The sequence below is a fragment of the Paenibacillus sp. IHB B 3415 genome, assembly GCF_000802655.2.
GTDB classification, from domain to species: Bacteria; Bacillota; Bacilli; order Paenibacillales; family Paenibacillaceae; genus Paenibacillus_AQ; species Paenibacillus_AQ phytohabitans.
Genome location: NZ_JUEI01000020.1, coordinates 1 through 57,671, shown reverse-complemented (window position 1 = coordinate 57,671; position 57,671 = coordinate 1). Strand labels below are relative to the sequence as shown.

The 57,671-nt window shown below is 52.6% G+C and carries 41 protein-coding genes and 1 pseudogene (1 of these 42 running past the window's edge); 4 read left to right on the top strand and 38 right to left on the bottom strand.

Annotated elements, in window-relative coordinates:
- The 23 genes from QW71_RS11150 to QW71_RS11025 all read right to left on the bottom strand — a co-directional run.
- A protein-coding gene (locus tag QW71_RS11150; RefSeq protein WP_039297474.1) for an extracellular solute-binding protein crosses the window boundary here: on the bottom strand, positions 1–184 show its 5' portion. 1,388 nt of this gene lie to the left of the window's left edge; 184 of the gene's 1,572 nt are visible here — the first part of the coding sequence; the start codon lies at positions 182–184; its stop codon lies off the left edge, out of view.
- An 80-nt stretch (positions 185–264) separates the two neighbouring features.
- The gene (locus QW71_RS11145; RefSeq protein WP_039297472.1) at positions 265–1,137 is read right to left on the bottom strand and encodes a carbohydrate ABC transporter permease; all 873 of its coding nucleotides are present in this window, start codon (positions 1,135–1,137) and stop codon (positions 265–267) included.
- Positions 1,138–1,157: 20 nt separating this feature from the next.
- Positions 1,158–1,931 (bottom strand): sugar ABC transporter permease, encoded by a 774-nt coding sequence (locus tag QW71_RS11140; RefSeq protein WP_235441444.1) that lies wholly within the window; start codon positions 1,929–1,931, stop codon positions 1,158–1,160.
- Between the two features lie 424 nt (positions 1,932–2,355).
- Positions 2,356–4,572, bottom strand: a complete 2,217-nt coding sequence (locus QW71_RS11135; RefSeq protein ID WP_039297466.1) for a helix-turn-helix domain-containing protein — start codon at positions 4,570–4,572, stop codon at positions 2,356–2,358.
- Between the two features lie 696 nt (positions 4,573–5,268).
- Positions 5,269–6,738: a sucrose phosphorylase gene (gene gtfA, locus QW71_RS11130; protein WP_039297462.1), complete on the bottom strand. Its 1,470-nt coding sequence runs from the start codon at positions 6,736–6,738 to the stop codon at positions 5,269–5,271.
- A 12-nt stretch (positions 6,739–6,750) separates the two neighbouring features.
- Positions 6,751–7,707 carry a carbohydrate kinase family protein gene (locus QW71_RS11125; protein WP_039297458.1) on the bottom strand — a complete coding sequence of 319 codons (957 nt, stop codon included), beginning with the start codon at positions 7,705–7,707 and terminating at the stop codon, positions 6,751–6,753.
- A gap of 32 nt (positions 7,708–7,739) precedes the next feature.
- Positions 7,740–8,594: an AraC family transcriptional regulator gene (locus QW71_RS11120; RefSeq protein ID WP_039297456.1), complete on the bottom strand. Its 855-nt coding sequence runs from the start codon at positions 8,592–8,594 to the stop codon at positions 7,740–7,742.
- Between the two features lie 148 nt (positions 8,595–8,742).
- Complete coding sequence (locus tag QW71_RS11115; protein ID WP_200905913.1) at positions 8,743–9,870, bottom strand: exo-alpha-sialidase; 1,128 nt, start codon at positions 9,868–9,870, stop codon at positions 8,743–8,745.
- 71 nt (positions 9,871–9,941) lie between these two features.
- Positions 9,942–10,814 carry a carbohydrate ABC transporter permease gene (locus QW71_RS11110; RefSeq protein WP_039297453.1) on the bottom strand — a complete coding sequence of 291 codons (873 nt, stop codon included), beginning with the start codon at positions 10,812–10,814 and terminating at the stop codon, positions 9,942–9,944.
- A 15-nt stretch (positions 10,815–10,829) separates the two neighbouring features.
- Positions 10,830–11,789, bottom strand: a complete 960-nt coding sequence (locus tag QW71_RS11105) for a sugar ABC transporter permease (protein WP_197074269.1) — start codon at positions 11,787–11,789, stop codon at positions 10,830–10,832.
- 83 nt (positions 11,790–11,872) lie between these two features.
- Positions 11,873–13,444 carry an extracellular solute-binding protein gene (locus tag QW71_RS11100; protein ID WP_039297447.1) on the bottom strand — a complete coding sequence of 524 codons (1,572 nt, stop codon included), beginning with the start codon at positions 13,442–13,444 and terminating at the stop codon, positions 11,873–11,875.
- 183 nt (positions 13,445–13,627) lie between these two features.
- Complete coding sequence (gene dapA, locus QW71_RS11095; protein ID WP_039297601.1) at positions 13,628–14,518, bottom strand: 4-hydroxy-tetrahydrodipicolinate synthase; 891 nt, start codon at positions 14,516–14,518, stop codon at positions 13,628–13,630.
- Positions 14,519–14,584: 66 nt separating this feature from the next.
- Entirely contained in the window at positions 14,585–15,589 is a 1,005-nt protein-coding gene (gene pdxA, locus QW71_RS11090; RefSeq protein WP_039297599.1) for a 4-hydroxythreonine-4-phosphate dehydrogenase PdxA, read from the bottom strand.
- A gap of 4 nt (positions 15,590–15,593) precedes the next feature.
- Complete coding sequence (locus tag QW71_RS11085; protein WP_039297444.1) at positions 15,594–16,958, bottom strand: four-carbon acid sugar kinase family protein; 1,365 nt, start codon at positions 16,956–16,958, stop codon at positions 15,594–15,596.
- Positions 16,959–17,030: 72 nt separating this feature from the next.
- Positions 17,031–18,782, bottom strand: coding sequence for a sigma-54-dependent transcriptional regulator (locus tag QW71_RS11080; RefSeq protein WP_039297441.1), 1,752 nt, complete (start codon positions 18,780–18,782; stop codon positions 17,031–17,033).
- Between the two features lie 74 nt (positions 18,783–18,856).
- Positions 18,857–20,017 carry an iron-containing alcohol dehydrogenase gene (locus tag QW71_RS11075; RefSeq protein ID WP_039297438.1) on the bottom strand — a complete coding sequence of 387 codons (1,161 nt, stop codon included), beginning with the start codon at positions 20,015–20,017 and terminating at the stop codon, positions 18,857–18,859.
- Between the two features lie 1,125 nt (positions 20,018–21,142).
- Complete coding sequence (locus QW71_RS11065) at positions 21,143–21,463, bottom strand: hypothetical protein (RefSeq protein WP_152679739.1); 321 nt, start codon at positions 21,461–21,463, stop codon at positions 21,143–21,145.
- 1,416 nt (positions 21,464–22,879) lie between these two features.
- Entirely contained in the window at positions 22,880–24,175 is a 1,296-nt protein-coding gene (locus tag QW71_RS11050; RefSeq protein WP_039297425.1) for a homocysteine synthase, read from the bottom strand.
- Between the two features lie 255 nt (positions 24,176–24,430).
- Positions 24,431–25,165, bottom strand: coding sequence for a GntR family transcriptional regulator (locus tag QW71_RS11045; RefSeq protein WP_200905912.1), 735 nt, complete (start codon positions 25,163–25,165; stop codon positions 24,431–24,433).
- A complete protein-coding gene (locus tag QW71_RS11040) occupies positions 25,165–26,178 on the bottom strand; it encodes a sugar kinase (RefSeq protein WP_039297423.1) in 1,014 nt (337 codons plus the stop codon). Before QW71_RS11040 ends, QW71_RS11045 begins: the two co-directional genes overlap by 1 nt.
- Positions 26,171–26,926 carry a KDGP aldolase gene (locus QW71_RS11035; RefSeq protein ID WP_039297421.1) on the bottom strand — a complete coding sequence of 252 codons (756 nt, stop codon included), beginning with the start codon at positions 26,924–26,926 and terminating at the stop codon, positions 26,171–26,173. The genes QW71_RS11040 and QW71_RS11035 overlap by 8 nt, the downstream gene beginning before the upstream one ends.
- On the bottom strand, positions 26,923–28,032 hold the full coding sequence (locus tag QW71_RS11030; protein ID WP_039297418.1) for a DgaE family pyridoxal phosphate-dependent ammonia lyase: 1,110 nt from the start codon (positions 28,030–28,032) through the stop codon (positions 26,923–26,925). The genes QW71_RS11035 and QW71_RS11030 overlap by 4 nt, the downstream gene beginning before the upstream one ends.
- Positions 28,010–29,110 (bottom strand): amidohydrolase/deacetylase family metallohydrolase, encoded by a 1,101-nt coding sequence (locus tag QW71_RS11025; RefSeq protein WP_235441443.1) that lies wholly within the window; start codon positions 29,108–29,110, stop codon positions 28,010–28,012. Before QW71_RS11025 ends, QW71_RS11030 begins: the two co-directional genes overlap by 23 nt.
- Positions 29,111–29,368: 258 nt before the next feature.
- Here QW71_RS11025 and QW71_RS11020 point away from each other — a divergent pair, with 258 nt between their 5' ends.
- Positions 29,369–31,705 (top strand): helix-turn-helix domain-containing protein, encoded by a 2,337-nt coding sequence (locus QW71_RS11020; protein ID WP_047013733.1) that lies wholly within the window; start codon positions 29,369–29,371, stop codon positions 31,703–31,705.
- 355 nt (positions 31,706–32,060) lie between these two features.
- Here QW71_RS11020 and QW71_RS11015 read toward each other — a convergent pair whose 3' ends face one another.
- From QW71_RS11015 to QW71_RS10990, 6 genes are all read right to left on the bottom strand, one after another.
- On the bottom strand, positions 32,061–33,092 hold the full coding sequence (locus QW71_RS11015) for a glycosidase (protein ID WP_039297415.1): 1,032 nt from the start codon (positions 33,090–33,092) through the stop codon (positions 32,061–32,063).
- Positions 33,093–33,551: 459 nt separating this feature from the next.
- A complete protein-coding gene (locus QW71_RS11010) occupies positions 33,552–36,731 on the bottom strand; it encodes an alpha-mannosidase (protein ID WP_039297412.1) in 3,180 nt (1,059 codons plus the stop codon).
- Positions 36,732–36,734: 3 nt separating this feature from the next.
- Complete coding sequence (locus tag QW71_RS11005) at positions 36,735–39,038, bottom strand: glycoside hydrolase family 3 N-terminal domain-containing protein (protein ID WP_039297409.1); 2,304 nt, start codon at positions 39,036–39,038, stop codon at positions 36,735–36,737.
- 95 nt (positions 39,039–39,133) lie between these two features.
- Complete coding sequence (locus tag QW71_RS11000; RefSeq protein WP_039297407.1) at positions 39,134–40,744, bottom strand: extracellular solute-binding protein; 1,611 nt, start codon at positions 40,742–40,744, stop codon at positions 39,134–39,136.
- A 38-nt stretch (positions 40,745–40,782) separates the two neighbouring features.
- Positions 40,783–41,694 (bottom strand): carbohydrate ABC transporter permease, encoded by a 912-nt coding sequence (locus tag QW71_RS10995; RefSeq protein ID WP_039297404.1) that lies wholly within the window; start codon positions 41,692–41,694, stop codon positions 40,783–40,785.
- A gap of 16 nt (positions 41,695–41,710) precedes the next feature.
- The gene (locus tag QW71_RS10990; RefSeq protein WP_042140053.1) at positions 41,711–42,661 is read right to left on the bottom strand and encodes a sugar ABC transporter permease; all 951 of its coding nucleotides are present in this window, start codon (positions 42,659–42,661) and stop codon (positions 41,711–41,713) included.
- 358 nt (positions 42,662–43,019) lie between these two features.
- Here QW71_RS10990 and QW71_RS10985 point away from each other — a divergent pair, with 358 nt between their 5' ends.
- Entirely contained in the window at positions 43,020–45,776 is a 2,757-nt protein-coding gene (locus QW71_RS10985; protein ID WP_039297399.1) for an alpha-mannosidase, read from the top strand.
- 29 nt (positions 45,777–45,805) lie between these two features.
- Positions 45,806–47,086: a glycoside hydrolase family 125 protein gene (locus QW71_RS10980; RefSeq protein ID WP_039297396.1), complete on the top strand. Its 1,281-nt coding sequence runs from the start codon at positions 45,806–45,808 to the stop codon at positions 47,084–47,086.
- A 171-nt stretch (positions 47,087–47,257) separates the two neighbouring features.
- Here QW71_RS10980 and QW71_RS10975 read toward each other — a convergent pair whose 3' ends face one another.
- The 7 genes from QW71_RS10975 to QW71_RS10945 form a co-directional block, all read right to left on the bottom strand.
- Entirely contained in the window at positions 47,258–47,551 is a 294-nt protein-coding gene (locus QW71_RS10975; protein WP_039297394.1) for a hypothetical protein, read from the bottom strand.
- A 483-nt stretch (positions 47,552–48,034) separates the two neighbouring features.
- The gene (gene deoC, locus QW71_RS10970) at positions 48,035–48,712 is read right to left on the bottom strand and encodes a deoxyribose-phosphate aldolase (protein ID WP_039297391.1); all 678 of its coding nucleotides are present in this window, start codon (positions 48,710–48,712) and stop codon (positions 48,035–48,037) included.
- A gap of 498 nt (positions 48,713–49,210) precedes the next feature.
- Complete coding sequence (locus QW71_RS10965) at positions 49,211–50,665, bottom strand: SulP family inorganic anion transporter (RefSeq protein WP_039297388.1); 1,455 nt, start codon at positions 50,663–50,665, stop codon at positions 49,211–49,213.
- A gap of 197 nt (positions 50,666–50,862) precedes the next feature.
- Positions 50,863–51,939 (bottom strand): bifunctional 3-deoxy-7-phosphoheptulonate synthase/chorismate mutase, encoded by a 1,077-nt coding sequence (locus QW71_RS10960; RefSeq protein ID WP_039297385.1) that lies wholly within the window; start codon positions 51,937–51,939, stop codon positions 50,863–50,865.
- Between the two features lie 496 nt (positions 51,940–52,435).
- Complete coding sequence (locus QW71_RS10955; protein ID WP_052769980.1) at positions 52,436–54,712, bottom strand: PAS domain-containing hybrid sensor histidine kinase/response regulator; 2,277 nt, start codon at positions 54,710–54,712, stop codon at positions 52,436–52,438.
- Positions 54,713–54,930: 218 nt separating this feature from the next.
- Entirely contained in the window at positions 54,931–55,320 is a 390-nt protein-coding gene (locus QW71_RS10950) for a response regulator (RefSeq protein WP_039297382.1), read from the bottom strand.
- A 149-nt stretch (positions 55,321–55,469) separates the two neighbouring features.
- On the bottom strand, positions 55,470–56,144 hold the full coding sequence (locus QW71_RS10945; protein ID WP_039297380.1) for a Na-translocating system protein MpsC family protein: 675 nt from the start codon (positions 56,142–56,144) through the stop codon (positions 55,470–55,472).
- A gap of 292 nt (positions 56,145–56,436) precedes the next feature.
- On the opposite strand from QW71_RS10945, the gene QW71_RS10940 reads away from it, so the two are divergent.
- Entirely contained in the window at positions 56,437–56,982 is a 546-nt protein-coding gene (locus QW71_RS10940; protein WP_039297377.1) for a glutathione peroxidase, read from the top strand.
- A 120-nt stretch (positions 56,983–57,102) separates the two neighbouring features.
- On the opposite strand, the gene QW71_RS10935 is transcribed toward QW71_RS10940, so the two are convergent.
- Both QW71_RS10935 and QW71_RS10930 read right to left on the bottom strand, forming a co-directional pair.
- The gene (locus QW71_RS10935) at positions 57,103–57,447 is read right to left on the bottom strand and encodes a ferredoxin family protein (RefSeq protein ID WP_039297374.1); all 345 of its coding nucleotides are present in this window, start codon (positions 57,445–57,447) and stop codon (positions 57,103–57,105) included.
- Positions 57,444–57,671 (bottom strand): annotated as a pseudogene (locus QW71_RS10930) (hypothetical protein); the annotation flags it as partial. The gene QW71_RS10935 and the pseudogene QW71_RS10930, both read right to left, overlap by 4 nt.

Sequence of the window (57,671 nt, the reverse complement as noted above, 5' to 3'; positions counted from 1 at the left end):
TGTCGGCTTCCGGCGCGTTCCAGTTGTTCGCCCAAGTGATTTCAATCGGCGCTTCCGTTCCCGGATTCGCCGGAGCATTGGATGAAGAAGTACTATTATCCCCGTCATTGCTGCACCCGCTGGCTAGCAAAGATGTGGACAGCAGCAATGCTGCCATGCCGGTCAACCATGTCTTTGTTTTCATTTTTCTAATATCCTCCCTTTTTTCCTTTGGTGCTTGTTATTTAAACAATACTGCCTGTTTAGCAGATTGAGTACAACCTGTTACCCTTTGAGCGAGCCTACCATTGTACCTTTGACGAAATACTTTTGCAGGAACGGATAGACAATGATAATCGGCAGAGCCGTGAACATCAGGGTGGCCGCCTTAATAGGCTCCTGATATCCCAAAGCCGTGTTTGTTGTATTGGAGGCGTACATGGAAAGGTCCTCGCCTGTGATCACAACTCTCCGCAAAAAGGTGGTCAAGACCTGCTTGTTAGGGTCCTGAATATAGAGCACGGCATCAAACCAGGCGTTCCAGTGTCCAACCGCCGACCATAGAGACAGCGTAGCCAGAACCGGCAGAGACAGCGGCAATACAATCTGGAAAAGAATCCGCAAATCGTTCGCTCCGTCTATTTTGGCTGAATCCTCAAGCTCATCCGGGATCGCCTGGAAGAAATTGCGCAGAATGAGCATGGAGAAGGTGCTGACCAGCCCCGGCAATATGTATACTGCACGGGTATCCAGCAGCCCAAGGTTCTTAATCAGGAAGTAGGTTGGAATCAGTCCGCCGCCGAAGAACATCGTAAATACGATCAGGAGCGTGAACACATTACGGTGGGGCAGATATCTTCTCGACAGGGGATAAGCTCCCATGGACATGAAGAGAACGGAGCATACCGTACCCACTACGGTTCTGAAGACTGTATTGCCGAAGCCGATCCAGATATCAGTTTTCCCGAGTACCCGCTCCCATGCATACAAGGATACCTGCTTCGGATACAGGTGGATGCCCAGTCTTAACGACTCTGCGGGACTGCTGAACGAGATCGACAGCATATGAACGAATGGATATAACATGATAATGCAGAGAATAACCATGAATGTAATCAGAAAGATTTGAAACAGCGTACTCCCTTTGCCTTGTCTCACTGCCTGGTGCTCCTTTCAAATTAGAATAATCCGTCTTGCCCCAGCTTCTTCGAGATATAGTTGGTGAACAGCACCAGCATAAAAGCGATCACATTCTTAAATAGTCCTACCGCTGTCGTCAGACTGAATTGAAAATTCTGCAAGCCTACCCGGTACACATAGGTATCCAGAATATCAGCCACTTCATAGGTTGCCGGCGAATACAGGTTCAGAATCTGGTCGAAGCCTGCATCGAGTATTCCGCCCATCCGCAGGATAAGCATCAGCACAATAACGGGCAGGATGGACGGCAGCGTGATTTTGAGGGTTTGCTTCCACCTGCTCGCCCCGTCCATGACAGCAGCCTCATATAAATCGGGGGAAACCCCTGTTAGTGCGGCCAGATAGATGATCGTTCCCCAGCCTACTTCCTTCCAGATCGCCGAGGTCACCAGTGTAAATCTGAAATAATGAGGATCGCCCAGGAAATAAACCGGCTCAAGTCCGACCATTGTAATCAGATAATTCACCACTCCCGTGGACGGAGAGAGTAAGGTGATCAGAATCCCGCCCAGAATGACCCAGGAGAAGAAATGGGGCAGATAGGTAAGGGATTGGGCGACCTTCTTAAATTTGGACGACCGGATTTCATTAATCATCAGCGCAAGAATGATCGGCGCGGGGAAACCGAATACAATATGATAGATACTGATGACAACCGTATTCTCCAGAATTTTGAAGAAGTCAGGTGATTGCAGGAACAGAAATTTGAAATGCTTCAGTCCGACCCAGGGGCTCCCCCAGATTCCATCCATAATCCGAAAATCCTTGAATGCCAGCTGAATTCCATACAAAGGCGAGTATGCGAATACGGCGTACCAGATCAGTACGGGTGTAAGTAATAGAAAGAGATACCTGCATTTTTTATATTCTTTCCATACTGCTGCGATCTTTGAGGTTTTCCTCCCGGGCCGGGTTTTCCCGTCCGAAGTGACTAGCGAGGTCATTACAGTTGCTCCTTTCCAAAATAGGCAAACTCGGTATATTCATAATGTGCCGCTCACAAATGTAAGTTTAGATTTATGGAAGCGCTTTTTCTAGTTCAACTTCATTCAATTCCTTATACTTTCTTTCGTTTTGCCGCCTGCAGAAGTTCAATTATGTAAGCCGTTATCCACTTTTATCTGCAAAAAAAAGCCCAGACTGTATAAACAGCCGGGCCTGATCCGAAAAGAGCATTCAATTCTCCAAAGTGATCCAATCCGCGTGGTCCTTATGCGATTTCCGGTATTGGACAGGGGTGACGCCGTACCGGGCTTTGAATTTGCTGTGAAAATATTGCGGATTACGGTAGCCGACCTGCTCGGCAATCACCGCGATAGACAGCCGCGAATCTGCAATCAGCAGCTCAGCGGCCTTCTCCAGTCTCAGCTTCGTTACATATTCGGTGAACGGGGTTTTGGTTACTTCACTGAATAAGGTGGAGATATAAGCCGGTGCCAGCGAGACTTCCCTCGACAGAATCTGCAGCGATAAGTCCTCATGCAGGTGACTGGATATGAAGGCCTTTAATGTACGGATGACCTCCGCATGGGCATGATTGCCTTCAGCATTCATCAGTTCTGTAATTTCTGTACACAGCTTCCGGATGCTTGTCATCGTTTCGTACAGGGTATCCTTCTTCAGCTCCTCAAACAGATTGGAATACGGAAGCAGATGCTGCAGCTTCAGCTCAATCACACATTGGTAGAGTCGGGCAATCAGCTGGAGCACGGCCAGCTCTGCGGCATCAATCTGCACCTCCTCTTTATGCAGCGCCGAGACAAAGGTATCGAGGAAATCATTCACTCCCTTAAGGTCTCCTGCCTTCAGTGCATTGCTGTAATGCTCAAAATTGAAGAACATAGGCTCCGCATTCAGGGACTGCGTCTTGTGATATGAAATAACCGTGTGCCTGCCATAGATAAAATGATACCGGCTGGCCTGCTGCGCCGTCTGGTAGGAATCCGGGATGTCCTCAGCAGAGTGCACCTTCCGGCCGATGGCCGCCTGAAAGGTACAGCCTTCGCCGGATATCCGCTGCAGCCCCTGCAGATCATTGATAAGAATGGACGGTTCAAATTCGCAGTCCTGTTCCAGGTAATACAGAATGACCGCCTCTCTTGCATTGAGAGAGATGAATTCTCCCGGAAGCGTGCTGTAGAGCTCATACCTGGCTTTTAACCCCTCCGGCTCCCCTGCGGTAAGCTGAAGGTAGGCTGCGCAATAAGCGGTATCCGGCAGTACTCTCTCCTGATGCTCCTCGCTCTGGCTGACCCCCAGCAGCAGATTGATAAGCTCACTCTTCCTCGCCTGGGACTCCAGATCCACAATCTTGTCTTTCATTAAGGAAAAGGTATCCCCGATAATCATATACTCATTCCCGCGGGAGCCATGTGAATGCGCCGGCTGGAAGCTGCCGATTTTGGCCATCAGCTGTTTAATGGGAATATAGAGCTGCTTGGAGAACAGGAACGAGATAAGTAGTCCGAACAGAATAATAACGGCCGAGGCGGTATACAGCCCAGTTTTTAGATGCTCGGTGAAGAGTTCTACGGTGTTGGTCGGCCGGTACATCGCATAGGTCCATTGATGAGCCGAATGAACGGATGGAAGCTGTGATAAGACTCCCGGCACTCCGCCCTCCTTAATCCTTCTTTCCTGGGCAGATCCGGAACCAAGCGCTTCCTGCAAAAGCTCATCGATTCTGCTGTTCTCACCACCGGCTGAGAACAGCACATGATCCGCTCCATCCAACACCAGCAGCTTATCTTCCGGAGAACTGAGCATCGGCGCCACAACGGTCTGCAGATAATTCACGCCTACATCGATGATGAAATACCCCGCTGCCTTCACGCTCGGCAATTGATAAGGAAGCTTCATCACATAGCTGATAACCTGCTCGCCGTTTGCGTTGGTCCGGACTGTCCATTGTTTCAAAGGCATATGGGCGATTTTCCAGTAGAATCCCGATTCCAGCGAATTGGCTGTTTTCATATAAAACTTGTCTGCATCCACCACATAATCATTCCCTGGGAAATATACCGCCACATTGGTGACACCCGTATTCTCCACCTTGAAGAACTCCAGATCATTATTAAAGGAAGCCGCCCGGCTCAGATTCCCCTTCCAGCCCCCATACAGCAGCTGGCTCAGGTTGGCATTGCTTTGGATAAAATTGATGGATAAGGCCTTGTTCTGCAGGTTATCCTCATATTTTTTGAGCAGTGTCTGTTCAATAAACGTCTGAACGGCATTCAGCCGGGTGACACTGTCTTTAGCAATTTCCTGATCCATCATACGGTTGGCCTGGGTATACCAGTAGCCGCCCATCGCACTGATTAGAACAACAGAAAGAATGGTATAGGATAAAACCAGGTGATTGAATATGGTTTTTTTATAACCGTATTTGTTCATGCTGCTCCCCCTTTTCTCTGTATACCCGCTTACTTTTTGGCACCCGCTAAATAAAACGCTTTCATAAATAACCTCCAATAACCTCTAAGGAAGCAAGCTTCCTGCACTCTCTTCATGATACCAGCTTTTTAAATTTCTTTACTATTATAAAATCTTTCGATTTATTCATTTTATTTGCGAAAACGGGCTTTTCTGCGAATAAGCTATCAGGTGAAACATATAACTTCTTATATTTCAAGAATAAAATCGCCCGGAAGGCGAATCAAGTGGCACATCAAAAGTAAATTAACTATCCGGTGAGATCAGAAGGATTTATCCCTTTGTTTTTCCCGTACAGCCCATGTTCAAATGAATCAAAGGAATTCATACCCCATTTGGCTCATCTGCCTATCGTTAGCACATTGTATTCGGTTTTTCGCATACATTTGGCTCCACTACCCTATCATTGGCACATTGTATTCGGTTTTTCGCATACATTTGGCTCATCAGCCTATCGTTAGCACATTGTATTCGGTTTTTCGCATACATTTGGCTCATCTGCCTATCATTGGCACATTGTATTCGGTTTTTCGCATACATTTGGCATGAAAGTTATCCACAACAGACGAATATCATAATTTCCTATATAACAAAAAAAGCGGTATCTGACTGCACTTCCCTGTCAGACACCGCTTTACCATTTTATCATTCTATACCTCAAACCTCAAACTGAACACTTGACCCTTCCGGTCCCACATAATCGATGACCGTCCGGTTAATGGCCAGATCAATATGCAGCGTGCAGCGCAGATCTCCCTTGGTCCACTGCAGCCGGACCTCATGACTTGCCGATTCCAGTACGCGGAATTCACCGTTAAACGCGCCGTAATCGTTACGGAACCGGATCAGTGCAAGGAGACGCTGGACTACGCCCCTGCCAAGCGCCTGCTTAATCTCGTCTATACTGAAGTTATGACGGTTAATCTCCCGCCCTTCTCCTGTGCGGCGAACCGCTTCGTCATCGTTCTCTCCGGCCAGAAGTCCGGCGTAATACACCTGCGGGATGCCGGGAGCGAAGAACTGGATGGCACGGGCTGCCAGATAAGCGTCATCATCGCTGTTCAGCACGGAGTAGTAGGAGCAGCGGATCTGGTGTACATCGAATCCGTCCTCGGCCTTATGCCCGTCAGAGACAATCAGGCTCAGATTGGCGCCGCGTTCAAGACAAGCATCGACCAGCTTACGTGCTTCCTTCGTGTCTATCAATCCGTCGAGATCGGGCTTGACGGGGATGCCGTCATGACAGTCCAGCATCGTGAACTGCTTCGCAGGGCGCGTAGTCAGGTATTCCTTCAGCGCTTCCGCATTTTTGTTGACGAGGGTATCAAGGATGCGGTAAGGCAGAATGAAATCATAGATCCAGAACCCGCGCTCCGCCAGTTTATATTGAATGCTGTAGTGGGAATGAACCTCCGGCAGCAGCTCGATATCCAGCGAATCGGCCAGCTCCCTGATCCAGTCCAGGAACCCGTAGATCTCAGGCTCAACGAAGAAGCAGCTTGTACCCAGCTTCTTGATGATGTAACCTACAGCATCCAGCCGCACAATCTTTACACCGTTGTTACGGAAATTCCCGAAAATATCCGTCAGCAGCTGCTTTACCTTATCCGAATGTATATCGAGGTCAATTTGTTCCGAGGGATCGGTTTTGCCGAAGGTCGTCCATACCTTCTCCTCTTCACCCGTCTCTCCGATCGTGAAGGTGGAATAGGGCAAGGGGCGGCGGAGAAACATTTTGCCGATATCGGCCTGCACAGGCTGTCCGTCTGCCCAGACCTTGTCGAGTGTCAGGAACAAATCCGCGTACGGTGAGCGTCTTCCCTGTCTCAGGAAATCCTGGAAATACTCAGACTGCCGGGAAATATGATTAACCATCACATCCAGCAGCACATCATGCTTCGCCCCAATCCTCTTAATATCTTCCCAGGAGCCAAATGCAGGCTCGATCTCAAAATAAGTAAGCGGAGCAAAGCCCCGGTCTCCCGAGGAGGGAAACGGGGGAAGGATATGAATCCCGCCCTTGAAAATATCTGAAAAATGCTCATCCAGCACATGGTTTAGGGTCTGCAGGTTCCCGCCCAGCGAGTCGGGATACGTAATCAGCTGCACTTGATTGTGAATTGCCATAACTCTCGCCTCCTAGATTTGATACTTCGTCTTGAATGTCTCAAGTTCCGGCAGCTCTACTACTGCCCCTGTATATTGCAGCTTGTACGCGCTGACTGCCAGCCCGAACTCCAGCGCTTTGCGGACCGGATAGCCCTTGATGAGTGCCGTGTACAAGCCGGACCAGAAGGCATCCCCTGCCCCTGTCGTATCTGTCACCTGCGTAGCCAGCGTACCCATCTTTACCGTTTCCTGCCCGTTTGAGGCGATTACACCGTCTTTGCCCAAAGTCAGAATGACCAGCTTCACTCCCAGGTCCAGGAATTTCTGCAGCTGATTCTCCGGGGTGTCTTTCCCGAACAGCCGCTCGGCATCGTCTTCCGACGGCTTGGCGATATCCACTTGCGGGAGAATCGTTTTTATATACTTAACCCCGTCCTCCCCTTTCTCCCATAGTGCCGGATGGTAATTAGGATCGAAGCAGACAAGAACCCCGTTCCGGCGGGCATCCCGGATCACTTGCTCTAACGCTGATCTCACCGGTTGCCTGGACAGAGGCCAGCAGGAAAAATGGACAATCTTCGTCCGCAGCAGGGCTGAGCGCAGCTCCTCGGTGTAGGTGAGCCGGTAATCGGCTCCCCGGTAGAAGATCGGGACCGGCGTGGACTTGCTCTTGGTTACGACCACCAGGCTGGTTGCTTCGTTTACATGCTGTACGCAGCTTGTATCCATCCCGGCTCTCCGCAAATGCTCCACCAGAAACAGCCCAAGCCCATCCGTCCCCACCGCAGACGCCACAAGCGGGCGGATGCCCAGCCGCTTGGTATTCATGGCGATATTGGCCGGCGAGCCACCGAAATATCTGTGGTACATGCTGTACTCATAGGAGTCACTGTACCCCTCCGATATCATGTCAATCAGCAATTCCCCGACCGTTAGAAGATCCAGGTCCTTCTCATTAAACTTCAGGCTATGCTCAAAATCAAACATGGGTATTCCCCCATTCATCTATAAATATGGCTTTAGTTCAACAACCCCTGGTTGTGTTTCTTATAGGACATGGGAGAGACTCCCGTTACATTTTTAAACATCTTGGAGAAGTAGAGTGAATCCGTGATCCCGACGGAAGCCGAAATTTCCTGAATGTTAAGGTCGGTCTTCTGCAGCAGCATTTTGGCATTCTGGATGCGGATTTTGCTGATATATTCCGGGATCGACATCCCGGTAATCCGCTTAAAGTAGCGGGAGAGGTAGGAACGGCTATAGTTGACGTGCTTGCACAGCATATCCACATCAATATGCATGTAGTAGTTCTGCTCGATGAACAGAACGGCCTGCTGTACCACGCTTTCAGAGCCTGTCCGTAGGCCCGCCTCGCCGTAATGCTTCGCCCCCTGCTCAACCAGGTGGAAAATATGCAGCAGATAGCTAATGCACAGCAGCTGCCCGTTCCCCGCTTCCGGAAGCTCCTGGATCAGCAGCAGCATTTTATTAATAATGGTATGTGTTGCAATTCCTGCCAGGCAGCAGTGATTAATATCGAGCCCCATCAGATTCAGATAATAGGGAATATGCTGGCCGCCAAAGGAGACCCACATAATCTCCCACGGGTCCTCGGGGTCGGCATAGTAAAAATGCTTTTCTCTGGGAATCAGGATAAACATGTCTCCCTGGTTCTGCATTTTGTTGACATGATCGCCTTGGGTTAAATAGCCCTTGCCGCTGAGGACAAACACCATTTTATAAGTCTCCAGGACGCGCGGGCCTACGACGTGGTCTTTGCCGCACTTCCGGTGACCGGCCCAGGTAATATAGGCAGACTGCTCCATTTGTGTTTTGGTCGGTGTGTAAAAATGCTGTACGATATGCTCTTCCATTTCTGCTTCACCTCAATGAAGTTGCCGTAATTTACGTCACTGTACCGCACCGCTTTTTCTTTGTCAACCGATCCAACTGGAAACAGCTCTGCCGTCCTATCATATCTAAAAGAGCCCCGTAAAGGGGCTCAGCCCGGCAGCAGTCCGGTTACTCGGCACCGGTAACCCACTGCTCCGTGAAGGAGATAAATTTCATCGTGCGGCGGTTGCCGAAGGAATATGCTGCATGCAGACTTCCATCCGCCGCCTGCATGATGCATGGATATTCGTAGCGGCGGTTGCGGATTATATTTTTGTGGCCGCTGAAGCCCTCCCCTGTCTCCACATGACGGCGGTACGGCCACGTTCTGCCCTCATCCTCTGAAATGGCTACAGTAACAGGACAGCGTTCAAACGGCCAGACGGTAATATCCGGCTTGTCATTGAAGCGCAGATCATTGTAAATGATGGCGAGCTTGCCGCTCGCAAGCTTGATGGCGGAGATGCTGGAGTTGTTGTTCGGCAGCTCGGTGCGCACCGGTTCTGTCCAGGTCTCCCCGTTGTCATCCGATTTGGCAAAGTAAATATAATCCGCCGCACGGCTGCGGAAGAGCCCGATCAGCTTCCCTGGCGCCATCTCGATCACGTTGCAGTGCACACGGCCGCGGCTGCCGGGAACCTCGACACTGCGCCAGGTCGCGCCTTCATCGTCGGAGATGTTCATGACCGTAATATCGCTGCCGTTGCGGGTATCATCATTGAAGCAGATCCAGTTCTCGAAGATCCATCTTCCGCTGGAGAGAATCTGAATTTTCTGGCGGCAGAATGAGCCTTCACGCGGGAACATAACCTCCGCCTCCCCCCAGGTATACCCGTTGTCCCTGGAAACCTTGCGGTAAATCTTGGAGGTGTACTGCAGATTGAACTCCGGCGGCTCATCAGCGGTACGGGCCCGCTGGGCCGTGTACATCACCCACAGCTCGCCGTTCGGATGAAGAAACAGGGACGGATTCTGCTCGCTGAAGCCGTTATCGTCTGAAATTCTCACAGCAGGTGTCCAGGCATCCGCCCCGGCGTTCAGACGGGACATCACGATGCTGACATCCGAGTTGCCTTCATCCGAGCCGGCAAACCAGACGCAGAGCAGATCGCCGCCCGGCAGCTCCTGCAGGTCACAGGCATGGCTTGTTTCGAAATCACAGGGCAATAGGGATTCCGCCAAACCGAGGCGGCGGTTGAAATACAGCTTTCCGTCTTCTGTAAGGTCATTTAATTCAATCATAGGATTATTTAACATAATGCACTCCTTTAGTTAAAATATAATATTTTATAGGTTCCATACGATGACTTATCCTTCTATTAAGTGGCTTACTTCACAGAGCCAAGCAGAATCCCTTTCTTGAAGTACTTCTGCACAAACGGATAGATCAGCACAATCGGCACCATCGCTACGAAGATGGCCGCTGCCTTCAGGTTGCCGGGGTTCAGCATAATGCCGTCCTGGATAATCGTGCGGAAGGCCGTATTGGAATCGCCCGAGCTGATGACAAGTCTTTTCAGCATAACCTGAATCGTCTGCAGGTTCGGATTTTGCAGGTAAATGAGCGGCATCAGATACTGGTTCCAGATAAATACGGCATAGAAGACGCCGATTGTGGCCAGAATCGGTTTGGAAATGGGGAGAAAGACGCGGCTCATAACCTGAAAATCGTTGGCGCCGTCGATTTTGGCTGCTTCCTCAAGCTCTGTTGGCAGACCATCCAGGAAGGTCTTGGTAATAATCAGAAATTGTACATTGATCGCATTGGGAATAATCATTACCAGCCAATTGTCCACAAAACCAAGCTTATTCAAGACAATGTAGGCCGGAATAATTCCCGCTTCAAATACCCAGGTGAACACGAACAGGCTCATGATCAGAAAGCGGCCCTTAATTTGCTTGCGGGACAACACATAGGCCGTCATATACGTCAGCATAAGCGCAACAACTGTACCAATCGCCGTATAGATGCCCGAATTCAGCAGCCCGCGGAAAATGCCAAGACTGGAATTCGTCAAAATATATTGATAAGCTTCAAAGTTAGGGTTCTTCGGAAAGAACACGACGTCTCCTGAGGCGATGCTTCTTCCGTCACTGATAGAGAGAAAGAATATATACAGGAAAGGATACGTGCAGACAAGAGCGATCAATAGCAGAAAAATATTATTGCAGATGTCGAACAGACTGATCTTTGTTCTCATCACCCTTCTCCTTTCTCAGAATAGCCGTGTATCGGAATATTTAGTGGACAGCTTGTTGGTTCCGACAACCAGAACGTAAGCAACAAGCGATTTCAGCAGATTGACTGCCGTGCCGTAGCTGTATTCCGGGAATCCTGTGCTGGCAAAGGCCAGGCGGTATACATAAGTCTGAATAACATCAGCCGTCTCATAGACGCTTTGATTGTACATAAGCAAAATCCGGTCCAGATCGACCGTGAAAATGTTGCCGACGCTGATAATCAGCATGATGGCAAGCGTTGGCTTCAAGGAAGGTAGCGTGATGTGAAACATTTGCTGAAAGCGGCTGGCACCGTCCAGTGAAGCGGATTCATAGACGGATGGATCAATAGCTGCCATTGCAGCAATATACACGATTGCCGAATAGCCGAAGGTCTGCCATACCTGGAGCAGTACATAGTTGCTGCGGAACCATCCCGGTTCAGCCATGAAGTAGATAGTGTCCAGGCCAAAACGGGCCAGAATGTCGTTAACCAGGCCGGTCGAAGGCGAGAGCAGCGTGTACAGAATGCTGACCATAACGGCCGAAGAGATGAAATAAGGCAAGAAGCTCAGGGATTGCACGCTTCCTTTAATCCAGCGGACCCGCACCTCGTTCAGCAGCAAGGCGAACAGAATCGGAATGGGAAACGTGAATAGCAGGGAATAGAAAGCGAGAATGAGCGTATTTTTGACAAGGGTCCATATATACGGGTCTTCAAAGATACGCTGAAAATGCTCCAGACCGACAAACGGACTGCCCAGCACCCCGCGAAAAGCGCTGAAATCCTGAAAAGCGATAATCATCCCACCCAGCGGAGCCAGTTTGAACAATACCAGGCTGATCAAACCGGGCAAAAGCATGAGCAGCAGGAGCTTGTTCGTATTCATATAGGCGAGAAAACGGCGCATCCCCGTTTTTCGGGGAAGAGGCGTCATTCTGTCACTTGTTATCACTTTCTCCACCACCCATTTGATCTGAATTTGTACCCTGTATTTAGGTGCCGGGGGGGGGGGGGGGGGGGGGCCGCTGCTGTTGTTTACTTGTACATAGCGTCGTAAGCTTCTTGCTGGATGGCAACAATCTTCTTATACCCTGCCGTTTCCATTTCGCCGAGGAAGGCGTCCCATTCGCTCATTGGGCGTTTGCCGTTGACGAATTCCGTCACCCCTGCGGTAACCGCCTCATTGACCTTGGCGGAAAGATCAGCCAATTGTTTAGCCTGATCAGCCGAGTATGTCACCTGTACACCGGTTTTCAGACTTTCGTCTGTGAACAGCTCCAGTGCAGCATTGCGTACAAGCTCGGTATTCCAGGAGTAGAACGCGTCGTTGTCAATCGGCTTGACGAAGGTGAGACGGTCGTTAAGGAAAGACCAGCGCGGCTCTCCGGCCGGTGTTGCTTCCTGCTCCGTGAAGTCCACCGTGTACTGCTTATTTCCGCCCTCATCTTTATAGCTTTCCCCTTCAACGCCCCATGAAACCAGCGTCTGGCCTTCATCGGAATAGAGATAGTCCAGGAATTTGATAATCGTCTCTGCTTTGTCTTTACTGTCTGCGTTGATAACCATCGCTCTTAGGGTGTTGTATTGGGTTTCCGTTGTCTGTACAGAAGGATTTCCGTTCAGGTCCTTCAGATAAGGCAGGATGGCAATCTTATAGTCCGGATCGTTGTCCGGTCCTCCATTATCCATGAACCAGGATGGACGGGTCAGGTAGTCATAGCTGATGGAGCCTTGTCCTGTCAGCATTTTGGATTCCCAGCTTTCCTCCGTGCCGGAGCCTGCCACCCATTCAGGGTCGATCAAGCCTTCGCTGTAAAGGGTTTTATACCACTCCACCATTTTCTTGTATCCGTCGGAGTACAGGTCAGTGCCTGTTTTGCCGTTGCCATACACCCCTCTGGATATGCCGTCATCGTAGTTCGCGGCTGCATTGAACGCGCTCTGGAAGCGGATATAGCCTTCACGGCCGACCATCGGATAGTAATTCTTATCCTCCTTGCCGTAATACGCTTTCAATTTGCGCATCGCATCGGTCAGCTCGTCAATCGTCTGCGGCGCCTTGGCAATACCGGCCTTCTCGAAATGATCGGCGCGGTAGAAGATGAAATCTGCAAAACGCGGAGCTTCGGCAACCAGTCCGAATATTTGTCCGTCCTTATCGGTAATCAACGTTTTGTAACTGGGGTTCTTCTCGATATAGCTCTTGATATTAGGCCCGAATTCTTCAATATAAGGAGCCAGGTCGACAAACGCGCCTTGGGCGCCGTATACGGTAGCCTGTGAAACAGAAACGATACCTGAATCAGGGAAGGTGCGGCTAATGATTTTCTGGTCCACAGAAGCGTAGTACTCATCATCGTTGGAGCCGCCGGGAATAAATTCAACGGTCGTGCCTGTTGCCGTTTCCACATGCGGATACCACTTGTCTTCCTTCAGCCAGTTGATAAATTTATCATGCATCAAATAAGAAAAGCTGCTGCTTCCTTCCGCCCCGCTGTTGCCGCTGTTAGCGGTATTCGTTTTTGCATTTTGTGAGCAGCCGGCCAGCACAGACCCTGAAGCAAGCAGAGCGGCAAAGACTAAATAAAACGCTTTCTTTTTTCTCATTATTAGTTCCCCCTCGAAGTGTAATTTGAAATACTAAGAGTGTCTTTAGAAGTAGTATCTCATGACCCAAGTATAAAATTAATGCAAAAATAGCTATACCTCATGGAAAATTGCGCACAAAATCTTTTTTGTGCTACTGATTTTTAATAGGAGTTGCATTTTGCAATACTTTAAGCTGAAAAATTATAATAATCCTCTCGCTGCATAATCGGCCACCATACGGCGCACTTCCTCCAAGGCCTGGGGGGTGAGCGGAGCTACCGGCCGCCGGGCCGGACCTGCTGGCAAGCCGATTTCATCCAGCACAGCTTTCAGCACGGAAGGCAGGGTACCCAGCGCAAAGGCTGCCCGCAAATCGCGGAGGACACGCTGCGCCTGCTCTGCCTGCTCATATTCACCGCGGCGCCAATGCTCATAAATGGCCACCACTGTCGCCGGGAAAATATTGGCCGTTGCTGCAATAGCCCCTGTGCCGCCCGCCATCAGCGTGGACAAAATCAGCGAATCCGTTCCGGCAAGCACGGAGAAGGATTCCGGTGTGCGGTCGATCAGCTGCAGAATGTTATCGAAGCTGCCGCTGCTGTCCTTGATGCCAACCACATTCGGCAATTCCGCAAGCTTGGCCACAGTCTGCACGCTGAGGGTATTGCCTGTACGGACCGGAATCGTATACAGCACAAGGGGCAGCGATGTATCCCCTGCTACGGCTTCAAAGTGGTATTGGAGCTCAGCCTGCGTATAGGTAAGAAAATAGGGGGTTATCACGGAAAGTGCATCCGCTCCCGCCTGCTCCAGTCTTTGCGCCAGACGGCTGGTCTCGCCTGTTCCGGAACAGCCTGCACCGGCATATACGGGCACACGGCCGCGGGCCTCATCAATGACGATTTGCGCTACCGCCAGCTTTTCTTCAAAAGAAAGATTAAAGAATTCGCCGTTGGTCCCCAGGCAAAACAGCCCGTGCACTCCGGCATCAATGTAACGGTTCACCATCTTCCGCAGCGCCTTCTCGTCAATCTCCTCCCGCTGATCCAGCGGAGTGACCATCGCAGGTATAATTCCCTTCACTTCCAGCATGATTCCCAGTCCCTTCCTGTTCATTCGGATATATTTCAAGCGCAATCATCCACGGTATGTTGATGCTTAAACCGTTTGCTTCGGGGCCAGTTCAACAGCCGAGCGGATCGCCTCCAGCATGCTTTTCTCATCCGCAATGCCTTTTCCCGCAATATCAAACGCTGTGCCGTGATCAACGGAGGTACGGATAATTCCGCCCTTCAGACCAACGGTAATATTAACGCCGTCCTCTATGCCCAGCACCTTAATGGGCGCATGTCCCTGATCGTGGTAGCAGGCGACAACAATATCAAAGTCTCCCCGCATAGCCCTGTAAAAAAGGGTGTCCGCCGGAGCAGGACCATATACATCCATTCCTTCCATCCGCGCTTTCTCTACGGCCGGAAGCAACTTCTCCTCCTCCTCTCCGTTTCCGAACAAGCCGTTCTCCCCTGCATGGGGATTGATGCCGCACAGGGCAATCCGCGGGTTATTATTCCCAGCTGCCCGCAGCACCTGATCCGCGAGCTTCAGCACCTTATACGTCCGTTCCGGCGTAATCATTTCCACTGCCTTGATTAGCCCGACATGGGTTGTCAGGTGAATGACCTTGAGGCGGCCGGTGGACAGCATCATCGAGAAATCCTCCGTCTCTGTCAGCTTGGCCAGAATTTCGGTATGTCCGGGATAGAGATGCCCTCCCTTATGCAGCGCCTCCTTATTCAGCGGGGCGGTACAGATGGCCTGGACTTCACCGGACTTCGCCAGCTCAACAGCCTTGGCAATATAATGGAAGGCTGCATTTCCCGCCGCTGCGGACAATTGCCCGTAAGGAACGGCATCCGGCAGAAGATTCAGGCTGATGCAGTCAATGATCCCATGCTGGAAAAGTGCCTCAGCGGCTCCTTCTATCGGGCGAATCTCTATTGCATCCCGGCTGGAGACGGCAGCTGCCCGCTTCAGCGTTTCGGTGTCACCGACAACAAGCGGGCGGCACACCTCATAAATATCAGGGTGCGATAACGCCTTCACAATAATCTCAGGACCGATACCGGCCGCGTCCCCCATAGTAATGGCAATAATCGGCTTCATCATGTCACACCTCTCTCTGCAGAGCCTTCACGGAGCGTACCAGTACCTGATCGCTTCCGAAAGCCCCCGCTTTTGTAATAATATATCTACCGGATTCACCCGGCGTCCGCCCAAGCGGGACTCCGTTCTCCACCTCATTAATGAGCTTGATCTCCACATCGCTTAAATGGTGGCAGACCTGCTTCGCGGTATCGCCTCCGGTCAGTACCAAATGACGGATACCGCACTCGGCGATAATCTCAGCAGCCACCCGGCCAAGCGCCGCGCTGATGCGCTCGCCTACTTCCGTAGCGCTCAGGCCACCGGTGCGCCCAAGCTCAGTGACACGGTCGACCTCTTCAGGATTGCCCGGCGTATAGAGCGCCACATGCTTTCCCTCCCGGGAGATGATACCGGTTGCAAGCTCACGGACACGCTTCAATTCCACAGCACATGTTCCCGGGAAGAGCAGCTTATCCGATTCAACCACGAGAGCAGAGACACCGTCTTCTTTGACCAGCTCGGTCAGCTGGCGGCGCGACCACGGATTGATACTGCCCACCACAATAAGCACACATTTCGGATCTGAATACAAGGTATTTCCCCAGTGTGTTGCCTGGCTTTTGTCCGGCCTCTCCAGTACAACACCAATTCCCGCTTGCTTCGTGGCTTCCCTGATACTGCAGAGAATCTGCGTCGTCAAGGCGCCGGCCAATCCCGCTGAACCGGCCCATACCACTTTCGGACATCCCGGTCCTCCGGGGAACAAGGAAGCGATCAAGGCCAGATCCTCTTCCTGCTCCGCATCGAACACAAGATAAGGAATGCCTGACTGGCGGCAGCCGGCAATCCGCTCATCCAGCGCAGCCCGCCCGCCTCTCAGCAGTTCCAGCGAAATAAGGGCGGCCGGATAACGGCTTTGCCGCTCAAGAATGGCAGAGAAGGCCGATTCCGTGGCCGGATGCTTGGGATCATAGGCCATCTCCGTCTCGTGCAGCGGCATCCCGTTCACATACACAATTCCTTCTGTCAGCGTGCGTCCTACCTTCGGGAAGGCTGGGGCAATAACAATGAAATCAGGCTGCAGCGTCTCATAAACCGCGTCCAGCTCACTGCCGATATTTCCGCGCAGCGTAGAATCAAACTTCTTATAGATAACAGGAGAGGTAGCTTCTCCGCTGCGCCCCAGAAACAGACATACATCCTTGACTCTCTGATAAGCCTCCTGCGGAGGAAGAGAGCGGCTGTCGGTATCAAACACAACAGCCTCCTGTTTCCCGCCGCCCGTCTTAAGCTCCAGGAGTACAGAAGTGGACAGGCCCTGACGGGCCATTTGCACCCCCGTATCGTTCGCCCCGGTCAAGTCATCCGCGATGACGGCGATGTTCATTTTCTAACCCCCTCCATACAACAGCAATTACACCTATACAGCAGAACGCTGCTCCAGGGAGCAGCCGCCCTGTCAATCCTCTTTTAATTTGCGCCACAGCGTTGAGCGGTTGATGCCAAGCCGCTTGGCGGCCAGCGACTGGTTCATATTCTCCTGCTCCAGAACAGTCTGGATGATATCCCGTTCAATGTCCTCCAGCGGCTGATACAGGTTCAGTTCTTCTCTTCCGGGCACCAGGGTAAGTCCGCTGCGTGCTTTCCGGCTCCCTTCCTCCAGCATCGCTAGCGCCTCAGGTTCAATGAACGGCCCCGCTGATGCCGCTACAAAGAGATCCATCACCGTGCGCAATTCGGTAAAATTACCCTGCCACGGATGTGCCAGAAGCACCTCCATTACCTCGCTCCGGATACCGGCAATCTGCTTGCCCTGGCGTTCATTCGTCCAGATCAGGCAGGCGCGGATGCTGCGTTCCAGCCACGGCGTATCCCGCAGGGCCGGAAGCGGTATTCTCCGGTCCTGTAAGCTGCGCAGCAGCTTGCCGGCCAGCCGGTCCTCAACAGCGAGCACCTCCGGATCCCTGTCAAACAGAAACACCGTCTTCATCTTGCGCTTGATAATGAACTCAGCCAGCTCTCTCTGCTGCTTAGCAGAGAGCAATTCCGCCCCTTCTATGGCGGTAACGCGCCCGCCGCCGTATAGCATCAGCTCCATCATGGCCTTCAGCACCTCTTCCGATGATCTGCGGATATTGAGGTACAGAATGCCGTCCCTTGATTCGGAGAGGGCGGCGTTGATAACGTAACGCTTGCGCCCGCTGCCCTTTTCGCCATATACGGCTGCGGGATAAGCCTGAAAGTCCGTCTCCAGCCCGCCGTCTTCCCGGTGGGAGAAAAAAGGGGCTGCCGTCAGAAGGTAACTGGCCGCAAGACCGCTTCGTTCCGGTTCTTCCTCCGATGAATGCAGCATATACAGCAGGCGTTCATCCGCGGCAGGCAGCATTTGCGCCTGCAGGTACAAGCCCTGCTCTGGTTCATAAACGGATGTCACCGTGTCAAAGTCTGCCCCCCGGCCGGCGTCCCTGAGCATTTCCCGCAGACCAGGATACATGGTATACAGCGTATCTGCTGTTTCAGGAAGCCGCAGAAGCTGTTTGAACGAAGGGGTGGCGAACTCCAGCTTGCCGCCTTGATCCACCGCCGCATACCCGTCCTCCAGCTTACCGAGCATGGCTTCGTACATTTCATTCTTGACCTTCAGCTTCCGGGCTGATTTATAGAGCTGTCCGGCCCGCGAGAACGCTTCCATTAATGACTCCCTGCCGGAGGTAATTAATACGCCCTGCAGACCGCTTTCGGCCGCGATCTTGACCGTAATGCTGTCGCCAATGATAACCTGGATGCCTCTCGCCTTGGCGTCTGCCAGGGCAGCACTGACTTCCTGCTCCTGATGGATAACCGTGTATGAAATATCGACCTCCATCAAGCTGGACACGGACATAAAGCCTTCGATGATATTGGGAAATCCGATCATTTCACATTTGGCATTGTATCCCTTTACCAGCGTCAGGATCCGTAATATGTCGAATCCGGAAACGGGAATTTCCACAACGGGCAGATAGGAATGCTTTTGCAGCAGCTTTGCCGTCCCGCCTCTGCTGATAATGATATCGTAACCTTCCGAGTGAATGCGGCCGATCAGCGGCAGCACCCTCGACAGATCTCCATGCTCCACTACAATCTCAAACTCCTGCAGCTCATTCTGTAAGCTTAACGTTAATTCAGATAACCCCGGGTAAGGAGCAATGACAATTGCTTTAATTTTCATGCAGCTATTCATCCTTGTTTTTTTAATGCCATTATAACCCAGCCGCCGTTCATTAGGCAGCATCAAACCATTCCTTAGTGAAACAGCTTGCCGTATACCGCACCGATGTCATCCAGCGTCATCACCTTCGGGTTGTTAGCCATCAGCCGGGTAACCTGCGAGGCCGCGAGTGAAAGCCCGGGAATATCCCCGCGCGCAGCTCCGAAGAGCGTCAAATCCTGAGGAATGCTCATCTCCTGCGTCCACAGCCGGATTTGCCCGATCACCTGCTCCGCATCCCACTGACTTCCCTCTCCGGTCTGAAGCCCCATCGCTCCGGCTACAAGAGCCAGCCGTTCCACAATGACATCGAAATTAAATTCCATTACATGCGGCAAAAGCATGGAATTGGCCACTCCGTGCGGCACATGAAATTTCCCGCCAATCGGATAAGCCAAGGCATGTACAGCTGCCGTTCCGGCGCAGGTCAATGCCATTCCGCCGTACATGGAACCGATCAGCATATCCTCCCGTGCTTTTCTGTCGTCTCCGTGGTGATAGGCCTGCAGGATACTGGCAGAAATGCTGCGGATGGATTCAAGTGCGAACATGTCGCTGAACCGGTTGGCCTTGTTGGAAATAAACGATTCAAGCGCATGAGTATAGGCATCCATTCCTGTCGAGGCTGTAATATCACGCGGCAAACCAAGCGTCAACAGCGGGTCCAGAATGACTAATGCCGGCAGCAGGTACCGGCTGACAACAGCGATCTTCAGCTCTTCCTCCGGCAAAGTCACTATAGCGTTGGGTGTCACTTCCGAGCCTGTGCCCGAGGTGGTGGGAATCAGGACCGTCGGAATGCCCGGATTCGGAATCAGATCCGTCCCCAGCATGTCACGGACAGAGAGGCTGTTGGTCTTCATGACAGACAGAAGCTTGACAACATCCAGCACACTGCCTCCGCCGATACCGATAATGACATCGCAAGGAATTTCAGCTACTGCACCGGAGAGCGCTTCCAATTGGGCGATGGTCGGTTCAGGCTGAACATCGGTATTCCAGTGCACGGCGATCCCGCCGCTCTTCAGGCGATTTGTAACTTCATCCAGCGTGCCGCTGCTTCGAAGAAAGGGCTGGGATACAAGCAGTACCGATTTCAGAGCCCCCAGTCTTTGCAGATGCTCCACAATCCGCTCCAAGGAGCCGCAACCCGCGATAATGCTGCGGGCTGTTTGAAAGAAATACTGTTCCATCATATCTTCTCCTCTGGATATCTTGATACATCGTATTCGAATTTAGTATAGCATATCGTTGCAATAATTCAACGTTTAATTATTTATATAGAGATAAAATTTATTATTGTTGCTTTTTGCAACAATTTATCTTGGAAATCAAATGATCTCATTTGATCTGTTAATTCTACAGGATATAGATGTCAAAAAATGAAAATAGAGTTCTAGACTGAAAAATAAAGTATTAAGTATGTCTTTTATTTCGAACATTAAGTCAAGACTGCACTCTGGGAAATGGTTCTTTGGGCATTTTCATCATAATGTGGAATATAACGAAAGAGATGAAGCCTGATGACAAAGACAAAGCTTACAGAAATACTTAATAAACGAAATATTAAGTGTACTGAAGTTGATAAATGGGCAAGTACCTTAGAGGCGTCTGGGAGGAGGAATTTGTTGAAGCAATAAGCATCGATGAGAAGAGGACAATGACCAAGGTTGAGCGCTGGATCCCCACACCGCATATCCTGAGTGCCGCTGATCCAACATGTCCTTATGTAACTCTAGTGTGTGATCCATTGAAGAACAAAATCACCCTAACGGGTGAATCAGCCCGAGCTATGCAGACTGTGCAGCTGATGTAGATTTTAAGCCCATCTCACATTGCTCTATTCTGACTGCTTTGTTTGGGGCAGCCGCCGGTAAAATCAGGGGCACTTTTGCTCCTCATTCCCGCCTGCCACCCACTTTTGGCGGATTCAGGGGCACTTTTACCCCTCATTCCCGCCTGCCGCCCACTTTTGGCGGATTCAGGGGCACTTTTGCCCCTCATTCCTGCCTGCCGCCCACTTTCAGCGGATTCAGAGGGATTTATCCCTTTGATTTTCTCCTACCGCCCACTTTCGGCGGATTCAGAGGGATTTATCCCTTTGTCTTTCCCCTACCGCCCACTTTTGGCGGATTCAGGGGCACTTTTACCCCTCATTCCCGCCTGCCGCCCACTTTTGGCGGATTCAGGGGCACTTTTGCCCCTCATTCCTGCCTGCCGCCTACTTTCGGCGGATTCAGAGGGATTTATCCCTTTGATTTTCCAAGCCTCCGACTTCCGGGGATTCTGTGGAATTCCGGATACAAGAACACATTCGCCCTTCAGACGGACCTGCTCCAATTTCCAGAGAAGCTTATCCACAACAGACGAATATCGTAATTTCCTATACAACAAGAAAACCCGCGGAGTACTCCGCGCAGCACCAGAAAAGCCGGACGTTCACCCGGACGGCGGAAATAGGTCCGGCTCATGTTCCCACTACTCTTACGCCGCTCTCCGTCGGTAAGAAATTCCGCTGCAGCGGAAGCTACAGATGCAGACTGGCTCATCTCCATGCCAATAGTCCGGTCGCCGGCATTATACTTGAACGGGCGCTCCTCATTATTTTGATTCTGATCCTGCTGACGTTCACCCTTCATCATCGCACCCACCTTTTTTAACTTTGGATTGCTGTCGGCGTTGCTCCCCTTATGGCGATGCCACCGGCATTTTACGATGCTTCAATCTATAAATACTGGTAAAGGTCCCGAAATATGCAAACGGTATCAAATGAATACGGCGCAGCCCTATAAACTTGTGATTTTACCGATTTACAATACCGGAACCATCTTTTTTCCGCCAACAGCACTTATACTATACTGGATTAGTGTTTTCTCATTCCCCATATTTTCCATTTGTTAGTAATCTCGATAAACACTACGCAGGAGGAGCTTATGCAATTAGACGATAACCTTATTAAAAATAGGCGGTTACTTGTACTCCTGCTTTTGCTTATATCCAATATTGCTCTGCTGTCAGTACTCCAAATGTTCGGATATGATTTCGTCCCTTATTGCCTATTTCAAATCTCCTGAACAGATTTAAGCGGTTATCGTTAAATATCGTGTAGCTACTGTGGGGGAAAGTTCCTGCTTCTTTGACTTTTATCAAGAAGCCTTCTTCGGATTATTCATGAAAAAGCTGGAGGGACAAGATATTCACTCAAATTCAGGCACCCTCAGTGGATCTTACACCCGAGCAGTTCCGGGAACTGGCTATCTCCAATCGAAGAACAAAATCCCCCTAACGGGTGAATCAGCCGAAGCTATGCAGCCTGTGCAGCTGATGTAAATTTTAAGCCCATTTCACATTGCTCTATTCTGACTGCTTCCGGGGCAGCCGCCGGTAAAATCAGGGGCACTTTTGCTCCTCATTCCTGCCTGCCGCCCACTTTTGGCGGATTCAGGGGCACTTTTGCCCCTCATTCCCGCCTGCCGCCCACCTTTGGCGGATTCAGGGGCACTTTTGCTCCTCATTCCCTCCTGCCGCCCACCTTTGGCGGATTCGGGGGCACTTTTGCCCCTCATTCCTGCCTGCCGCCCACTTTCAGCGGATTCAGAGGGATTTATCCCTTTGATTTTCTCCTACCGCCCACTTTCGGCGGATTCAGAGGGATTTATCCCTTTGTCTTTCCCCTACCGCCCACTTTCGGCGGAATCTGAGGGATTTATCCCTTTGATTTTCTCCTACCGCCCACTTTCGGCAGATTCAGAGGGATTTATCCCTTTGATTTTCTTCTGCCGCCCACTTTCAGCCGATTCAGAGGGATTTATCCCTTTGATTTTCCAAGCCTCCGACTGCCGGAAATTCTGTGGAATTCCGGATACAAGAACACATTCGTCCTTCAGACGGACCTGCTTCAAATTCCAGAGAAACTTATCCACAACAGACGAATATCGTAATTTCCAATGGAACAATGAAAAGGCACAATTCAATTGAATTGTGCCCTCAGGTTAAGACATAGCATTATTATACTGTGCATCCTTATACCCTTGGAAATCGTGGGACGATACTTATATTTACGACTGCTGGCTGGCAGCGATCGCCTGCTCCAGATCGTAGAGGATATCATCGATCGACTCCGTACCGATGGACAAGCGCAGCAGCTCCGGAGTAACACCGGCCGTAATCTGTTCTTCGTCTGACAGCTGCTGATGTGTAGTGCTTGCCGGATGGATGATCAGCGACTTGGAATCACCGACATTGGCCAGATGGGAGAACAGCTTCACATTCTCAATCAGCTTGACGCCTGCCGCTGCTCCGCCTTTGATTCCGAAGGTAAGGATGGCACCCTGGCCTTTGGGCAGATATTTCTTCGCCAGCTCATAGGAAGGATGACTCTGCAGCCCGGCATAGCTTACCCACTCCACAGAATCATGCGCTTCGAGATACTGGGCTACCTTGAGGGCATTCTGGCTATGGCGTTCCAGACGCAAATGCAGCGTTTCGAGTCCCTGCAGCAGCAGCCAGGAGTTGAAAGGCGAGATCGCCGCACCGAGGTCACGAAGGAGCTGTACGCGTGCTTTTATGATATAGGCAATGGGTCCTACAGCTTCAGTGTAGACTACCCCATGATAACTTGGGTCCGGTTCTGTAAGGCCGGGGAACTTGCCGCTTGCCTTCCAGTCAAACTTGCCGCCGTCCACAATAATTCCGCCGATAGAGGTGCCGTGACCGCCGATGAACTTGGTAGCCGAATGCACTACTATATCTGCCCCGTGTTCAATCGGACGCAGCAGGTACGGGCTTGGGAAGGTATTATCGACAATCAGTGGAATCCCGTGCTCATGGGCGATAGCCGCCACTGCTTCGATATCCAGCACGTTACCCTGCGGATTGCCGATGGTTTCGGCGTAAAGCGCTTTGGTTTTGTCCGTAATCGCTGCCCGGAAGTTCTCCGGATGATCCGAATCGACAAAATGCACCTTAATCCCCAGCTTCGGCAGCGTAGTCGAGAACAGATTATACGTCCCGCCATAGAGGCTTGCAGAGGAAACAATCTCATCCCCTGCACCGGCAATATTCAAAATAGAGAAGGAAATAGCCGCTGCTCCGGAAGCTGTCGCAAGTGCACCCGCCCCGCCCTCCAGCGCCGCAAGGCGCTGTTCGAACACATCGGTGGTCGGGTTCATCAGCCGGGTATAGATGTTGCCGAACTCCTTAAGCGCGAACAGATTGGCAGCATGCTCTGCATCACGGAAACCGTAGGATGTGGTCTGATACAGCGGTACAGCACGGGCTAAAGTAGTTGGATCAATCTCCTGGCCTGCATGAACGGTTAAGGTTTCAAATGACAGCTTGCGCTCTTCTGACATGGGGTATTTCCTCCTCTAAAGGTATAATGGCAAAGGTTAACAATTAAGAATTGTACCTATTCTCTCACAAACCATGTCATTTGGAAAGATAAAATTCTCATTATTTCCCTATGTTTTATTAGTTTAATAAAAGGATAATTCAAGCCTTTTTCACGGGCCACAACAAAAAAATCCCGCCGCAAGCAGCGAGAGTCGGAGAATAACGGTACCCGTCTTAATTTCTTGTGATAAATCCACCCTTATTTCAATCCAGCTTCAGGTGTCGTAACTGACCAGATAATGATGAAGCTCTGTGTTATAGCAGCCGATGCTGTGTTCAATCAGTCTGCCTTCCCCGTCATAGGAGTTGCGCAGGCGCTTAAGCACATGCGTCCCCGGCGGAATCTCCAGCAGAAGACATACCTCTGGAGGCGCAGGCTCTACAAAGAAACGGTCCTTGAAGTTCTCCAGCACAATGTCGTTCTCCTCCAGAGAGTCATAGAGAGAGTGGATATCCTTATCCATGGGTCTGGCCCCGCCGCCGGGCAGGGCGGCTGCCGTCAGGAAGTGTACCAGATGAATATAAGGCTGTCCGTTCAGAATATAGAGACGTTCAATACGCTGGCAATACGGTCCGTAACGGTTATATTCTTCTGTACCGGTATCATGGACGACCAGCCCGGACCCCAGCAGTCTTTTTTCCAGCTTATGGCCCTCCTCTACGAGCAGCTCCGTAAACCGTTTGCCCTTGGAGAGCTTCTGATAGGAAGTATTGCGCGTCACTATCGTTCCGATCCCGCTTTTCTTCTGCACATAACCTTCCTGGGACAACTCCTGGACCGCGCCCCGGACCGTCATTTTGCTGACGCCGAATTCCTTTTCCAGCTGCGGTTCAGACGGAATGATGCTGCCGAGAGGGTATACCCCGTGCAGAATCCGGTCTTTGAGGATTTTTTGGATCTGCTGGTATAAGGGGCCTTGCTTGCGTTTCAGAGACACGCTTTCGTTCACTACCTTTCAACATCTAAGGTATGACCACACAGCGCCCGGAGCACCTCGCTCTCGGTAAACAGCGCTGTATCGCCTTGGGTGGTGTGGGCCAGCATCGCCGCCGCCGCTGCCAGATTAACCGTCTGCTGCTGCGGGTACTGCTGCAATTCACCATGGATGATCGCACTGGTAAAAGCATCTCCCGCACCGATCCGGTCAAACACAGGGAAGGTCAGCTTGCGGGAAAATCCAAACGTTCCCTGATGATAAATATATCCCGTCAGGGAATGTGTATTGTCAGCGTTAATCTCACGGTGGGTTCCCGCTGCCGTTCCGATTCCGAAGCGGTCCGCCACTTCTGGAATCGCTTGCTTCAACTGTGTTATTCTATCATATTCTCCAGTTCCGATGCCAAGAATATACTGTGCATCCTTCTCATTCATCATCACCGTATCCGCCAGCGTAAGCAGCTCCTCATAATGCGGGCGGGCCTTGGCATAACCGTCTGCCCCCCATAGCGCTGGACGGTAATTACAGTCAAAGACAACCTTGCCCCCGGCACCTTTCACTTCTGCAGCAAACCGTTTCATCTGCTGGCGCACACCTTCATTCATAGCCAGCGTAATGCCGCACAAATGAAGGACATCCACACGGGAGACAAGAGCAGCCATATCATAACTGCCTGCCTCTGCGGTATTGAAGCTGCTGCCCAGCCGGTCTGTGTAGGTGACTCTGCCGGGACGGGCTCCAAAACCATTCTCCAGAAAATACATTCCCAGCTGCTTGCCGCCCCGGTTGATCAGAGACGTATCCACCCCAAGCTTACGCAGATAAGCGATCGCCGCTTCACCCACCGGAGTTTCCGGCAAGGTGGTGATGAGAGCCCCGTTGTGGCCGTATCTGGAGAGTGCTGCCGTTACATTCACCCCGCTGCCGGAAAAAGAATACTCCAGCCTGCTGCTCTGGGCCAGCGTTTCATAGCCCGGGACCTGCAGCCGCATCATCACTTCGCCAAAAGCAGCAATCCTAGGCATACTGGTCCACCAGCGATTTCATCGTTTGAAGCAGTCTGCGGACATCCTGCACGTTCGTGCTCCCCGTCTGCGGATCAATAATAGAAGAATAGACATGCGGTATAACCTGCGGCACGCCTGCCTGAAGCGCAATCTCCAGAATGGGGCCAAAGTTATCCAGGTCGATTCCGCCGGTTGGCTCCAGAGCAAATCCGGCTTCCCCGCAGGCTTTGGCAACCGCACGGTACTCTTCTTCCAGCTTCAGCCCCTGCATCGGATAATACTTGAGCGCATTGCCCCCCATGTCACGAACGAGCGCAATGGCGGCATGAACCGGAACAATCGCATGCGGAGTACTCCCCGCGCTGATTGGGCCGGTCGATATATTTACATAGCCCGGCTGTCCGCAGGGGGAGACCAGGCTGTTAATCCAGCTGTCCTTCGCTCCCAGATTGGCGCGGGTTGCCCCCACTGCCGGAAATACCTGATTGATATGGCTTCCCGCGTAGCTTGAGGCAATCTCTGCCACAACGGCCGCCTGGCGGTTGTCTCCGGCCCCGAGTCCGATCGATACGGCATCTTCAATCGATTGGCCATATTCGGCCATGGCAGCGGCTGCCTGCTCCGCCGTGGCATAATTTTTGGAGAGCACGCCTACCAGAACATGCCCTTCCGCAGCCTCATAGATATCCTTGGCATTCCCGATACTGCCGGCCAGCACATTAAGTGCGGCTCTGTTCTTATACAGGCGCTGCTGAATATTGCTCATTCTTGTTTGCCCCCCACGATTTCATTGATTCTGCTTACGATGACCTGAAGATCATCTCCCTGCAGCGACCTTGGATCGATATCAAAATAGCCCTGCTTAACGCCATAATCCCGGGTATACACTGCAATTCCGCCTTCACGCAGCTGGTCATTAACGGTCTTGGCGTCTACTCCCGCCGCAGAGGCATCAATCTGGACCCGTCCACGAAAAATCGCTCTGCCCGCTTCATCCTGCACGATGCGGACCGAAGTTCCGGGAAGAGCGGCCAGCGGCTGCAGAGCCTCCAGCGCCTGCTTTTCCAGTTCGCTGTTGTCGGCTTTATCCTGGTATTCCTCCAGTGCCTGGAGCAGTCCGAAGGTCGTCTCTTTGCCGACCTTCATGCTGCGGCCGATCCCGTGGAGCTGTACCTTCAACCACCCGATGTATTTCTTCTTGCCGGCAACAATACCCGAGGTAGGGCCTTCAATAGCTTTCGAACCGCTGTAAATGGCCAGATCGGAATATTGGACATATTTGAGCAGATCCTCTTCCGCTGCCGCATCCACAATCAGCGGCACCCCTCTGCGCTGTGCAACCTCCCAGGCCTCTTCCACAGAAATCATGTTCTTCTGGACAGCGTGATGGGATTTGACATAAAGTATGGCTGCAGTACGCTCACCGATCGCCTGTTCAATATGCTCCTTCCGGCCTTCATTGGCATATCCGGCTTCCACGACCCGGCCGCCGCCAAGGAATACCATGGTTTCAACAGGCGCTCCATACTGCACATTATGGCCCTTCAGCATAATTATTTCATTCTTCAGCACCGGCTCCTGGTGCAGGCGGAGGCTGAGCCGCGAATCTCCGCCGGTCACGATGGCTGCCACCGACAGCGCAATGCCGCTGGATGCCGAGTTGACGACAACCGCCCCTTCAGAGCCAAGCAGCCGGGCAATATAATCACCGGATTTGTCCACAAGATCCGCAATTTCCACGTACTGCTGTCCGCCCTGCTTCATCGCCTCCATGACCGAATCCGTCGGGGCGGAAACGCCAAGAATGCTCATTCTTCCACTGGCATTAATCACACGCTTCAATCCATATCTAGCCTGTAATGAGTGACCCATTCGCATAGACTCCTTTAGCCTCAATATAGTAATGCGCGGCCCGGACATCGCCTTCCGAGTCCTTAAGCTGCTTCCCGCCTGCTTCCACGGCAAACAAGGTCAGGTTCGCCTGCTGCCCTACTCTTATTTGGGCAAGCTCCGGCTTGCCGAGCCACTCCGCTGCGCTGCTTGTGACCGCGCGGATGACCTCTTCCAGACTGTAGCCTAGATAGAGGAATTTCGTCAGCACATTCGACATACTGTACACCGGCCCGTTCAGACGGTTGCCCCGGTAAATATCCGTGCTGATGGTATTCAGGGCAATGCCTGCCGCCTTCGCCTGTTCCGCAACCCGGAAGGAGAAGCTCGCCGTGCCATGCCCCACATCCAGATGAACCCCCCGGGCGGCTGCATCCAGCAGCTCCTGCAGCGGTGTGCCGTCCTCATGGAACAGATTATTGGACTTGCCGTTAAGATAATGGGTGATCACATCGCCCGGCTGTAGAAGCTCCAGCACTTCGGTGACCGCCGGCGGAGCAGAACCGATATGCACCATAAGTGGAAGCTTCGTTTCTTCCGACAGTGCACGCGCCAGCTTAAGCGGCTGTATACCGCTGTCTTTAACGACACTTTGGCTGATGCGGGCTTTGAGGCCGACAATGAATTCTGGATAGGCGGCTGCCGCCTCCAGGGCCTTGGACCGGTCAATCCATTCCAGCTGCGACAGCTCATCGGTCCGTTCCAGCCCGATCCTTGAAATATTCAACAAAGCAAACACCCGTGTTGCAGCCTTCAGACTCCCGGTATAAAAATCCCCGATCCGGTCTGCGCCGCAGCTTCCGGCATCGACCAGGGTGGTTACCCCCTGCTTCACACCAATTTCGTCGATTTCATCGCCATAGGGATCAAGCTCCGGCACGGCATGCACATGCAGATCAATCCATCCGCTGGATACATATAACCCGGAACAGTCCATGCTGTTCTCTCCTTCAGCCTGGCCTGGCGGTGTAATGGCGGTGATGACCCCGTCCTGAATAGCAATATCAACCCTCTGCCCGCCAACAAGCTGCAAATTGCGCAGGACATTCTCTGTGCCCACTCTTCCCATCTCCTTCTTCAACCCGGATAGATAAGCGAAATCTAAAAAATGGTTAATGACATGAAACCTGTACATTCTTATATTTAATATGGAGAAGCATATACACCCTAATATTTTAATAAACTTGAGTTGCTACTCCATTTTAAAGATTATAATGTTATAATGTTTATATTAGCATAAGTGTTATCCAGAAGAGAACAGTGATTTATAATTCCAAGATTTCTAATCCGAATATCTTAACACTGGAGGGACTGCTTCATGGCAAATCCGGCACTCAAGCCATCCTTGCTCAACAGGTTCAGGCTCAGCTGGAATCATTTCAAATCAAGGCTGCTGCTGAAATATGCATTTTCCTACATCCTTATGTTCCTTATCCCTCTCACCGGTGTAACCATCTTCGTCTATGAAAACGCCGTCAAGGGCCTGCGTGTCGAGATTGAACAATCCAATGTCAATCAGCTTAACCAGGTGAAAAGCACCATAGATGACCGTATGAATGAGCTTCAGGAAATATCGGGGAGAATCGCCTATGACAAACACCTGACTCCCTATATGGTACGGCATCCATACTACAGCCTGGAGGCCATCCAGGCCCTGGCGAATTACAAGGCCAGCAGCAGCATTGCGGAGGATTTGCTCCTCTATTTCCATGACGATTCCAACATCTATTCTTACCGCGGTCTGGCTGATCTTCATGTCACCTTTGATACCCTCTATCAGTTCGAGCGCTGGACCCCGGAAGACTTGCGGCGGGACTTGAATGAAACCCGGCAGCCGCTGGTACGCCCCGCCGAGAATGTAACGGTCAATTCCCGTGTGGAGCCTATGCTGGTCATGCTCGTACCCATTAAACCGAATGACCCGTTTCCTTATGGCACCGTTGTCTATTTGCTGAAAGAATCCAATCTTACCGGGGTCATGGATTCGATTCTGAGTGATTTCTCGGGAAGCAGCTATATTTTTGGCGCCTCCGGAGAGGTGCTGACCGCGAACAGCCATGGCGTCAGCCTTCCCCAGGACGAGCTTGAGAATCTGTCCGCACTTGAGCCGGGTATCCATAATCTGGAGCTGGACGGGGAACAGTATTCCGTTGTTTCAGTAAAATCCGAAGAGAATGGCTGGACCTATGTGACCACGATGCCAAGCTTCCAGTTCTTCAGCCGCGTTGCACACGTCCAGACCCTGATCCTGATCGTGTTCTGTATTACGGTCATTACCGGCATAGCTGCCGCACTGCTGCTGGCCAAGCGGCAGTACCATCCGATCCGGGATCTGATGGAATTCGCCAAGCTGCGCAGCAGCGGCAACGACACGTCCAAGCTCCGCAATGAATGGGAATGGATCCGCCAGACTCTCCACGATTACAGCGCCAGAATTGATCTTCAGGAGCCCTTCGTCCGCAACCAGTGCATGCTGCTGCTGCTCAAGCACGGCAAGCCGGATGATCCCGAGATTGAGCAGATGATCCTCAGCGCAGGCTTCAGTCATCCTCAGGGACAAGGCCTCTATTTCTCGGCCATCCTGTCCTGGGATGAACCTGTGCCGGGCGGCAAGTCCTGGCAGGAACGCCATCTGCTGCAGGAGATGCTCAGCAATGTTTCTATTCCCGGACCAGATGCCCAGATCTTCGGTGTTGAATTCTCGGTTAAGGACCAGTTCGCCCTGATTATTTCACTCCCCGGCGAAGAGGACATGCCGGTTCAGAGCCGTATGGAACAGGTGATCGAAGCGATTCAGGCAGTGATCCGCGAGCACTCGCAGCTGGCTCTGAGTATCGGTGTCGGCATGGCCTACAGGGACTTGGCGCGGCTTAACCAATCCTTCATTGAGGCTGCAGCAGCACTGGAGCACCGGATGATCCGGCGCAGCGGACAGGTAACCTACTTCGAGCAGCTGGCAGAGCTGAATCCGTCCGCCGCCGAGAGCTTCTGGATTCCGCGCAAATCCATGCTGAAGCTGGAGCAGAGCCTGAAGCAGGGCAACGAATCAGTCGCCGTCCAGATGATCGCCGACACCATCGATACCATCAAGGGTGAGCCATTGCAGGTTCATCTGCTGCGCTGTATCTGCTTCGATCTGCTGAACGCTTTTCTGCGCACCGCCTCCGAGCTTGGCATGGACGAGGTGTTCGCCAATATACCGGAGCTGACCTCCTTCGAGACGCTTGAAGAGCTGGAGAGCCGTCTGCTCGTTCTGGCTGCCGCCATTTGCGCGCAGGTTGAGCGGAATACGGAGACTAGTGAGTCTTCATTAATGGACGACATCCTGGCTTACGTGGACCAGCAGTTCGCAGACTACACCCTCAGCCTGGAGCATGTGGCGCTTAAGTTCGCCATTTCAACCTCTTATTTAAGCCGGAGCTTCAAAGAGAAGACCGGCAGCAATTTCTCACAATATATCTGGCAGCGGCGTGTGGATGAGGTCATCCGGCTGCTGGTGAACACGAGCTCACCGCTCAAGGAGATCATTGAGCAGGTAGGTTATCTGGATGCGCCGAACTTCATCCGCAAGTTCAAAAAAGAAACCGGTCTGACGCCGGGGCAGTACCGCAAGGAACATGCCTTGAAGGGGGCTGCTGCGAAAAGACCGGTTTAAAGCGGACGGAGCCTCCGCCCTGCCCGAATAGGCTGAACTTAAGATTTTGACATACAACCAAGCCTTCACCCTGGGAATAGCCGGACTTCCGTGCGGCAGCTGTTGCCGCAGTATAAAATCCTGCCCATAATACAACATTTCCCTCATCAGTTCGATCCAAATCTACAATTGTTGTACAAAAGGCAGGATTTCACCTTTTTCAAGCGGCTTGAGAGGATTATTCTTGTATTTCATACAACAATCTTCCTGAACACCCGGCTGTCTATGAATAAAAGTTGCACAACGTACAACATTGATGTCTACAGCGCTTCTTAAGCAGTCTCCATTCTGCCGGCAACGAATCAAGTGCCCCGCTTTATGAGATTATTGTGCTACTGCCTTCCTGGAGAATATGCTCAACCAGCTCATCCAGCGGAACGGTCGCTAGTGCAATCGCCGTATCCGTTACCCCGTAATAGATATAGAGCAGCCCGTCCTTGACCACATTACCGGTCGGGAAGATGACATTCGGAATCTGGAATCCGAATTTCTCGTAGTAGGTCTCCGGCTCCATGATGAAATTATGCGTCCGGGCAATGATTTTCTCCGGCTGCTCCAGATCCAGCAGCATCGCCCCTACACGGTAGACAATATCCTCGTCAACGCCGTGATAGAGCACCAGCCAGCCTTTGTCCGTACGCACCGGAGGCGAGGAGCCTCCGATCTTCCGCGACTCCCAGGACAGGTTCCCGGCGGTGGCGAGCAGCTTGGGCTCTTCCCAATTCACCAGATCCTCGGAGTAGGTAATCCACATGGCCGCCTTCTCGGTTCCGTAGGCTTCTCCCACATATTCCTCGGGGCGGCGCAGCAGCACGAATTTGCCGCCGATTTTCTCAGGGAACAGAATGTTGTCCCGGTCATTGATGTCCAGCGGCGTCGTGTCCGCCACAAACTCCCAGTCCAGCAGATTATCCGATTTCAGAATGGAGGAACGGGTCAGCCAGTGGCCTTCCTGCTCCCCCCACCCGTCCGGATATTCCGGAATGGAGCGCTGCGGCACCCCTGCCCCGGTAGGATAATAGCTCATGGCGCAGGGGCGCAGGGCGTAGTTCAGATAGAAGGTTCCGTCAATTTTGACAATCCGCGGGTCCTGTACACTGCCGTAAGGGAATCCCAGCATATCGGGCGTCACAATCGGCTCATCCTTCACGTGGGTAAAGTTCACACCATCCTCGCTCTCCAGCAGGCCCAGATAATTCTTGCACGGGGTCAGGGAACCGGCGGTACGCTCAATCATGTAGAATTTCCCATTATCGATGATGACCGCAGGATTGAAGACCGTAACCTTGCGCCATTCATAGCCGCCCGGGACGACTATAGGATTATTCGGATGTCTTGTGATTTGCATGTCTATTCCTCCTGCGAATAAGGTTCGTGGTATATATAGGACGCACTTAAGTTTTGAACTTGAAGCTTCATCGTCACTGCGGTGAACATTTGGACTTCCGGCCACTGTTGTCAACAGATTTCTTGAATTATTCCGCTGTACTCGCGGGGGAAATCCGTTGACAAAGGCGGTCGCTACCGCTCCTACAGTTTCACCACCGAATTCAAGATCGTAATTTACCGGATCCTGATATTCTTCAAGGTTGTCATGTTCAATCAATGTCATTCCCCCAATTCTCCTCCGTCACTTTTCCAACCTTGAAGCTTCATCGTCACTGCGGTGAACATTTGGACTTCCGGCCACTGTTGTCAACAGATTTCTTGAATTATTCCGCTGTACTCGCGGGGGAAATCCGTTGACAAAGGCGGTCGCTACCGCTCCTACAGTTCCAAATTTCCCCTCCGCTTCTTTTGCTTTCTGTTAATTTCTTTCGTGCTTCTTATATAGTTTGACCGTCTGGACCTCATAGGGTCTAAAGGACAGCGAGGCCGCTCCGCCGGAAGTCTCCAGCGTGCCCGTCTCACTCTCCAGCAGATTGACCCGGCAGGCACGGATATCTGCATCCTTCCAGTCCAGCGCAGCCGTCCCTCTGCTGCCTGCAGATTCATACATCCGGACAATAACTCCGCTGCCGTCCTCTGCACTCTTGATCGTGTCCAGCATCACATGACTGCTCTGGAAGTTGAGCCAGGCATAAGTACTTGAATAACGGCCTGAATGCGGCTGCTCGCCAATCACCTGCACCGGTTCATTCAGTTCAGCCGCCTCCCTTACAACGTCAGCCTGCCGCCACTCTCCGCCGTGGGGATACAGGGAATACGTAAATTCATGTTCACCCTGATCCGCATTACGGTCAGGCCAGCGGGGAGAACGCAGCAGCGACAGGCGCAGCACCCCGTCATGAATGTCATAGCCGTATTTGCAGTCGTTCAGCAGACTGACGCCATAGCCGCCTTCGGACAGATCTGCCCAGCGGTGTCCGCAGACCTCGAATTGCGCCTGCTCCCAGCTGGTATTGCGGTGAGTCGGACGCTCCAGCGCTCCAAATGGAATCTCGTACGTAGCCTTTGCGGCCACAATGTCCACCGGAAAAGCAACCTTCAGCAGCTTATGTTGCTCCCTCCAGCTTACGTTAGTCCGGAAATCCACCCTGCGGCTGTGCCGGGGCAGAATGATCTCCTGCTCAATCAGGGATTCATTCAGCTGCCAGCGGAATTTCAGCACGGTCAGCACAGGTCCGCTTGTGACAACTTGCCGGTCCAGCAGCTTCGCCTTGCCCGCAGGCTGCTCTTCATAACGCGGGTCGAGGTCCCAGGCATCCCACAAAGGCGGGGTGTCATGATAGAACTGCAGCTGATTGCCGGTCTGTCCGGGCTGAAGCAGCTCCCGGCCGGCGCTTTTGTCAACCCAGCGGCTGATTTCCCCGTCTTCATTAAAGTTAAGAATATAGTGGTCCGTCTCCCATTGCTCCGGGAAACCGTCTACACTGACGGGCTCGGCCTGCCGCCCAGGCTGTTCGCCGGCAGGCGCAGCCGCCTCCCGCAGCCAGAATGTCCGGCAGCCAAAAGCAGGAACCTTGCGGACCCGGATAACCAGGGTATAGCTGCCGCCGTCTTCATCCGTGCTCCAGCCTTCACTGTCCAGCAGGCCGTCTTCATCGAACGCCTGCAGCGCCGCCAGACTGCGGTCTCCCTCCAGCCGGATCAGCTCTGTGCGTTCCCAGCCCAGGCTGTTGAAGACGACATAGGGACGGCCCTCTCCCGTAGTATTCACTTTGCTTGCCAAGGCACGGAGTGAGGTATCCAGCACCCGCTGGCCTATGCTGAATATGTCCGCGTATTGCTCCCGCGAAGTGGCATATACCTCCGGAATCGAAGTGCCGGGAATGATATCATGGAACTGGTTAAGCAGCAGCAGCTTCCAGCCTTCCGCCAGCTCCTCCTGATGCTTCAGCAGCAGCTCCAGCTCCATCTTCAGCTCCGGCTGCACAGGCTCCGGAAGCCCGTTCTTCTGCGCGAGCACGCTCCAGATCTCCGCTTGCCGGTATAAGACCTCCGCCTTGCGGTTGCTGCGCTTATTGAAGGCATGCGTTGTGAAGGTTCCCCGGTGAAGCTCCAGATAGAGGTCTCCATGCCATGCCGGAAGCTCCGGCTGGCGCAAGCCGATCTCCGAGAAGAAAGCCTCCGCCGTAGAGAATTTGCTGACGGGCTGGCCCGGCGCCAGGTCCGTGCGGGCCACGTATTCCAGCATTTCATGGGTAACCCCGCCTCCGCCGTCGCCGTGGCCGTAGAGCAGCATCAGCTCATCATGCTGTTCCTTCTGGGCATAGGCTTGCCAGTGCTCCTGAACATCCTTCGGATGGGTATGCTCATTCACGCCGTGATTCTGATAGGCCACAATCTTCGTTCCGTCAATGCCGACCCAGTGGAACAGCGTATGCGGGAAGGGATTGGTATCATTCCAGCCGAGCTTGGTCGTCATGAAATAATCAATTCCGGCCTGCTTCAGCAGCTGCGGCAGAGAAGCGCAATAGCCGAAGGTATCCGGCAGCCACTCAATCGTGGAGCGCTTGCCGAATTCCTTCATATAGAAGCCCTGGCCGTACAGCATCTGCCGCACCAGCGATTCTCCGCCGGGGATGTTCAAATCCGGCTCGACCCACATGCCGCCGACCAATTCCCACCGGCCCTCGGCAATCCGTTCCTTAATCCGCCCGTACAGCTCCGGATAATGCTCCTTGGCGAAGGCATACAGCTGGGGCTGGCTCTGGGAGTACCGGAACTCCGGATATCTGTTCATCAATGCGCAGACTGTGGAGAAGGTCCGGCTGACCTTGCGTACCGTCTCGCGGACTGGCCACAGCCAGGCAATATCGATATGCGACTGGCCCACCATGTGCATTGTCCCCGGATGCAGTCCCGCAGACCGTTCCGCCGCCGCTTCTGTCCGCAGCTGCTGTTCAGCCGCAGTGACGGCATCGCCATCCAAGAGCAGCTCCTCCTTCATATAGAGTGTATCCATCACCCACTCCAGTGCCTTAAGACTGCGGATGCGGCGCATATCTCCCTCCGGCAGCAGTAGGGCCGCTTCATGCACGATCTTCACCGTATGCAGCAGGCTGTACACCGCCGGGTTCACACGCACAAGCGTGATTTCTACTCCCGTAAGCGGCGGCTTGATCACCGCCTGGCGGTTCAGCGGGTCCTCCGGCTCAGGCACCGGATCATACAGCTCGATGTCCAGCTGAAGGACTTCTCCCGCAGTGCCGGGCTGCAGCGGGATGAACCAGTGATTGCTGTCCAGGCCATGATAGGGCGCTCCATTAAGCTTCAGCAGGCCCTCCCCGCGCCCCAGATAGAGCAGCGCCGACTCTTCCGGCCCCCAGTCTCCCGGAACCGTAATCTCCCGCTGAAGGAAATACGTGGTGCCGTAGCCGCCGTCCAGCCGTGCAATCCTGTAATTCAGGTGAAGCTCCTCTTCATGCTCATAGTTGCCGGGAGAGAGGTAGCGGGACTTGCGCATATTCCATTCCGCAAGCTCTACCTTCTCTGTCCACTGCCTCTTCGCCAGCCACTCAATGAAACGGTTCATACGCTTCATGACTCAGCCCTCCTCCCTCACATGGAGTGGTGCGGTCAGATATTCTGCAGAGTGGGGTCCTGCCATGATCGTAAATTCACCCGGCTCCACGATCCGCGTTAAATCCGCCGATACATACTCCAGCTGCTCCCGGCCGACGCTGAACGTCACCGTCTGCGTTGCTCCCGGCTGGAGGCTGATCTTGCGGAAGCCCTTGAGCTGCTTCTCCGGACGGGTAATGGCAGAGGCCAGATCGGAAATATACAGCTGCACAACCTCGCTCCCCGCCCGGTCACCGGAATGGGTCACATCCACGGAGACAAGTGCTTCGCCATCCGCTGTAATGACGGAGGGCTCTACCTTCAAGTTGCTGTATTTGAATTCACTGAAGCTAAGGCCGTAGCCGAACGGATACTCGGCATTAAAGTCCGTCTCCAGATAACGCTTGCCTCTCGTCCGCCGCTTATAGTAATAGACCGGAAGCTGACCAGCATGCTTCGGAATGCTGATCGTCAGCCGCCCGGAAGGGTTCACGTCGCCGAACAGAATATCGGCAATGGCATGTCCGCCTTCCTGGCCGGGGTACCAGGCTTCCAGAATGGCATCGGCATGCTCTACAATCCACGGCTCTGCAATCGGGCGGCCGTTGATATAGACCACAATCAGCGGCTTACCCAGCTTGTGGATGGCCTGCGCCAGCTCTAGCTGCACGCCCATCAGATTGAGCGTGGCCCGGTCAATGCCTTCGCCGCATTCCATATCACTCCAGGAATGTTCGGTCACGACAGAAGCCCCTGTGAGCAGATCAATCGTTCCCTCGCCGAAGTCTCTGGCACTTGAGCCGCCGATTGCGAGCACGACAGCATCTGCCTCCGCTGCACAGGCCAGTGCATGCGCGAAGCCTTCCCGGGAATCACCTTTAATCCGGCAGCCGGGTGCATATAGCACATTGTCCGCATTACCGCCTAGAGCCTGCCGGATTCCCTCCAGCACAGTTACAATCGCGCCTTTGGGCTGCGGCGAGGTGTAGTCGCCCAATTGATTGTACGGCGCATCCGCATTAGGCCCGATCACTGCAAGCTTCGGAATCCGCCTGCTCAGCGGTAGCGTGCCGTTCTCATTCTTGAGCATAATGATGCTCTCACCGGCAATCCGCCGCGCCAGCTCCCGGTGCTCCGGCTTGCCGATTGTCCGCTCAGCCTGCTCGGGATCAGCATAGGGACGGTCGAACAGCCCGAGCTTGAACTTCAGTTCCAGAATCCGGGCGGCCGCGCGGTCCAGGTCAGACTCCTGCAGCCGTCCATGATCGATAGCATCCGCGATATGCTTCTCGAACATCTCTCCCGACATCTCCATATCGATGCCGGCCAGCAGCGCCTGCGCGACCGCCGCTTCCCCGCTGTCCGCGGTGTTATGCCCGTTCGTCAGCATCCCCAGCGCTCCGCAATCCGTGATCACGAAGCCGTCAAAGCCCCATTGCTCCCTCAGCACATCCTGCAGAAGATAACGGTTCGTGGTGCAGGGCACCCCGTCAATCTCGTTATAGGCGGTCATGATCGAGAGTGCTCCGGCCTCCACCGCTTTACGGAAGGGCAGCAGATCCACCTCATGCAGCTCGCGGAGTCCCATATGCACGGGCGCGGAATTCCGCCCTCCTTCCGAGCTGCCATAAGCGGCGAAATGCTTCAGCGTCGCCAGAACGGAATCCTCCGCATCCAGACGCTCGCCCTGCAAGCCCTTTACCGCCTCCACGCCCATGGCGGCAATCAGAAACGGATCTTCGCCGAAGGTCTCCTCTGTCCGCCCCCAGCGCGGATCGCGCACCACATCCAGCACCGGCGAATAGGTAGCCGCTCCTCCCTGGCTGCGGGTCTCCAAGGCTACTACCCGGCACATCTCCCGGTACAGCTCCGGATTCCACATGCTGCCCAGAGCCAGCGGAACCGGAAATACCGTCGCACCTATTGCCATATGTCCGTGCGAGCACTCCTCCCCGAACAGAATAGGAATGCCAAGCCGGCTCTCCTGCATAGCGTAAGCCTGAATGGCATTGACCGCCTCTGCTCCCTGCTTCGGGGACAGGCCCGTCTCCAGCGTGACGCCGGTCCATGGATCTGCACGCAGCGTTCCATACAGGGAGCCGACGCCTCCGGCTGCAACCTGGCGCTTGAAGGCTTCCGTCATACCTGTGGTTCCATCCGGACGCTTCTCATAACACTGCCAGCCGAAAGGCTGGACTAACTGTCCAGCCTTCTCTCCAAGGGTCATGCGCTGCAGCAGGTCCTGTACACGATCCGCCACAGGGCGTGTCTTATCCTTATAGATCATTTACACAGCACCTTTCTGCAATAGACATTCATGCCGCTCTTTGGCGGCACTTCAGAGGATGAAATTTCGAAGAAGATGGATAGAGTTTGAATGCATTAGTTCGATTTCCAGCGGTCATAGGCTGCCTGGTTGATCTCGGCCACACGCTCTCCGCCCATCTTCTTGACGGTCGCCACATAATTGTCCCAGCCCGTAAGCGGCTCGGCTCCGGTGATGAACTTCGCTTCCATCTGCTTCACATACGTGCTCAGATCCGAATTCAGACTGCTGATCTCGGTCTGTTCTTCCACGGTGAGGAACAGGGCCGGGAAGGGAATCCGTGCGCCTTTATCGAGGAGCTTCTGCTTGGTTTCCTGCTCCACCCAGAGGTCAAAGTCCGTCTTCAGCCCTTTGTTGATATCATCCATAGACAGCGTTGGAGCGGGAATACCGTAGTTCGGCGTCAGCGTTGCCCGGTAATCTTCCATTTCCTTCCCGTCCGGTACAGGCAGGTATTGCTTAACCCGGTTGTCTTTGTCGGTGTATTCCCAGAGAACGCCCTCTGGCCCTTTGTTGAAGAACAAGGCGCCTTCATAGGAGTAGAGATAATCGACCCAGCGCAGCGAGGCTTCCGGCTCCGGATTGCTGTTCGTGATCGCAAAAGCGCCGGTTGTAATCCCTCTGTTCTTGGCAATCGCCGGGGCAGCCACCGATTCGCTGCGGACCGGCGCAAACATCGGATCTGTCGTTGAAGGCTCTCCGCCCTTAGTCATATAGGCATGCCAGTCGGAGAAGAGGGCGACGCGGTTGTTCTGCGCTTTGGCCTTCTTCTGCTCCGCCGTCTGCGAGAAGCTCTCATGATCCAGCAGCTCCTCGGACCACAGGCGGTTCATATAGATCAGATACTCCTTGTAGCCTTCTTCAAGCGGCGTATAATGCACCTTGTCCGCATCGTCCACATATATTTCCTCTTCATAAATGCCGAAGGCGCCCAGCAGCCAGGTGCGGATATCGCGGAGGTTCGCAGCGGCCGTTGTAACCGAAGAAATCGGAATCTCATCGGCTGTACCATTGCCGTTCGGATCTTCTTCCTTCACACGCTTCAGATAGGTATACAGCTCCTCCGTAGTTTCAGGAAGCTTGTCAATATTCAGCGCCTTCAGGAAATCGCCGTTATACCACATCGGATTGCGGTACCAATGCTGGCTGAATTCCACCACCGGCAAGGAATAGATATGCCCGTCCGGTGCTGTGATTGATTTGCGGACATCCGGATTCTCCTCCAGCAGCGCCTTGAAGTTAGGAGCATATTCTTCGATCAGATCCTCCAGGGGAATCAGGATACCCTGCTCTCCATAATTCATCTGCTCTGCGGTCGTCAGACCGGCAGCATAGAAGATATCCGGGTAATCCCCGCTGGCAAACACCAGATTCTTCTTGGTCTCGAAGCTGTCCTTCGGCGCATTCTTGTATTCCAGCGTAATGCCGGTCTTCTCCTGCATCTGCTGGAGCACCGCCATGTTCTCCCAGTTCTGAATCCCTACATCCGGCGCCATCAGCGTCAGGGTAACGGGTTCAGTAACAATCGGGAAACCTTCCTTGTTGACTGTGACTTCTCCGGTACTATTGTTTGCTGCACCCTCGTTCGAATTGCCGCAGCCTGCCAGCAGTGTAAGGATCACAGCCGAAGACAGCAGAAGCTTCCATGGTTTACGTGTGGTCTGCATTGATGATTCCTCCCTTATGTTCTTTACATTTTACCCGTTTAGCCTTTAACAGAGCCAATCATGACCCCTTGGACAAAGTAACGCTGCAGGAACGGATAGACAGCCACGATGGGCAGTGTAGAGACGACAATGACTCCGTATTTGATCAGCGATGCCGTCTCTGCCTTATTATTCATGGCCATAGCCACCTCGCCGTTGATCGCAGCACCTGTGGTTTCGGCCGACATTTCCTGAAGGACCAGGATTTGGCGCAGCACCATCTGCAGCGGATACTTGGCTTCATCATTCAAATAGATCAGGGACGGGAAATAGCTGTTCCAGTGGCCTACCCCATAGAACAGGGCCATAACGGCTACAATCGGTGCGGACAGCGGCAAAATAATGCGGATAAACAGCCCCAGATTCGTACAGCCGTCAATGTGCGCCGCTTCCTGCAATTCTTTCGGGATGGTCGTCTGAAAAAAGGTGCGGGCCACGACGATGTTCCAGACCGAAGCGGCCACCGGCAGAATCAATGCACCCATGCTGTTGATAAGGCCCAGATTCTTGACCAGCAGATACGTCGGCACGAGTCCGCCGCTGAAGAACATTGTGAACAATATGAGGCCCATAAACAGCTGGCGTCCGACAAAATCAGATCTGCTGAGCGCATAAGAGGCCGGCAGCGTAACGGCGAGATTGAGCAGAGTGCCCGCCACCGTGTAAACAATAGTGTTCCAGTAACCGTTCCATATCTTCGGGTTCTCAAAAACAAGCTTGTATCCGTCCAGTGTCACATTCTTCGGAAACAGCCACATGGCTCCCGAATTGACGTCCTGCGGTGAACTGATGGAAGCGCTGAGAATATAGATCAGCGGATAGAGAACAACCAGCAGCGCGAGGAACAGATAAATGTAGGTACTGATCAGAAACAGCTTGTCTCCCCTGGATTCTTTCATGGCAGTAACCAAAGACTTCAACTCCTTTCTACCAGAGGCTGTTCTCACTGGTGCGTTTGGCAATCCGGTTGACGGTAACCAGCAGAATCACATTGACCACCGAGTTGAACAATCCCACAGCCGTCGAGAAGCTGTATTGGGCGTTCACCAGACCGGCGCGGTATACATAGGTGGATATGACATCGGAGGCTTCCATATTAAGCGAATTCTGCAGCAGCAGAATTTTCTCGAAGCCAAGGCCCAGAATATTCCCCATATTTAGGATTAGCATGATCGTAATCGTGGGGATAATCGTTGGCAGATTGATATGCAGCACCCGTTTGATCCGGCTTGCTCCATCCACAATGGCCGCTTCATGCAGCTGGGGATCTACGCCTGACAAAGCCGCGAGATAGATAATCGTTCCCCACCCGGTGCTCTGCCAGACGCCCGAGAAGACGTATACCGTCTTGAACCAGGCTGGATCGGTCAGAAACTCCGCCGGCTGAAGGCCCAGGAACTCAATGGCCCGGACAATCATTCCGCTGGACGGCGACAGGAAGGTAATGATCATCCCCGCCATAACCACTACAGAAATGAAATGCGGCGCATAGGTTACCGTCTGGACCGATTTTTTGAACGGGCCGTTGCGGACCTCATTGAAGGCCAGCGCCAGAATGATCGGCAGCGGGAACCCGATTGCGAGTTCATAGAAGCTGATGCTGAAGGTGTTCCAGAGCAGATCCCAGAAGAAATAGGAATTAAAGAACCGTTCAAAATGATCAAAGCCAACCCATTCGCTGCCCGTAATTCCTTTCGAGGGTACGAAATTCTTAAAAGCGATCTGAATGCCGTACATCGGACCGTAATGAAAAACGAGGAAATACAATAACGCGGGAAGCATGAACAGATAGAGCTCCCAGTTTTGCCAGATTCTTTTGCCAAGGGACTTGTTCTTCAATGAAGGATTTCCGGATACTGCAGCATTACTCCCCTTCATTCTCCCACTCCTCTCTATGTTAGTTTTCGTAACATTAAATCATGTAGCCGCTTCGCATTCTTCGTGACAGCCTCTCTGCTAACGCTTACAACACAAAGTGTAGTGAAACAAAGCTAACATCGTAAATATGTAGGTTCTGCATTGTCATGTTAAGGGAGTGTAAAACCGCGCTGCTGCGGGCCTTTCCGGCCTGGCCTGCTCTTGTTGACTACAGCTTGCCCCCCGCCGTAAATGTGTGAATTATGAACCTTCCTTTACACTGCAAAAGTTACATATTGTGATCGCCCGGCAGGTATGCAAACATTTGCTACGAATGCCAAAGCTAAATAATTGACTGATGATATAGGAGGTTTCTGTCATGACCCGTACAACCGCACACCTGATCTCCCACACGCATTGGGACCGGGAATGGTACATGCCTTACGAGCGTCATCATGTTCTGCTGGCGAAGCTGATGAATGAGCTCCTGGAGACCCTGGAGAAGGATGAACGCTACCGTTATTTCCATCTGGACGGACAGACCATTATTATTGAAGACTATCTTCAGGTTCATCCTGAGAAAAGAGAACTCCTGGAGAGATTCATCCGTGAAGGACGCATTGTCATCGGTCCCTGGTATGTGCTCCAGGATGAGTTCCTGACCAGCTCGGAAGCGAATGTCCGCAATCTGCTGACCGGTCATCAGGACGCGGCCAAATATGGCGTTATCTCCAAGCTGGGTTATTTTCCGGATTCCTTCGGCAATATGGGACAAGCGCCCCAGCTGCTCCGGCAGGCAGACATCGGGACTGCGGTGTTCGGACGCGGTGTGAAGCCGACGGGCTTCGACAATATGGTCGGTGAGCTGACCAGCACAAGCTATGAATCGCCTTACTCCGAGATGTTCTGGGAATCCCCCGATGGTTCCAGCGTGCTTGGACTGCTCTTCGCCAACTGGTACAGCAACGGCAACGAGGTGCCTGTGGATGCAGGTGAAGCCAAGATCTTCTGGGATAAAAAAATCGCTGATGCCGGCAAATATGCCTCCACCCCGGAGCTGCTGTTCATGAACGGCTGTGATCATCAGCCGGTACAGCGTGATCTCGCCGATGCGCTTGAGACGGCCAGGGAGCTGTACCCGGACATGGATTTTGTCCATTCCAGCTTCGAGCAATACTTACATGCGCTTGGGCCTTCACTGCCGGAGGATCTCGTGACCGTGACCGGCGAGCTGCGCAGCCAGCACACGGACGGCTGGGGAACGCTGGTGAATACCGCTTCGGCCCGCGTCTATCTGAAGCAGCTGAACCAGCGGGGTCAGACCCTGCTGGAGAAGGGCGCCGAGCCGCTGGCAACACTTGCTTATCTGGTCAGCGGGCAGGCTTATCCCCACGCCCTGCTGACTTACGCCTGGAAGACGCTGATGCAGAATCATCCGCATGACAGCATCTGCGGCTGCAGCGTGGATGAGGTTCACCGCGAAATGATTACACGCTTCGAGAAGAGCAGGCATGTAGGAGAGGCTATTGTTGAAGAAAGTCTGAAGGCGGTCTCCGGTCAGATTGGAACCAAGGACGTAGATGCCTGGGGAGAATCCGCCATTCCTGTGACGGTCTTCAATACGACAGGCTGGGAGCGCAGCGGCACGGTAAGCGTGGAAGTGATCTTCGCGAAGCGCTACTTCAAGGAGGGGCCGAATCCTGCAGCCATTGCCGAGGCGCTGGACCAGCTTCCGCTTGTGCTGGAGCGCGGGCGGCTGTTAGATGCGGACGGACGGGTCCTTGCCTGCAAGGCGGAGGATCTTGGCACCCGGTTCGGCTATGAGCTGCCGGACGATCAGTTCCGCAAGCCTTATATGGCCCGCATCGTGCGGCTGACCTTCGAAGCCGCGCAGGTACCTCCGCTCGGCTACACAACCTTTGCCTGGGTACAATTACCGGGCGGCGAATCCGCCGGGGCTGCTGCAAGTCCGCTTACGCTCCTGGAGCCGGGGATGGAAAACGGCTTCCTGGCTGTCCGTATCCGGGAGGACGGCTCCTATGATGTAACGGATAAGCGCACCGGCAAAACTTTCACGGGACTCGGCGTCTATGAGAACTGCGGCGATATCGGCAATGAATATGTGTTCCGCCAGCCGGAGGGCGATACCCCGCTGACTACCAGGGGACTGGACGCCCGCATCACGCTTGCTGAGCATGAGCCCTACCGCATCACCTATGAAATCGTGCATGAATGGACCATTCCGGCTTCCGCCGACGCTTCGTTCGCGGAGGAGAAGCGCCGGATGGTTCCGTTCCGGCAGCGTAAGGCTGGACGCTCCTCTGAGCAGATACCGCTGCGGATTGTGACCCGGATTAGCCTGGAGGCTAACGGGACTGGTGTCTTGGTCTCGGCCAAGTTTAATAATCAGGCCATGGACCACCGGCTGCGTGTCCTCTTCCCTACCGGACTTGCCGCCTCCACCCTTCTGGCCGATTCTGTATTTGAAGCGGCGGAGCGCGAGATTGAGCCGGCTCAGGGCTGGCTCAATCCGAGCAATGCCCAGCATCAGCAGGCTTTTGTCAGCGTGTCGGACGGCAGCGCCGGAGTAGTGATCGCAAACAAGGGTCTGAACGAATATGAGGTTCTGCGTGACGGAAGAAATACCATTGCTGTAACCCTGCTGCGCAGTGTGTCGGAGCTGGGGGACTGGGGCGTATTCCCAACACCGGAAGCCCAGTGTCTGGGTGAGCAGACCGTTGAATTCGCAGTTCACCCGTATGCCGGAGATGCCGCCCAGCCGGAGGCCTTTGCCTGGGCCTATCAATACCAGGCCCCCTGGTTCACTGTGCAAACCGGCTGGCAAGAGGGCTCTCTGCCCGCCCAGTATCAGCCGCTGAAGTGGCAGGGCCGCACGCTGGCGCTCTCCGCATTCAAGCTGTCGGAAGCTCATGAGGATATTATCCTGCGGTGGTACAATCTGGCGCATACCGAGCAGCCCTTTGCGCTGGAGCCCCATTTTCCCGTACAGGCTGTACATGCCAGTGATATTCTGGAGCGGCGGAAACACAGGGAATTATTAGATGATGGAATTCTCCGCAGCTCCGTCGGCAAAGCCCAGATTGTCACCTATGCGCTGCAAGCAGTACAACCCTAATCATAACTATGTCCAGGAGGAATTAGACTATGAACCTGCCAGCTTCCATTACCACGTATCTGACTGAAGCCGACGAACGGCTTGCGCATCATCCGAAATTGCAGCAATTATTCCGCAACTGTTTCCCGAATACGCTGGAGACTACAACTAAGCTGCTTGACGACGGCACCACCTTCGTATTCACCGGCGATATCCCGGCCATGTGGCTGCGCGATTCCACGGAGCAGGTGCGCCACTACATTCCTTTTGCCAAAAATGATCCTGAATTGCAGCGGATTCTCCGCGGCCTGATTGCCCGGCAGATGTTCTATGTCAATATTGATCCCTACACGAATGCCTTCAACGAAACGGCCAGCGACAAGCATTACCGGGATACCGATGACTGCAATCTGAACCCGTGGATGTGGGAGCGCAAATACGAGCTGGACTCCCTCTGCTTCGTCGTACAGCTGGCTTATATGTACTGGAAGGAAGCGGAGCAGACCGATATCTTCGACACCGCCTGCTACCAGGCGCTGACCTCCATCGTGAATGTTATAGAGACTGAGCAGTACCACGGGGAGAAATCGCCGTACCACTTCATCCGGCAGACGCTTCAGGATACGGAGACTTTGTACAATAACGGACGCGGCATGCCCGTCAACTATACCGGCATGAGCTGGTCGGGCTTCCGCCCGAGCGATGACAGCTGCGAGTTCGGCTACAATATTCCCTCCAATATGTTCGCCGTGGTGATTCTGGGATATATCCGCGAGATCGCAAGCGAGGTCTACGGGGACGAAAGACTGGCGGCGCGGGCGGCGAAGCTGCGTAAGGAGATCGACTTCGGCATCCGTACCTACGGTATCGTGACTCATCCGAAATACGGCAGAATCTACGCCTATGAAACGGACGGCTTCGGCAATTATTCTCTGATGGACGATGCCGGCACACCGGGATTGATGTCCATTCCTTATATTGGTTATGTGGGTGTGGAGGATGAAATTTATCAGAACACCCGCCGGTTTGCCCTCAGCTTCGACAATCCCTTCTATTTCGAAGGTAAACATGCCAAAGGCATCGGCAGTCCGCATACACCGGGAGGTTATGTGTGGCATATGGCGCTGTCCATGCAGGCACTGACGGCAGATAACGATGAGGAGATCAAAGAACTGATCGACATGCTGATCCGGACCGATGCGGATACCGGTTATATGCACGAAGGCTTCCACCCGGATGATCCCTCCGATTTCTCGCGCGAGTGGTTCGCCTGGTCCAACAGCCTGTTCGCCACGCTGATCAGCAAAGCGATGGACAAAGGGCTGGTCTAGGCACGGCGAATCGGGAGTACCACCCATTTGTATGAGGGGGCACACTGTAGTACAGCCCTTCCAGCAGAATCAGAGGGGATTAACCCTTTGATTTCCCCGCTCAGCCCGCTCAGCCCACTCAGCCAACTTTCGGCGGCCCATTTTTATATTCAGCTTATCTACAACAGATAACTAGATAACCATCATAATTTCGTTTACACCAACGGCTGCGGCCTCCTTGAATTCAAGGAGGCCGAATTCAAGAGCACTTATACCCCTCATATCCTCATTTGGCCCGCGTCCGGTGAATTCAAGAGCACTAATGCTCCTCATTTCCTCATTTGGCTCGCGTCCGGTGAATTCAGGGGCACTAATGCCCCTCATTTCCTTATTTGGCCCGCGTCCGGTGAATTCAAGAGCACTTATACCCCTCATATCCTCATTTGGCCCGCGTCCGGTGAATTCAAGAGCACTAATGCTCCTCATTTCCTCCCGCTGAAGCGTTAGCGTCCTTTTACAAGGGGGGAGAATTCAAGAGCACTTATACCCCTCATATCCTCATTTGGCCCGCGTCCGGTGAATTCAAGAGCACTAATGCTCCTCATTTCCTCCCGCTGAAGCGTTAGCGTCCTTTTACAAGGGGGGACGTGTGCAGTACAGCCAACTTCCAACGGATTCAGAGGGATTTATCCCTTTAATCCCGCCGCTCAGCCCACTTCCGGCCGATTCAGAGGGATTTATCCCTTTAATTCCGCCGCTCAGCCCACTTCCGGCCAATTCAAAGGGATTTATCCCTTTAATTTCCACGCTCAGCCTACTCGGCTAACTTTCGGCGGCCTATTTCATATTCAGCTTATCTACAACAGATAACCAGACAACTATTATAATTCCCTTTACAGAAACGAAAAGGCTGCGGCCTCCCTGAAATCCAGGAGGCCACAGCCTTTTCTGTGCATAGCTGAGTTGTATTTAGTAGCTGCTCTGACTTTGTTCACCTTTGGCAATGGCTACGCCGCCGCTTGTCCCGATCCGGGTTGCGCCTGCTCCGACCATTACGAGGGCATCTTCCGCACTGCGCACACCGCCGGATGCCTTAACGCCGATATCAGGGCCGACAGTCGCCCGCATGAGTGCGATATCTTCCTTCGTTGCGCCTCCCGTGGAGAATCCGGTCGAAGTCTTCACGAAGTCTGCTCCCGCTTCTACAGCGAGCTTACAGGCGCGGACCTTCTCTTCATCGGTCAGCAGGCAGGTCTCAATGATGACTTTGGTCAGCGCTTTACCGCGGGCAGCTTCAACCACTGCGGCGATATCACGTTTCACCAGCTCGTCATTGCCGTCTTTCAGTGCGCCGATATTGATAACCATATCCACTTCGCCGGCACCGTTAGCAATCGCATCGGTGGTTTCAAAGGCTTTGGTTTCCGGTGTGGACGATCCCAGCGGGAACCCGATCACTGTACATACTTTAACTTCCGGCGTATCCTTCAGCACTGCATAGGCTGTGGACACCCAGGCCGGGTTCACACAGACCGAAGCGAATTTGTATGCTTTGGCTTCCTCAGCCAGCTTGATAATATCGTCTTTACGGGCATCCGCCTTCAGCAGCGTATGATCAATAATCCCGGATATTGTAGTTTCACTCATTATTAATTCCTCCATGTAATCGGTAGTAGATGTTCGCATTCCTTGTAATCATACCAATAGTCGAACACTTTGGAAAGCCGGAGAGCGAACACCTGCTACTACGCCCGATCAACACTTGAAGCACCGCTTATACCTTCACCTGCCAGATAGCTTCCCGCAAGTCACACGTGTTCGCGCTGATCATCATCGAAGCCACGTACACTTCTTTGACTTTTCCAGTTGAAGACCGGTCAGCTCACGGATCTGCCGTCGCCGACACATCAATGATCTGTCCGGCCACCTCACAAAAAGCGGCAGAGGCCTCCAGCAGGGCAGTTCATTGCGGATCAATCTGCGTAACATAATGGCTGGCAATACTCATGTTGTAACTGCTGATCGTCCCTTTCGCGCACGGTAATTTCGTTGTTAATATTTTCCTGACGCAAAAGATATTACAAAAAAAGAGACTGCCTCTGAAGCCATAAACAGCTCCAAAGACAGCCTCAATACATTTACCCTTCAATGCCCGTCCGACAAGCTCAGGCCGATCCGTTTCACCAGCCGGGCACTTTCTTCATTTAATCCGGTAATCGTTACCTTTTTGCCGAGTGCCGCGTATTTGTCCAGCGTTTTGGCAATGGCTCCCACCGCTGACTGATCCCACACATGAGAATGGGAGAAGTCGATAATCACCTGCTGCGGATCACTCTCATACATAAATTCATGCACGAAATGACTGGTTGTACCGAAGAACAGCTGGCCCGATACTTTGTAGGTAGTTACAGATGCCGTCGTATGGACACTGAGCTTTATTGAAGCGATTTTCCAGGCAAAAGACAAAGCGCTCAGCAGAACACCGAACAATACACCGATCGACAGATTATCCGTCACTACTACAGTAACTACCGTAACGATCATGACCAGTGCATCGCTGAGCGGCACCTTGGCTAATGTCTTCAGTGAACCCCACTCGAAGGTGCTGATGCAGACCATGATCATAACACCGACCAAAGCGCCCATAGGAATCTGCTTAACCACATCGCCCAGGACGAGAATCAGGAACAAAAGAAAGATCCCCGATACAAAAGTAGACAGCCGTGTACGTCCGCCCGATTTCATATTAACCATCGACTGGCCAATCATTGCGCAGCCTGCCATCCCGCCGAAGAAGCCGGTCACGATATTGGCCAGGCCTTGTCCCTTCGCTTCCCGGTTCTTGTCACTGCCGGTGCCGGTAATATCATCAATCAGCGTTGCGGTCATCAGGGATTCCAGCAATCCGACTACAGCGAGCGATAGTGAATAGGGCAGAATGATCAGCAGTGTATCCAGAGTGAAGGGAAGATCCGGCAGATGGAACACCGGCAGAGCCGAAGTAATGGTGCCCATATCACCTACGGTCCTTACATCCAGATTAAGAACAATACTGAGTACGGAAACTGCGATAATCGCTACAAGTGCCGAAGGGACAGCCTTCGTGATCCGCGGAACCGTATAAATGATGACCAGTGTAAGTGCCACCAGCGCATACATAATCCAGCCCTGTCCTTCAAAATGCACCAGTTGGGCCATGAAGATAAGAATGGCTAATGCGTTGACGAAGCCGGTCATTACCGGCTGCGGCAGGAACGTGATGAATCTGCCAAGCTTCAGCATCCCCATCAGAATCTGAAAGATTCCCGCCAGTACGGTGGCCGCGAACAGGTACTCAATTCCGTGTGAAATCACCAGGCTGCCGACCAATAGCGCCATCGCCCCGGTTGCCGCCGAGATCATGCCCGGTCTTCCGCCGGCAAATGCCGTCACAATAGCAATACAGAAAGATGCGTACAATCCAACCATCGGGCTTACGCCGGCGAGGATGGAGAAAGCAATCGCTTCAGGGATTAAGGCAATCGCCACGGTCATACCCGACAGAATGTCGCTCCGTGTGTTGGAAAACCAACCGTTGTTGTATAAGCTTGACTGCTTCAAATTGTGCTGCTCCTCCTGTGTCTTGTTATAAGGTTATAGGCTCTTCCATAGAGCCCGGGTCCGGTGCAACGCCAATACTTGTTATTGTACCTGACCCTCCTTAACCTCCACAAAAGTGCAAACTATTCTTGTAAGCGCTAATTACTGCGTTATTCTCATTAATCCTTCTATTTCCGCATAAATTCTAGATATTTAAATTAACGGTACAGTCCGGAGGCTTTCACTTCATTGAAGAAGGTGTTGAACTCTTCAATATTAAGCTGCTGCGCCGCATCCGATAAGGCGGTTGCCGGATCGGGATGCACTTCCACCATGATGCCGTCGGCTCCGGCGGCAAGTGCGGCTTTGGCACATGGGATCAGGATATCCTTGCGTCCGGTGGAATGGGTCACATCGACCAGCACCGGCAGATGGCATTCCTGCTTGAGAATCGGCACTGCCGAAATATCCAACGTATTGCGGGTCGCTTTCTCATAGGTACGGATGCCGCGTTCAATCAGTATGATCTCCATGTTGCCCCGGGACATAATGTATTCTGCCGCATGGACGAATTCATCCAGTGTCGCCGACAAACCGCGCTTCAGCAATACCGGCTTGTTCACTTCCCCTACCGCTTTGAGCAGTTCGAAGTTATGCATATTCCGTGCACCGACCTGAATAACATCGACATAATCAAGGGCCTCTTCAATATGACGCGGGTCTACAATTTCACTGATGGTCAGAAGCCCGTACTCATTCGCCGCTTCACGCAGAATTCTCAGGCCGTCCATCCCGAGTCCCTGGAAATCATACGGGGAGGTACGGGGCTTGAAGGCTCCGCCGCGCATTACCTTTACTCCTGCCTTCTGCAGGGCAGCGGCAACTGTACGGGTCTGCAGCTCACTCTCCACCGAGCAGGGTCCGGCAACCATCAGCGAAGATAATCCGCCGACGGTTACATTACCCGGAAGGGTAATTACTGTATCTTCGGCGTGATTTTTCCGGGCTACCAGCAGGGACTTCTTATGCTCCGTGCTTTGCAGATCCAGTGAAGCAGAGAAAATCTGCTTGAACAGGGTACGGATCGTGCCGCTGGTGAACGGTCCCTTGTTGCTTGCTACCAGCTTATCCAGCATGGCTTTCTCGCGTTCAGGATCGAACTTCGGCACACCCTGCTTCTCCTTGAGCACTCCGATTTCCTGAACGATTCCGGCACGCTCCGAGATCAGCTCCAGCAGCTGTCCGTTAATTTCATCAAGCCGTGCTCTCAGCTTATCCAATTCCACATTACTCATTTCCTGACACTCCCTTTAGTAGTTAATAGTTAATCCTATGAACGAACGCAAAAAGGCCCCCCGTCGCAAGGGACGAGGAGCCGTGGTACCACCCTTATTTAGAGATGAATCCTGCTGACGCGTCAGCATCCGGAAAGCTGTTACCTCATCCCGGACCGGATTAACTCTGTCTTACACCCGTTAACGCTGGAAGCGGGCCTCCCTACTCATACCTGCTGCAGCAGTGTACTTCAGGGGCCGACTCGGAAGTGAACTTCGGCACTAAGCGTCAAATGAGGGTGCTCTCAGTCTCCGGCACACCTTCCCTGTTAAGATCCGCTATAAAGTGCTTACTCTCTTCGTCATTGTCATTTAATGGTATATCGGTGCGTCTTGTGCACCGGTTTCTGCTATCTTAATCAAAATGACTTCCACATGCAAGATGTCAGAGTGACGCATTACAGCTTTAACGCAGCAACGTTATTTATTGATGTGTAGACGGAAGACTGCCTGCTGATTAAAAGAATTTTCCGATAACATTCACTATCGTCTCGCTTCTCAGCGGCTTGCTGATATACTCGTCCATTCCTGCTTCAATGCATAATTCCCGGTCGCCTTTCAGTGCATTAGCCGTTACGGCAATAATGACCGGCTGCGAATCTGCCGGCTGCGTCTGCCTGATTCTCGATGTAGCCTCCAGGCCGTTCATGCCGGGCATCTGCACATCCATGAAGATCAGATCATAGCTGCGCTGAGTGACCATCTCGACTACCTGCAGCCCGTCTTCCGCAACATCCACGGCGAACCCGCGCTTCTCCAGAATTTTGCGCAGCACAATCTGATTAATGACATTGTCTTCAGCCACCAGGATGCGCAAAGAACGCTTCAACTGCTGCGGACTCAGCAGGCCCGGCTCCGCCCCCTCAGCAGTCAGAGCCTGCTTCTCGGTCCGGAGCACCACTGTAAATACAAAGGTTGCCCCCTGCCCGGTCTGCGGCTCCAGCTGAATCCTGCCTCCCATCATTTCAACCAGCTGCTTGCTGATCGCCAGCCCCAGACCACTTCCTTCATGTTTGCGGCTCATGTAATGATCCAGCTGGTAGAACGGCTCGAACAACCGGCTGCGGGCCTCCTCCGGAATGCCTATTCCTGTATCCGCCACTGTAAATTGCAGCGTTACCCCATCAGCAGCCTCTTCTCCACGTATCCTTTGCACGCCTACTTTTACCCCGCCCGTGTGAGTGAACTTCACTGCATTGCCGACCAGATTGATCAGGATCTGCTTCAAGCGTTCTCCGTCCCCGATCAGATCAGCTGGTACATCCGGACCCACCTCCACCTGGATGGCGAGGCCCTTATTCTCCGCTTTAAGCTGCAGCAGCTCCAGAGCAGACTCCATGCAGTGCTGAAGGACAAACGGTTCCTCATGCAATGAGGTTTTGCCCGCCTCAATCTTGGACAGATCCAGAATATCGTTAATGATATTCAGCAGGGATTCTCCGCTCTGGCGGATGATTTCCAGGTACTCCCTTTGCTGAGAATCCGGATCACTGAGGTCCAGCAGCAGATCGGTCATCCCGATCACCCCGTTCATCGGCGTGCGGATTTCATGGCTCATCATAGCCAGGAACTCGCTTTTGGCCCGGTTCGTATTCTCGGCGGTTTCTTTGGCGATCAGCAGCTTCTTCTGCTCGGTAATATCCTTGACGATAATATAAAAGCCCACCGTCTCATTGTTGATAATGATAGGGGCAAGGGTTGTCAGCACCTCCACGGAATGTCCATCCTTATGCCAGATGAGGTCGATGCTCCGTTCCATGGAACCCTTCTTCTGGCAGAAGCTGATCACGTCGTGAAGATGGTGGTTCCCGATAATCCGGCCGACACTCATTCCCACCAGCTCAGGAATCGTGTAGCCTGTCAGCTGTACGGCCTTCTCATTCCCGTTGATGATGTTTCCTTTCAGATCCAGAGAAATAATCGCATCATGGTTATATTTCTTCAGCGAGGTATACCGCTCTACCGATTCCTGCAGCTTCTGCTCCATAATCTTGCGCTGTGTCACATCACGGCCTACGGCAAGCACGCTCCAGTTCCCGCTGTCTTCCACAATCCGCAGCGTGAATTCAATCCAGAGATACCGCCCGTCCTTATGAAGAATCCTCAGCTGCACACTCTGAAGCTCAGCCGCCTGCGGTGCGCTAATAAATTCCATATCCCCGGGGTGAACCAGTCCGCGGATATCACAGCCGATCAGTTCCTCAGGCTTATACCCGAGTACTTCCACAATCGAAGGAGAACAGTATCTGCAGATACCATCCGGGGTAGCATAATATACAATGTCTCTAATATTGGCAGCGATCAGGCGGTACAGCTCATCTGGCGGTGCAGGAAGTTCATCCATGGACTTAGCTTCCGGGTGCGGCAATCCGGCCAGATGAACGATATAATACAAGCCCATTCCCGTAGAGGGCTCGCTAATCAGAGAAACATGCAGCAGTACTGCAACTACAGAGCCGTCTGCATGCCGGAAATTCAGTTCGCATTCAAAAAAAGGAACCTCTCCCGCTTTTAGAGTCCCCATCTTTTGCCTATGTATCTCCAGGGAATCTTCATACAGAAACTCCGTGAAGCCATGTCCCAGCAATCGTTCTTCCGTGTATCCGAGCAACAGGGTTACCGCCGGATTCACACTAGTCCATTCTTCGGAAATGGAGAGAAATGCGACTCCGGCAGTCCCCTTTTTGAATGCCTGTTCGAATGGAGAAGAGATCTCCTTATGTTGTCTTAGCATAAATTCCACCGCCCGTTCGTGGAGTAATACATGCATTTTTAGTTCAAATCTGTAATATAAATATCTTGCATATCCGGGCGAAAGTCAAATGATTCTGTCGAAATATAAACTATAAAATGTATAGCAGATTATATTAACCTGCGAACCATCCTTCAGACGGAGTTCTCCCCAGTTCCCCACCTTTGTTCAATCCATTCCTGCATTACTTTATCCTTGATTTAGAGCCCGCTGTCCAGCAGTCTCTTCACCGTTTCGGTGAAGGCTTTGACCTGGAACGGTTTGGTAATATACGCGGCAAAACCCCTGTTTTTGGCTTTTTCAATATCCGATAATTGAGCAAACGCACTGGTTCCCAGTACCGGAATATGGCAAGTAGCCTCATCCTGCTGCAATATTTCCAGAGCTTCATATCCGTTAAGGCCGGGCAGCCCGATATCCATGATGATCAGATCCGGCAGTACTTCACGGGCCATACTTAGCCCCTGCTCTGCCGTTTCAGCTTCCAGCAGCAATATGGAGGGCAGGTTTCTTTTGAAGATATGATGCATTAGGGCCATGTTGAGTTGATTATCTTCCACATATAATACTGTCCTCTTGTATTCCTCCATCGTGCATATCCTCCTAAAAAGTCCCAGCACAACAGCCCATAAACAGGCAGAAAATAAAAAAGCCGAAGAAAGGGACCATTCCCCCTTCTCCGGCTCATGTTCGGCTCATTCGCATGTCCGACTCATTTCCGCCCTATTTATAGTTAAACTTATTGAAAAGTATAAGCTATCACACTGGTATCTTTGTCGAAATCCCAATCCACGTATATATCCGACAGTTCCTTGCCGAGCATCGGGGCAATCGTGGTGGTATCCTCCAAATATCGTTTTTCCATCTTGCGTTTGGTGGTCTTAAGCGTATTCTCATAACCAAGGCCAATCAGTTCCTTCTCCAGCGGGATCAGGATACCCTCACGTTTGATAATCAGAATGCGCGGGCCCAGCCACCAGGAGTCGGTATGGACCGGTTCCTTCTGTACCTGCCTGCTAACTTCATTAATCTGGGCATGGACTTCTTGACGCCCGGCATAATCGTCAATAATCATAGCGTCATTCTTAATGAGCGCAACGATCATTCCAGACGCGTTATGTATACCCCAGTCATAGAAAAGCTCGCCAACCTCCATAGCCGTCGTTTCCTTCAGGTAAGCCGCAAGTTCGGGCAGCAGAGACTTCATCAGAAGCTCTCTCGTATAGCGAAACGCCTGTTCTTCTTCCTTATTTAACAAAAATCTCTCCACAGGTCCGATAAAATTACGGATATGCAGCGCTATACATTGCTTCCCGATGGAGGCGTGTATTGATTCAGGCCCTTTCCCAAAGCGTTCCCGCAGTAATCTTCCTGTGAAACTGGAAAGTTGGCTAGTAAGTTCCGTAGTGCTCATTCAATTTCCTCCAGCATAATATTCTTGTGTCTGTGTTATACGTATGGGGAGACGCTCCGCCTGCTGAAAAAACGGTTCGTTCACTTTAGTATAATCTCAACCGGGGGACTTCGTATATATATAAATATATAAAAGTTCATAAAGGGCTGCCGGGGCTTCCCTGGATATGTATGAAGGGCACAATATTAGTATTACCCTAATTATTTATAATTAGTTTGACACCCAAAATTAAATTGTTTACAATTAAATAGTTATAAATATTAATTACATATACCGGGAGGATGAAGCAGCAATGAGCATTTATGAGTATGAGGCCCGCAATATCCGGGGGAAAGAGACCCGGCTTGAACAATACAAGGATAAAGTCCTCCTGATCGTTAATACTGCCAGCAAATGCGGCTATACTCCGCAATACTCCGACCTTCAGAAGCTTCATGAGAAGTACCAGGAGCAGGGCCTGCAAATTCTCGGGTTTCCCAGCAACCAGTTTGGCGAACAGGAGCCCGGCTCCAATGAAGAGGTTAACGTGTTCTGCCAGATCAATTACGGCGTAACCTTCCCGCTTTTCGAAAAAATTGATGTTAAGGGGGATAACCGCCATCCGCTGTTCGCTTATCTGACGGAACAGGCCGGCTTCCAGGGCTTTGACGACACGGACTCAAACGGCAAGCTGCTGCACACCATGCTTCAGGAACGTGATCCTGCTGCACTCACAAACGATGAGATCAAATGGAATTTCACCAAGTTCCTGATTGACCGTAACGGCAACGTGGTGGAGCGCTTCGAATCTCCGGTTGATCCGCTGGACATGGAGCCTGCCATTCAGAAGCTGTTGTAAAGCGTTTCAGCGAAAATGACGAAGGCTATGTTACCCGTGAAATATTCAAATAAAAAAAGGTGTTCCGCTGCCGGCAAGGGCTGCAGAACACCTTTTTGTCATTTACTTGCTTATTCCTGATTACTTGCCGCGGTAAGTCTCGGTGAACACCTCGAAGAAAGGTGTCGTGTCCCGCTCCGCCATTGTATCCTCCGCACCCGGGTTCCAGCCGATCTCTGCCCGCCAGCTGCCCAGCAGGCCTGATTCAATCAGCTCCTGCTCATCCACCTCCATGGACAGATCTGCCTGCGGCGCCACATAGAGCGCATCCGCCGGACAATACGCCTCGCACATGAAGCAGGTCTGGCAATCCTCCTGGCGGGCAATGACGGCAAGCTTGCCCTGCATCTCGAAGACATTCGTCGGGCAGACCTTCACGCACAGCCTGCAGCCGATGCAGCGGTCCTGGCTGACCAGTTCAATCATATCGCCCGCTCCTCTCTTGGTATCCGCAGCTCCTGGGCATGCGGCACACTTTCGGTGCGGATGCCAATCGTATCGATACCGGAGAGGATCAGGCGGTGGGTCTGGCTCGGGTCCAGCGCCGGATACTCGGCCAGGCGCTGCAGCCCGCGGCTCTCCTTGCGGGCCAGCGCGGCGGTGTAGATCCAGCGGCCGACATTTAGCATGGCGGCCGCTTCACGCGGTTG

Bases quoted from the DNA above. Each gene is read 5' to 3' on its own strand.
- QW71_RS11140 (WP_235441444.1), bottom strand. From the start codon at position 1,931: ATGGATGGAATCTGGGGGAGCCCCTGGGTCGGACTGAAGCATTTCAAA.
- QW71_RS11135 (WP_039297466.1), bottom strand. From the start codon at position 4,572: ATGAACAAATACGGTTATAAAAAAACCATATTCAATCACCTGGTTTTA.
- gtfA (WP_039297462.1), bottom strand. From the start codon at position 6,738: ATGGCAATTCACAATCAAGTGCAGCTGATTACGTATCCCGACTCGCTG.
- QW71_RS11125 (WP_039297458.1), bottom strand. From the start codon at position 7,707: ATGTTTGATTTTGAGCATAGCCTGAAGTTTAATGAGAAGGACCTGGAT.
- QW71_RS11120 (WP_039297456.1), bottom strand. From the start codon at position 8,594: ATGGAAGAGCATATCGTACAGCATTTTTACACACCGACCAAAACACAA.
- QW71_RS11115 (WP_200905913.1), bottom strand. From the start codon at position 9,870: ATGTTAAATAATCCTATGATTGAATTAAATGACCTTACAGAAGACGGA.
- QW71_RS11110 (WP_039297453.1), bottom strand. From the start codon at position 10,814: ATGAGAACAAAGATCAGTCTGTTCGACATCTGCAATAATATTTTTCTG.
- QW71_RS11100 (WP_039297447.1), bottom strand. From the start codon at position 13,444: ATGAGAAAAAAGAAAGCGTTTTATTTAGTCTTTGCCGCTCTGCTTGCT.
- dapA (WP_039297601.1), bottom strand. From the start codon at position 14,518: ATGCTGGAAGTGAAGGGAATTATACCTGCGATGGTCACTCCGCTGGAT.
- pdxA (WP_039297599.1), bottom strand. From the start codon at position 15,589: ATGAAGCCGATTATTGCCATTACTATGGGGGACGCGGCCGGTATCGGT.
- QW71_RS11085 (WP_039297444.1), bottom strand. From the start codon at position 16,958: ATGAACATCGCCGTCATCGCGGATGACTTGACCGGGGCGAACGATACG.
- QW71_RS11080 (WP_039297441.1), bottom strand. From the start codon at position 18,782: ATGAAAATTAAAGCAATTGTCATTGCTCCTTACCCGGGGTTATCTGAA.
- QW71_RS11075 (WP_039297438.1), bottom strand. From the start codon at position 20,017: ATGATGGAACAGTATTTCTTTCAAACAGCCCGCAGCATTATCGCGGGT.
- QW71_RS11065 (WP_152679739.1), bottom strand. From the start codon at position 21,463: ATGATGAAGGGTGAACGTCAGCAGGATCAGAATCAAAATAATGAGGAG.
- QW71_RS11050 (WP_039297425.1), bottom strand. From the start codon at position 24,175: ATGTCAGAAGAGCGCAAGCTGTCATTTGAAACCTTAACCGTTCATGCA.
- QW71_RS11040 (WP_039297423.1), bottom strand. From the start codon at position 26,178: ATGCCTAGGATTGCTGCTTTTGGCGAAGTGATGATGCGGCTGCAGGTC.
- QW71_RS11035 (WP_039297421.1), bottom strand. From the start codon at position 26,926: ATGAGCAATATTCAGCAGCGCCTGTATAAGAACAGAGCCGCACTTAAT.
- QW71_RS11030 (WP_039297418.1), bottom strand. From the start codon at position 28,032: ATGGGTCACTCATTACAGGCTAGATATGGATTGAAGCGTGTGATTAAT.
- QW71_RS11020 (WP_047013733.1), top strand. From the start codon at position 29,369: ATGGCAAATCCGGCACTCAAGCCATCCTTGCTCAACAGGTTCAGGCTC.
- QW71_RS11015 (WP_039297415.1), bottom strand. From the start codon at position 33,092: ATGCAAATCACAAGACATCCGAATAATCCTATAGTCGTCCCGGGCGGC.
- QW71_RS11010 (WP_039297412.1), bottom strand. From the start codon at position 36,731: ATGAAGCGTATGAACCGTTTCATTGAGTGGCTGGCGAAGAGGCAGTGG.
- QW71_RS11005 (WP_039297409.1), bottom strand. From the start codon at position 39,038: ATGATCTATAAGGATAAGACACGCCCTGTGGCGGATCGTGTACAGGAC.
- QW71_RS11000 (WP_039297407.1), bottom strand. From the start codon at position 40,744: ATGCAGACCACACGTAAACCATGGAAGCTTCTGCTGTCTTCGGCTGTG.
- QW71_RS10990 (WP_042140053.1), bottom strand. From the start codon at position 42,661: ATGAAGGGGAGTAATGCTGCAGTATCCGGAAATCCTTCATTGAAGAAC.
- QW71_RS10985 (WP_039297399.1), top strand. From the start codon at position 43,020: ATGACCCGTACAACCGCACACCTGATCTCCCACACGCATTGGGACCGG.
- QW71_RS10980 (WP_039297396.1), top strand. From the start codon at position 45,806: ATGAACCTGCCAGCTTCCATTACCACGTATCTGACTGAAGCCGACGAA.
- QW71_RS10975 (WP_039297394.1), bottom strand. From the start codon at position 47,551: ATGAGGAGCATTAGTGCTCTTGAATTCACCGGACGCGGGCCAAATGAG.
- deoC (WP_039297391.1), bottom strand. From the start codon at position 48,712: ATGAGTGAAACTACAATATCCGGGATTATTGATCATACGCTGCTGAAG.
- QW71_RS10960 (WP_039297385.1), bottom strand. From the start codon at position 51,939: ATGAGTAATGTGGAATTGGATAAGCTGAGAGCACGGCTTGATGAAATT.
- QW71_RS10955 (WP_052769980.1), bottom strand. From the start codon at position 54,712: ATGCTAAGACAACATAAGGAGATCTCTTCTCCATTCGAACAGGCATTC.
- QW71_RS10950 (WP_039297382.1), bottom strand. From the start codon at position 55,320: ATGGAGGAATACAAGAGGACAGTATTATATGTGGAAGATAATCAACTC.
- QW71_RS10945 (WP_039297380.1), bottom strand. From the start codon at position 56,144: ATGAGCACTACGGAACTTACTAGCCAACTTTCCAGTTTCACAGGAAGA.
- QW71_RS10940 (WP_039297377.1), top strand. From the start codon at position 56,437: ATGAGCATTTATGAGTATGAGGCCCGCAATATCCGGGGGAAAGAGACC.
- QW71_RS10935 (WP_039297374.1), bottom strand. From the start codon at position 57,447: ATGATTGAACTGGTCAGCCAGGACCGCTGCATCGGCTGCAGGCTGTGC.